35 protein-coding genes are annotated in these 44,770 nt (G+C 72.1%); 13 read left to right on the forward strand and 22 right to left on the reverse strand.

The window, feature by feature from the left end; all coding sequences use genetic code 11:
* The 3 genes from IH45_RS0128480 to IH45_RS0128490 all read right to left on the reverse strand — a co-directional run.
* On the reverse strand, positions 1 to 1,651 hold a 1,651-nt coding region (locus IH45_RS0128480; protein WP_107058737.1), incomplete at its 3' end, for a helix-turn-helix domain-containing protein.
* 252 nt (positions 1,652 to 1,903) lie between these two features.
* On the reverse strand, positions 1,904 to 2,809 hold the full coding sequence (locus IH45_RS0128485) for a helix-turn-helix domain-containing protein (RefSeq protein WP_030674624.1): 906 nt from the start codon (positions 2,807 to 2,809) through the stop codon (positions 1,904 to 1,906).
* Positions 2,806 to 3,627 carry a peptidoglycan-binding protein gene (locus IH45_RS0128490; protein ID WP_030674626.1) on the reverse strand — a complete coding sequence of 274 codons (822 nt, stop codon included), beginning with the start codon at positions 3,625 to 3,627 and terminating at the stop codon, positions 2,806 to 2,808. The genes IH45_RS0128485 and IH45_RS0128490 overlap by 4 nt, the downstream gene beginning before the upstream one ends.
* Positions 3,628 to 3,986: 359 nt before the next feature.
* Between IH45_RS0128490 and IH45_RS0128495 the strand changes: the two genes are divergently transcribed.
* Complete coding sequence (locus IH45_RS0128495) at positions 3,987 to 4,451, forward strand: hypothetical protein (protein ID WP_030674629.1); 465 nt, start codon at positions 3,987 to 3,989, stop codon at positions 4,449 to 4,451.
* 112 nt (positions 4,452 to 4,563) lie between these two features.
* Here IH45_RS0128495 and IH45_RS0128500 read toward each other — a convergent pair whose 3' ends face one another.
* The 3 genes from IH45_RS0128500 to IH45_RS0128510 form a co-directional block, all read right to left on the reverse strand.
* Entirely contained in the window at positions 4,564 to 5,784 is a 1,221-nt protein-coding gene (locus IH45_RS0128500) for an NADP-dependent isocitrate dehydrogenase (RefSeq protein WP_030674633.1), read from the reverse strand.
* A 391-nt stretch (positions 5,785 to 6,175) separates the two neighbouring features.
* Entirely contained in the window at positions 6,176 to 6,604 is a 429-nt protein-coding gene (locus IH45_RS0128505) for a DUF3017 domain-containing protein (RefSeq protein ID WP_030674636.1), read from the reverse strand.
* A gap of 103 nt (positions 6,605 to 6,707) precedes the next feature.
* Positions 6,708 to 7,562: a bifunctional methylenetetrahydrofolate dehydrogenase/methenyltetrahydrofolate cyclohydrolase gene (locus IH45_RS0128510; protein ID WP_030674640.1), complete on the reverse strand. Its 855-nt coding sequence runs from the start codon at positions 7,560 to 7,562 to the stop codon at positions 6,708 to 6,710.
* Positions 7,563 to 7,864: 302 nt separating this feature from the next.
* On the opposite strand from IH45_RS0128510, the gene IH45_RS0128515 reads away from it, so the two are divergent.
* Together IH45_RS0128515 and IH45_RS0128520 are read left to right on the forward strand one after the other, a co-directional pair.
* On the forward strand, positions 7,865 to 8,659 hold the full coding sequence (locus IH45_RS0128515) for an RDD family protein (protein WP_030674643.1): 795 nt from the start codon (positions 7,865 to 7,867) through the stop codon (positions 8,657 to 8,659).
* 160 nt (positions 8,660 to 8,819) lie between these two features.
* Positions 8,820 to 9,377: a DUF5336 domain-containing protein gene (locus IH45_RS0128520; RefSeq protein WP_030674646.1), complete on the forward strand. Its 558-nt coding sequence runs from the start codon at positions 8,820 to 8,822 to the stop codon at positions 9,375 to 9,377.
* Between the two features lie 88 nt (positions 9,378 to 9,465).
* Here IH45_RS0128520 and purH read toward each other — a convergent pair whose 3' ends face one another.
* Positions 9,466 to 11,025 carry a bifunctional phosphoribosylaminoimidazolecarboxamide formyltransferase/IMP cyclohydrolase gene (gene purH / locus IH45_RS0128525; protein WP_030674650.1) on the reverse strand — a complete coding sequence of 520 codons (1,560 nt, stop codon included), beginning with the start codon at positions 11,023 to 11,025 and terminating at the stop codon, positions 9,466 to 9,468.
* Positions 11,022 to 11,675 carry a phosphoribosylglycinamide formyltransferase gene (gene purN / locus IH45_RS0128530; RefSeq protein ID WP_030674653.1) on the reverse strand — a complete coding sequence of 218 codons (654 nt, stop codon included), beginning with the start codon at positions 11,673 to 11,675 and terminating at the stop codon, positions 11,022 to 11,024. The genes purH and purN overlap by 4 nt, the downstream gene beginning before the upstream one ends.
* Before the next feature lie 264 nt (positions 11,676 to 11,939).
* On the opposite strand from purN, the gene IH45_RS0128535 reads away from it, so the two are divergent.
* Positions 11,940 to 12,935: a hypothetical protein gene (locus IH45_RS0128535; RefSeq protein WP_030674668.1), complete on the forward strand. Its 996-nt coding sequence runs from the start codon at positions 11,940 to 11,942 to the stop codon at positions 12,933 to 12,935.
* A 95-nt stretch (positions 12,936 to 13,030) separates the two neighbouring features.
* Here the strand turns inward: IH45_RS0128535 and IH45_RS0128540 are convergent, their stop codons facing one another.
* Positions 13,031 to 14,947 (reverse strand): cell division protein PerM, encoded by a 1,917-nt coding sequence (locus IH45_RS0128540; RefSeq protein ID WP_158813299.1) that lies wholly within the window; start codon positions 14,945 to 14,947, stop codon positions 13,031 to 13,033.
* A gap of 143 nt (positions 14,948 to 15,090) precedes the next feature.
* Here IH45_RS0128540 and IH45_RS1000000151110 point away from each other — a divergent pair, with 143 nt between their 5' ends.
* Positions 15,091 to 16,101 (forward strand): sigma factor-like helix-turn-helix DNA-binding protein, encoded by a 1,011-nt coding sequence (locus IH45_RS1000000151110; RefSeq protein ID WP_050515256.1) that lies wholly within the window; start codon positions 15,091 to 15,093, stop codon positions 16,099 to 16,101.
* Between the two features lie 78 nt (positions 16,102 to 16,179).
* Here the strand turns inward: IH45_RS1000000151110 and sucD are convergent, their stop codons facing one another.
* The 7 genes from sucD to IH45_RS0128580 all read right to left on the reverse strand — a co-directional run bounded on the left by sucD (position 16,180) and on the right by IH45_RS0128580 (position 25,606).
* Positions 16,180 to 17,064, reverse strand: coding sequence for a succinate--CoA ligase subunit alpha (gene sucD, locus IH45_RS0128550; protein WP_030586326.1), 885 nt, complete (start codon positions 17,062 to 17,064; stop codon positions 16,180 to 16,182).
* Between the two features lie 23 nt (positions 17,065 to 17,087).
* A complete protein-coding gene (gene sucC / locus IH45_RS0128555) occupies positions 17,088 to 18,269 on the reverse strand; it encodes an ADP-forming succinate--CoA ligase subunit beta (protein ID WP_030674676.1) in 1,182 nt (393 codons plus the stop codon).
* A 375-nt stretch (positions 18,270 to 18,644) separates the two neighbouring features.
* Positions 18,645 to 19,469, reverse strand: coding sequence for a hypothetical protein (locus IH45_RS0128560; protein ID WP_030674679.1), 825 nt, complete (start codon positions 19,467 to 19,469; stop codon positions 18,645 to 18,647).
* A 129-nt stretch (positions 19,470 to 19,598) separates the two neighbouring features.
* Entirely contained in the window at positions 19,599 to 20,522 is a 924-nt protein-coding gene (locus IH45_RS0128565; protein WP_158813301.1) for a hypothetical protein, read from the reverse strand.
* A 196-nt stretch (positions 20,523 to 20,718) separates the two neighbouring features.
* Positions 20,719 to 21,876: a VWA domain-containing protein gene (locus tag IH45_RS0128570; RefSeq protein ID WP_030674685.1), complete on the reverse strand. Its 1,158-nt coding sequence runs from the start codon at positions 21,874 to 21,876 to the stop codon at positions 20,719 to 20,721.
* On the reverse strand, positions 21,873 to 24,476 hold the full coding sequence (locus IH45_RS0128575; RefSeq protein WP_078897825.1) for a DUF5682 family protein: 2,604 nt from the start codon (positions 24,474 to 24,476) through the stop codon (positions 21,873 to 21,875). Before IH45_RS0128575 ends, IH45_RS0128570 begins: the two co-directional genes overlap by 4 nt.
* Positions 24,473 to 25,606: an ATP-binding protein gene (locus tag IH45_RS0128580; RefSeq protein ID WP_030674691.1), complete on the reverse strand. Its 1,134-nt coding sequence runs from the start codon at positions 25,604 to 25,606 to the stop codon at positions 24,473 to 24,475. Before IH45_RS0128580 ends, IH45_RS0128575 begins: the two co-directional genes overlap by 4 nt.
* 154 nt (positions 25,607 to 25,760) lie before the next feature.
* Here IH45_RS0128580 and IH45_RS0128585 point away from each other — a divergent pair, with 154 nt between their 5' ends.
* Together IH45_RS0128585 and IH45_RS0128590 are read left to right on the forward strand one after the other, a co-directional pair.
* Positions 25,761 to 27,143, forward strand: a complete 1,383-nt coding sequence (locus IH45_RS0128585; RefSeq protein WP_030674693.1) for an SWIM zinc finger family protein — start codon at positions 25,761 to 25,763, stop codon at positions 27,141 to 27,143.
* A 214-nt stretch (positions 27,144 to 27,357) separates the two neighbouring features.
* Positions 27,358 to 29,160, forward strand: a complete 1,803-nt coding sequence (locus tag IH45_RS0128590; RefSeq protein ID WP_032918615.1) for a DUF5691 domain-containing protein — start codon at positions 27,358 to 27,360, stop codon at positions 29,158 to 29,160.
* 164 nt (positions 29,161 to 29,324) lie between these two features.
* Here the strand turns inward: IH45_RS0128590 and IH45_RS0128595 are convergent, their stop codons facing one another.
* A complete protein-coding gene (locus IH45_RS0128595; protein WP_003985249.1) occupies positions 29,325 to 29,735 on the reverse strand; it encodes a cobalamin B12-binding domain-containing protein in 411 nt (136 codons plus the stop codon).
* Between the two features lie 449 nt (positions 29,736 to 30,184).
* On the opposite strand from IH45_RS0128595, the gene IH45_RS0128600 reads away from it, so the two are divergent.
* On the forward strand, positions 30,185 to 31,102 hold the full coding sequence (locus IH45_RS0128600) for an esterase/lipase family protein (protein ID WP_030674699.1): 918 nt from the start codon (positions 30,185 to 30,187) through the stop codon (positions 31,100 to 31,102).
* A 317-nt stretch (positions 31,103 to 31,419) separates the two neighbouring features.
* Complete coding sequence (locus tag IH45_RS0128605; protein ID WP_030674702.1) at positions 31,420 to 33,195, forward strand: M23 family metallopeptidase; 1,776 nt, start codon at positions 31,420 to 31,422, stop codon at positions 33,193 to 33,195.
* Between the two features lie 164 nt (positions 33,196 to 33,359).
* Here the strand turns inward: IH45_RS0128605 and pcrA are convergent, their stop codons facing one another.
* Entirely contained in the window at positions 33,360 to 35,837 is a 2,478-nt protein-coding gene (gene pcrA, locus IH45_RS0128610) for a DNA helicase PcrA (protein ID WP_030674705.1), read from the reverse strand.
* Between the two features lie 496 nt (positions 35,838 to 36,333).
* Here pcrA and IH45_RS0128615 point away from each other — a divergent pair, with 496 nt between their 5' ends.
* The gene (locus IH45_RS0128615; protein ID WP_030674708.1) at positions 36,334 to 37,524 is read left to right on the forward strand and encodes a C40 family peptidase; all 1,191 of its coding nucleotides are present in this window, start codon (positions 36,334 to 36,336) and stop codon (positions 37,522 to 37,524) included.
* A 96-nt stretch (positions 37,525 to 37,620) separates the two neighbouring features.
* On the opposite strand, the gene IH45_RS0128620 is transcribed toward IH45_RS0128615, so the two are convergent.
* Complete coding sequence (locus tag IH45_RS0128620; protein WP_030674712.1) at positions 37,621 to 37,974, reverse strand: hypothetical protein; 354 nt, start codon at positions 37,972 to 37,974, stop codon at positions 37,621 to 37,623.
* 369 nt (positions 37,975 to 38,343) lie between these two features.
* Between IH45_RS0128620 and IH45_RS0128625 the strand changes: the two genes are divergently transcribed.
* Positions 38,344 to 39,099: a GNAT family N-acetyltransferase gene (locus IH45_RS0128625; RefSeq protein WP_158813303.1), complete on the forward strand. Its 756-nt coding sequence runs from the start codon at positions 38,344 to 38,346 to the stop codon at positions 39,097 to 39,099.
* Here the strand turns inward: IH45_RS0128625 and IH45_RS0128630 are convergent.
* Entirely contained in the window at positions 39,096 to 39,956 is an 861-nt protein-coding gene (locus IH45_RS0128630; protein ID WP_030674718.1) for a helix-turn-helix transcriptional regulator, read from the reverse strand. The genes IH45_RS0128625 and IH45_RS0128630 overlap by 4 nt on opposite strands.
* Positions 39,957 to 40,115: 159 nt before the next feature.
* Between IH45_RS0128630 and IH45_RS0128635 the strand changes: the two genes are divergently transcribed.
* Positions 40,116 to 40,874, forward strand: coding sequence for an SDR family NAD(P)-dependent oxidoreductase (locus IH45_RS0128635; protein ID WP_030674721.1), 759 nt, complete (start codon positions 40,116 to 40,118; stop codon positions 40,872 to 40,874).
* A gap of 189 nt (positions 40,875 to 41,063) precedes the next feature.
* Here IH45_RS0128635 and IH45_RS0128640 read toward each other — a convergent pair whose 3' ends face one another.
* Complete coding sequence (locus IH45_RS0128640) at positions 41,064 to 42,293, reverse strand: alpha/beta hydrolase-fold protein (protein WP_030674724.1); 1,230 nt, start codon at positions 42,291 to 42,293, stop codon at positions 41,064 to 41,066.
* Positions 42,294 to 42,766: 473 nt separating this feature from the next.
* Between IH45_RS0128640 and IH45_RS0128645 the strand changes: the two genes are divergently transcribed.
* Complete coding sequence (locus tag IH45_RS0128645) at positions 42,767 to 44,062, forward strand: serine hydrolase domain-containing protein (protein ID WP_267885164.1); 1,296 nt, start codon at positions 42,767 to 42,769, stop codon at positions 44,060 to 44,062.
* Between the two features lie 128 nt (positions 44,063 to 44,190).
* On the opposite strand, the gene IH45_RS1000000148970 is transcribed toward IH45_RS0128645, so the two are convergent.
* Positions 44,191 to 44,595: a hypothetical protein gene (locus IH45_RS1000000148970; RefSeq protein WP_158813305.1), complete on the reverse strand. Its 405-nt coding sequence runs from the start codon at positions 44,593 to 44,595 to the stop codon at positions 44,191 to 44,193.
* Positions 44,596 to 44,770: the final 175 nt, after the last annotated feature.

The raw sequence follows: 44,770 nt of genomic DNA on the forward strand, positions 1-44,770 counted from the left end.
GGGGGGGCGGGGGGGTGGGTGCGGGGCGGGGCGAGTCGTGGTGGAGCGGGGTGGGTGTCGGCCGGTAGGCGTCGGCCGGTGGGCGGACCCACCGGCTGGCGGGGCCGGGGCATCGACCGGTGGACTCACCCGTACCCGTGCCCGTACCCGTACCCGAGCCCGTACCCGAGCCCGTGCCCGAGCCCGTCGTCGGCGTCGGCTTGGCGCAGCCCTTCAGGCCCGCCGCCGTCGTTCCGCACGCGGTGACCTTCTTTGGGTCGCCCGACACCGGCACCATCGCGGTGTACGCGTCACCGTCCTGCCCGGCCTTGGCCTTCTCCGTACGGCCCGCTGAACTGATCGCGGCCTCGTCGCCCGGCGCGGCCCCGGTGATACGCGCCCAGGCGGCGCCGCACACCTTGCTGTACCGCACCTCTATCAGCGAGCCGCCCGCGAACCCCCGCGACGGGCTGTCGGCGTTCTGGCCGCCACACCCCATCGTCTCGGGGTCCTTGCCCGCGCAGTCGGCCCCGGCGCACTTCACCCCGGCGGGCAGTACGGGCTTCTTGCTCGGGCTCGCCGACGGCGCAGGCGCGGCCTGCTTGCCGTCCTTGCCGCCGACGTCCAGCAGCAGCACAGCGGCGGCGATCACGAGCAGCGCGCCGACGACACCGGCCAGGAACATCGTGACGCGACGACGACGGAGCTGCCGGTCGGCGCCGTCCGGGGGCCCGGCGGGAGCGGGTTGCCCGGCGAGATGCCCCGTGGCGGGCCCGGGCGGGGGGCCGCCGGAGTCGGAGCGGTACGAGTCAGGGCGGGACGAGTCAGGGCGGGACGCGTCGGGGCGGGGCGGCGGAGCGGCGGGCTCGGCGTCCACGTAGGCGGTCACCCTGGGCCAGGTCACCTTGCCCGGCCGGTCGGTGTCGTTCGTCGCCTCAACCGTCGCCCCAACCGTCGGGCTATCCGCCGGGCCATCCATCGTCCCGTCCGCCGTGCCCGCGGAGGATGCCGCGGACGGTGACGGCGCGTTCGATGGCGAGGTGGTCGACGGCGGCATGGTCGATGATGACGGCATGGTCGACGGCGGCGCGGCCGCGGAGGACCCGGCCATGCCGGGGAAGTCCGCGCTGGACGGCAGGTCGTTGTCGCGGCGCGGCGGCGCGGCGGTTGCCGCGGCCCCCTGAGGCTGCGCGTTCCCCGACGCCTCCCCCGATGCCTTCCCCGGCTCCTCCGACTTCTCCGGCTTCTCGGGCTCCTCCCCCGGCCCTTTCCCCTTGGCCTTCTCCCTGGCCTTGTCCTTGAGCCGGGACTTCGCCTTGCCCGGCGCCGGGCCGAACTCCCCCAGCGCGGCCCGCGCCTGCGCCACCCGGATCGCCTCCATGGTGACGTCGTGGCGCATCTCCGAACGGCTCCAGGCGCGTTCGGCCAGCTCCCACATCGTGGTGAGGTGACCGGCGTGCGCGCCGGTCGCCTCGGCCAGCGCCAGCACGGCGCGCTGCGGCGGCAGCAGCCGTCCGTTGAGGTAGCGCTCCCACGAGGTCTTGCTGTAGCCGGTACGGTCCGCGACGGCGGCGAGACTCAGCCCGCTGCGCTCCACGAGCCGCCGCAGCTGGCTCGCGAACTCCTTCACCTGCGGATCGAGTTCTTCCGGTAGCGCCCTCCAGCGAGGCATTGCCTCCCCCTAACCCCCCATATGCGCCTGCTTGCGCCTGTCAGTGCTCTTGCTTCCGGTGCTCTTGCGTCGACTCCTCCGCCGGGGCGCGGCCCCCGCAGCCCGCCCCAGTGGTTACCCAAAGGGATGCTCAGAGTCAGGATGCCAGTTCCCATCTCCGGGGCGCACGGGAGCATTCGGGCATGGGACACGTAGCCGTACACCCCCGTACACTTCCGCCCGCCGTAGCCGGACCGGGCCGAAAGCCGGTACTCAGCCCGTACGGAAGCACTCGGACCGGCCGCCCCCTGCCGGGCGCAGGCACACCCGCAGCTTCTCGGGCCCTGACGCGGCGGCCATCGGGGTGAAGACGTAGCCGTCGGCGTCGAACCGGTCGGTGACCCGCGTGCTCTGCGGCCTTCCGCCGGGCGCGTCGAATGCGAGGCGGTCGCCGATCCGTCCGCCGCGGAGGCGGCCCCATGCCGCGCCGCATGCCTTGCTGTACCGGATCTGGAGGTGGCGCCCGCCCGTGGCGGTGTGCCTGAGTACCGTGGTCACCAGGCCCTCCCCGCCGCACAGCATGAACAGCGGGTCCTGACCGTCGCACGCCGCCCCGTGGCAGCCCGTGCGCGCGGAAGGCGCGGAGGAGACGGCGGTGTTCGCCTGCCGGTCGGCCCCGCCGGCGCCGGGGTGCGATTCCAGTACGACGGCCAGTACGACAACAAGTACGGCGGCCACGACCAGCACCACCGCCACACCCGTCACCAGCGTCACACGGCGCACACCGAACGGCGGCGCCGATCGCGGGACATCTTCGGGACGTTGCGCCGCGCCGCCGCCCTCTTCCGGCGGAGACGCCACGCCCTCGCGTACGCCCGCGCCCGGCACATCCGGACACTCGCGCTCCGCCGCACGCCCCCGCCCGCTCCACGCCGCGTCGGCCAGTTCCCACAGCGCCACCACCCGGCCGCCGCGCTCCCCGGCCAGGCGGCACAGTGCCTCGACCGCTTCCCTCGGCGGCAGCGCCTTGCCATTGAGGTAGCGCTCCCACGAGGACTTGCTGTACGCGGTTTTGGTGGCCAGGGCCGCCAGCGACAGCCCCGTACGTCCGCGCAACTCCCGTAACGCCGCGGCCAGCCGCGCCCCCTCGACCGGCCCGGACGCTCCCGTGCCGGTCATCGGCGCAGCGCTTCCCAGGTGTCGGGGCCCACGATGCCGTCGGCCGGCAAGCCGGACTTGGTCTGGAAGCGCTTCACGGCGCGGATGGTGTTCTCGCCGACGATGCCGTCGACAGCCCCCGGGTCGAACCCCCGGTGCCGCAGCAGGCACTGCGCCTCCACGACGCCCCAGCCGGAGGTGCCGTTGGCCAGGATCGCCTGGGTGGTGGCGCTGCGGTCCGCGGTCAGTACGCCGTGCGCGCGGTGCACCCGGCAGTCGAACGCCTTGCCCGGCTCGTGCACGAACGCCCCCGGCGACGCGGACGGTTGCACGGCAGGCGGCGTGTCGTCCTGCCACGGCCGGGAGATGAGCAGTCTCGCGGCAAGTGCGGCGATCAGGAGGGCGGCCGTGGCGAGTACTGCCGTACGGGTCGGTGACCGTCTCCGGCGTACGTTCTCGGGCCGCGCGCCCTCAGCCCGTACGGGACCAGGCTCTGTGTCACCAGCCCGTAAGCCTGCGGCACCAACCCCACCAGCCGCCTCCACCTCCGTCTCGGTCTTCGCCCCCGACTCCCACCCCCACCCCTCCGCCGCCACCTCCTGAAGCGCCAGCAGCCGGGTCGGGTCGGTGCCGCAGACGCGGGCCAGGGACTCGACCGCGGCCCTCGGCGGCAGCTTCTTGCCGTTGAGGTAGCGCTCCCAGGACGACTTGCTGTACGCCGTTCTCGCGGCCAGCGTGGCCAGGCTCAGGCCGCTGTGGTCCTTCAGCCGGCGCAGTTGTGTGACCAGCTGCCGGGTCCGCTGGTCAGTCGACGCGGGCAGCTCTTTCCAACGCGACATGTTCCACCCCACACGCGTTCTCCGGTCCCCCGAGGCGTCGCGCCCCCTTCCGTACCGATGATGGCAAAAGCGCTGGAACCGGCCCCCGCCCTTCTTTCATTCCGTGAGCATTCCGGACACGCGGAAGGGCGACGTCCGGGCCGCTCCGGGCCGCTCCGGCCCGCCACCCGGCGTCGGCGCGTCCCGCCCCGTCGTCAGTCCTGTCGGCATCCCAGCAGGTCAGCCGCGCGCTGTCCCACGATGGACCAACTCCCCCGGTCTCTCTGGCCGGTGTACCTGGCGTGCCCTGAAAGTCGGTGGTGCACACCGGCGGCGCGGTCCACCCCGCGCCGCCTCCACCAGACGGAGAGGAACCCGCAATGATGAATCTGCGCAGGAGCGTCGCGCTGTCCGCGGCCACCGCCCTCCTCGGCGGCGGAGCCGCCCTGGCGGCGCCGGCGGCCACCGCCGCACCGGCCACGGGGACGACCGTGGCGGCGGTGCAGGACACGTCGGCGCGCGGGGGCTGGCAGAAGCAGTGGAGCTCCCGTATCAGCGCCGACTACCTCAAGACGCACGGCAAGAAGTGGGTCTCGGGGGTCTACCGCCAGCCCGACTGGTCGAACATGGCGCGCACCACGTTCCGCTGCTCGGGCGGTGGACAGGCCAAGGTGACGATCAAGAACATCGACTCGGGCAAGAAGGCTTCGAAGAAGCACGACTGCAACGGCCGCAAGCACTACGCGACGGTCGCCTACCGCAAGGGCCAGCACGTCCGGATCACCCTCCAGACGACGAAGGGCAAGCCGAAGACCACCACCGTGGAGGCCTGGGCCGGCAACTGACCGGTTCCGCGCGCGGCCGTGGCCCGTCCTCTCCGGGGGAAGGACGGGCCACGGGCCACGGTGCGGGAGCAGCGGGCCACGCGCCGCGGCACAGCGCGGCGCGTGGCCCGCCTCACGCATCCGCCATCTTCTTCTGCACCCCCACGTCCAGCGCGTCCAGGAACTGCTCCGTCGTCAGGTACGGCTGGTTCCTGGAGATGAGCACGGCAAGGTCCTTGGTCATCTGGCCGCCCTCGACGGTCTCGACGCACACCCGCTCCAGCATCCGGGCGAACCGGGTGACCTCGGGTGTGCCGTCCAGCTCGCCGCGGTGGGCCAGGCCGCGGGTCCAGGCGAACACCGAGGCGATGGGGTTGGTCGAGGTGGGGACGCCCTGCTGGTGGCGGCGGTAGTGGCGGGTCACCGTGCCGTGCGCGGCCTCCGCCTCCACGGTGCGGCCGTCGGCCGTCATCAGGACCGAGGTCATCAGGCCGAGCGAGCCGAAGCCCTGCGCCACCACGTCGGACTGCACGTCCCCGTCGTAGTTCTTGCAGGCCCAGACGTAACCGCCGTCCCACTTGAGCGCCGCGGCAACCATGTCGTCGATCAGCCGGTGCTCGTACGTCAGGCCGCGCGCGTCGAAGGCGGCCTTGAACTCGGCGTCGAAGACCTCCTGGAAGAGCTCCTTGAACCGGCCGTCGTACTTCTTGAGGATCGTGTTCTTCGTGGACAGGTACACCGGGTACGAGCGGTCCAGGCCGTAGCGGAACGCGGCGCGCGCGAAGTCGCGCACGGACTCGTCGTGGTTGTACATGGCGAGCGCGACGCCGGGGCCCGGGAAGTCGTGGACCTCCAGTTCGACCGGCTCGCCGCCGTCCCGGGGCGTGTAGGCCAGGGTGAGGGTGCCGGGCCCGGGGACCTTCAGGTCGGTGGCGCGGTACTGGTCGCCGAAGGCGTGCCGGCCGACCACGATGGGCCTGGTCCAGCCCGGTACGAGGCGGGGCACGTTCGCCATGATGATCGGCTCGCGGAAGATGACGCCGCCGAGGATGTTGCGGATGGTGCCGTTGGGCGAGCGGTACATCGCCTTGAGGCCGAACTCCTCGACCCGCGCTTCGTCCGGGGTGATGGTGGCGCACTTGACGCCGACCCCGTGCTTCTTGATCGCGTGGGCGGCGTCGACGGTGATCTGGTCGCCGGTGGCGTCGCGGTTCTCGATGCCCAGGTCGAAGGAGCGCAGCTCGATGTCGAGGTAGGGCAGGATCAGCTTGTTCTTGATGGAGGACCAGATGATGCGGGCCATCTCGTCGCCGTCGACCTCGACGACGGGCTGGGCAACCTTGATCTTGGCCATGCGGTGGGGCGTCCCTCTCGCGCGACGACTGGGGCGGCGACCGGCGGTGTCCCGGACACGTCGATGTGCCTCGTCGTCAAGTTACTCGGCGCGGGGACGCGGCGGCCGTCCCTGAGGGCACGCGCGGGTGTGCGTCACGCGAATGGCGCGGGGGGCCGTTGTACGGGCCGGTGCGGGTCCGTCGTGCGGGCAGCGGTACGGGTCCGTCGTGCGGGTCCGTCGTACAGACCGACGCATGCCCGTCGTACGGGCAGGTGCGTACCCGTACCCCGTCCTACGGGCGCATGCATGCCCGTACCAGGTGCCGGTGCATGCCCGTACATGTACGCGGACGCACGAAGGGGAAGGCCGGAGCGCGCGGCCTTCCCCCGTGCGGGCGTACGCCCCCGGCTCACCACACCGTGAAGTGCACCAGATCGTCCAGGAACGGAATCTTCAGCCACGGCTTCGGCTGCGCCATCAGCGCCAGCAGGACGATGGCCACGCCCAGCCCGCCGAACGTCGCCATGTCGGTGAACCGGGACCGTACGGCCAGCATGCCCACCTTCGGCAGCACTCGGCGCAGCACGGCCCCGCCCAGCAGGGACAGGCCGATCAGGAGCGTCCCGATGCGGAAGCCGTCCAGCGCGACGATGAACAGCCCCAGGGCCACGCCGCCCATGACGGCCAGCAGCGGCCACTGCCGGGCGGGCGGCGGGGCGCTGCCGGGGGCGGTCCTGGCGCCGCCCTCCGGCCGCGCGGTGTCGGTGGTGATCCGCGGGAAGCGGCGGGAGGGCCGCTGCGGCTCGGAGGCGCCTTCCGCGTGCGCTTCGGCACTCATGGGTGGCGGTCCCTTTCCGTGTCCGTTCCGGTGCTGCTGGGCGTTTCCGTGCTGCGAGGGTTTCCGTACTGCGAGGGCCGCGGCGCTGCGGGACGTACGAGGGTCAGCCCGCGGCGCGCTCGGCGGCCTCGACGACGTTGACCAGCAGCTGGGCGCGGGTCATCGGGCCGACACCGCCCGGGTTCGGGGAGAGCCAGCCGGCCACCTCGGCGACACCGGGGTGCACATCGCCGACGATCTTGCCGTTCTCGTCCCGGCTGACGCCGACGTCCAGGACGGCCGCGCCCGGCTTGACGTCCTCTGGCTTGATGATGTGCGGCACGCCCGCGGCTGCCACGATGATGTCCGCCTGCTTGAGCTGCGCGGACAGGTCACGGGTGCCGGTGTGACACTGCGTGACGGTGGCGTTCTCCGACTTGCGGGTCAGCAGCAGCGGGATCGAGCGCCCGACGGTGATACCGCGGCCCACCACGACCACATGCGCGCCGTTGATCTCCACGCCGTGGTGGCGCAGCAGCTGGATGATGCCGTACGGGGTGCACGGCAGCGGCCCCTCGACGCCCAGCACCAGCCGGCCCAGGCTCATCGGGTGCAGGCCGTCGGCGTCCTTGGCCGGGTCCATCAGTTCCAGGACACGGTTGGTGTCGATGCCCTTGGGGAGCGGGAGTTGGACGATGTAGCCGGTGCAGGCCGGGTCCTCGTTCAGTTCCCGTACGACGGCCTCGATCTCCTCCTGCGTCGCGGTGTCCGGCAGCTCCTTCTGGATGGAGGCGATGCCGACCTGGGCGCAGTCGCGGTGCTTGCCGTTCACGTACCAGCGGCTGCCCGGGTCGTCACCGACCAGGAGAGTGCCGAGGCCGGGGGTGACGCCCCTGGCCTTCAGTGCTTCCACGCGGGAGGTGAGTTCGGACTTGATCGCGGCGGCGGTGGCCTTGCCATCGAGAATCTGGGCGCTCATACCCCCATCCTCCCGGATGAGGCCACTTCCGTTCCAATCAGGGCTCGCCATGGCCGTAGCAAGCAGAGCGCGCTATGGCCACTGACAAGAGCGATGACCGGAGATGACCGAAATGGAATTGCGGAATCGATCATTGCACTTGCACAACACATCAGCCTCTTGACTGGACAACGATATTGCGCAACTAGAAGTATTGCGGCTCAGTGCCGCAGGCATCATCGGGGGGCGGGCCACTGATCCCAAGGTTTCCTCCGAGCACGCCCTGCCGTCCCCCACTGAACAACAACGGAGGAAACCAGCCAATGAGCTTTGGCGACCCGAACAATCCCTACGGACAGCCGCAGGGGCAGCCCGGACCGTACGGCCAGCCCCCGCAGGCCCCGTACGGTCAGCAGCCGCCGGCGCCCCCGCAGGGCCAGCCGGGGTACGGCTACCCGCAGCAGGCACAGCCCCAGCCGGGTTACGGCTATCCGCAGCAGGCCCCGCCTCAGCAGCAGGCCCCCTACGGCCAGCCGCCGCAGGTGCCCCAGCAGCAGGCGTACGGCTACCCGCAGCAGGCGGCCTACGGCCAGCAGGGCGGAATGCCGGGTATGGGCATGCCGCAGGGGTACGCGAGCTGGGGGGCGCGGGTGGGCGCCTACCTGCTCGACGGCCTGATCATCGGCGTGGTGCCGGGCATCCTGTACCTCATCGCCTTCGTCGTGAGCGCCAACTCCACCGTCTCCCGCCCGGACACGTCCTACTGCGGCACCGATTTCCAGTGCATCCGGAACGCCTACGACGCGGCCTCGACGACGCCCGCGCTTGCGATCATCCTCATCTGGCTCGCCATCCTGATCACGATCGCCGGCGGCCTCTTCCTGATCGCCAAGGAAGGCTCCACCGGTCAGACCCCGGGCAAGAAGGCCTGCAAGATCCGCGTCGTCCGTGAGGCGACCGGGCAGCCGCTCGGCTTCGGCATGGCCCTGGTACGCAAGCTCTGCCACGCGGTGGACGGTCCGCTGTGCGGTCTGGGCTACTGGTGGCCGCTGTGGGACGAGAAGTCGCAGACCTTCGCCGACAAGATCGTCGGCTCGGTGGTCGTCCGCAGCCAGTAACCGTCAGGCGGTACGTACGGCCCGGGCCCCCTCACGCAAAATCGCGCGAGGGGGCCTTCGCCGCCCCGTAGGCTCTTATCGATCTCTTACCTCACCCGGGACCGCCGGAACCGCGCAGCACCGGCTGACACCAGGTCACACCGCTCGAAGGACACCGCTCGTGAGCTACCCGAACCAGAACCCCTACGGCCCGCCGCAGGGCCAGCCCCAGGGCCCTCCCCAGCCCCAGTACGGCTACCCGCAGCCGCAGCCGTACGCGCCGTTCCCCGGCGGCCCCGCCGGCATGCCGGGCATACCGGTCCCGACCGTGATGCCGGGCGGCGTGAAGGCCGCCCGTGTGATGCTCTACGTCATGGCGGGCCTGACGGTCATCGGTCTGGGCCTGGTCGTGTTCCTGCTGAGCACGATCAGCAAGGCCAGCAAGTCCGAGTACGTCACCTCCAGCAGCTTCGAGAGCCTCCAGGTCGGCAAGGGCCTGCTGATCGCGATGATCATCGGCATGGTGCTCTGGGGCGCCGGGGCGATCGTGGCCGCCTCGCAGCTCTCCAAGGGCGGCAACGGCGCGCGCGTCACCGCGATCGTCGTGTGCGTGGTCGGCATTCTCTTCAGCTTCGTGTTCATGCCGTTCGGTCTCGTCTACGACGTCATGTGCATCATCAGCATCGTGATGGTCTCCAAGACGGACGGCACGGCCTGGTTCACGCGCCCGCGTTACTGAACCGCTCCCCACACGCGCCGAGAGCCGCACCCGGGTCGGGTGCGGCTCTCGGCGCGTTCAGGGACGTACGCGTTCAAGGACGTACGCCTCAGTGGAAGAAGTGCCGCGTCCCCGTCAGGTACATCGTCACGCCCGCGGCCTTCGCCGCCTCGATGACCTGCTCGTCGCGGACCGAACCGCCGGGCTGCGCGACGGCCTTGACGCCGGCCTCCAGCAGTACCTCCAGGCCGTCCGGGAAGGGGAAGAACGCGTCCGAGGCGGCGTAGGAGCCGCGGGCCCGCTCCTCGCCGGCGCGCTGGACGGCCAGCTTCGCCGAGTCGACGCGGTTGACCTGGCCCATGCCGACGCCGACCGTGGCGCCGTCCTTGGCGAGCAGGATCGCGTTGGACTTCACGGCGCGCGACGCGCGCCAGGCGAAGGCCAGTTCCGCCAGTTCGCCGTCGCTCAGCGGCTCGCCCGCCGCCAGCGTCCAGTTGGCCGGGTCGTCGCCCTCGGCCTGGAGGACGTCCTTGACCTGGGCCAGACCGCCGCCGTCGATCGGCTTGAACTCGGCCGGCGGCTGCGGGCCCTCGGGGCAGCGCAGCACCCGGATGTTCTTCTTGCGGGACAGCACCTCGACCGCGCCGTCCTCGTAGTCCGGCGCGACGATGACCTCGGTGAAGATCTCCGCGACCTGCTCGGCCATCGCCACGGACACCGGGCGGTTGACGGCGATGACGCCGCCGAAGGCGGACAGCGAATCGCAGGCGTGCGCCTTGCGGTGCGCCTCGGCGACATCCTCTCCGATCGCGATGCCGCACGGGTTGGCGTGCTTGATGATGGCCACACAGGGCTCGGTGTGGTCGTACGCGGCCCGGCGCGCGGCGTCGGTGTCCGTGTAGTTGTTGTACGACATCTCCTTGCCGTGCAGCTGCTCGGCCTCGGCCAGGCCGCCACCGCCGCTCGTGTAGAGGGCCGCCGCCTGGTGCGGGTTCTCGCCGTACCGCAGCACGTTCTTGCGCTCGTACGTGACGCCGAGGAAGCCGGGGAACTCGCCGCCGTCGCCCGCGTAGTCACCCGCGAACCAGGAGGCCACCGCCACGTCGTACTCGGCGGTGTGCCGGAACGCTTCGGCGGCCAGCCGCCTGCGCTCCTGGAGGTCGAAGCCGCCGTCCGCGACCGCCTTCAGCACGTCCGTGTAGCGGTCGGGGTTGACGACCACGGCGACCGAGGGGTGGTTCTTGGCGGCGGCGCGCACCATCGAGGGCCCGCCGATGTCGATCTGCTCGACGCACTCGTCCGGCTCCGCACCGGAGGCCACCGTCTGCGTGAACGGGTACAGGTTGACGACGACCAGGTCGAACGGCTCGACGCCCAGCTCGTCCAGCTGCCGCCGGTGGTCCTCCAGCCGCAGGTCGGCGAGGATGCCCGCGTGCACCTTCGGGTGCAGCGTCTTGACCCGGCCGTCCAGGCACTCGGGGAAGCCGGTCAGCTCCTCCACCTTGGTCACCGGAACGCCGGCCGCCGCGATCTTCGCGGCCGTCGAGCCCGTCGAGACGAGCTGGACGCCCGCCGCGTGCAGGCCCTGGGCCAGTTCTTCGAGGCCCGTCTTGTCGTAGACGCTGACCAGCGCCCGGCGGACGGGCCGCTTCCTTGCTTCGGCGGTCACGGGATCAGTACCTTTCGTCCCTCAATGCGGTAGCCGTGCCGGGCCAGACGCCCCACGACCTCGACGAGCAGCTTGCGCTCGACTTCCTTGATGCGCTCGTGCAGCGCGGATTCGTCGTCCTCGTCCCGGATCTCGACCACTCCCTGGGCGATCACCGGGCCGGTGTCGACGCCGTCGTCGACGAAGTGGACGGTGCACCCGGTGACCTTGGCGCCGTACGCGAGCGCGTCGCGCACGCCGTGGGCCCCGGGAAAACTCGGCAGCAGGGCCGGATGCGTATTGACGATCCGGTCGCCGTACCGGGCGAGGAACCCGGCGCCCAGGATCTTCATGAAGCCCGCCGAGACGACGAGGTCGGGCTCGTACGCGGCGGTGGCCTCGGTGAGCGCGCGGTCCCAGGCGGCCCGGTCGGCGTGGTCCTTGACCCGGCACACGAAGGTGGGCAGACCGGCCCGCTCGGCACGCTCCAGGCCGGCGATGCCGTCGCGGTCGGCGCCGACGGCCACCACCTCGGCCCCGTACGCGGGGACGCCCTCGGCGGCGATGGCGTCGAGCAGCGCCTGCAGGTTCGTACCGGAACCGGAGACGAGCACGACGATCCGGGCCGGGGATGCGGCGGGAACGGCGTAGGACGGGGAAGCGGAGGCCACGGCGGGGCTCTTTCTCGCGCGGTGCTGCTGTACGGCGGTGTGCGATGTTGTGCGGTCGTACAAAACCATGGGTCGCCGAAAACCGGGGAACCCTACGAAGGCGCCGACCGTCAGCAACGATACCGGCACACCGCGCGGCCCCCACGGGACGGGGGCGCACGCGAGAGGTAGCGTCGGGCGTGAGAACGCACGCTGTTCGTGGTATCCGCCCGCCCGGCCCACCCGTCGGACGTACGGACGAGACAAGGGGAAGACACACTCCAGATGCCGGACCGACGCCGCCGCGCGGCCCTCCTCCTCCCTCTCCCGGCTACCGCCGGGGGGTGCCCCCGGCCCGCCGCCGCTCCCGCGGCGGTGCTGCTGCGCGAGCGCAAGCCGTCCTCCGATTCCGCCGCTCCGGGGGCATCGGGTACATCGGATACGTCAGGTACGTCGGATACATCCGATTCCGGGTCGGGGGCGTCGGACGCCGGGGGTACGGACGGCCCGGCCAGGGAGCGTGCCCGGACCCGGCCCCCGGGGGACCGCGGCGGCGACCGGGACCGTGACAACCCGTTCGCGCCGCCGCCCGCCGACGCGCCCGACCAGCCGTGGCAGCCCCGCCACCACGGGTCGGACCAGGACCAGGGCGACGATCAGGGCCGCTCCGGAGACCAGCAGCCGCCCGCCTGGGGCAGCCAGTGGAGCAGCCGCCAGCCGGGGCGCCAGGGCGGCAGCTTCGGCACCCGGCCGGGCAACCGCAACGGCCAGCAGGGCCCCGGCGGCCCGGGCGGGTCCGGCGGCCTGCGCTGGGACCCGACCGACCCGGCCCAGCGCCGCGCGCGCTACGCGCTGCTCGCCGGCATGTGGGGCTTCTTCTTCGTCCTGTTCAACCTGCCGGAGATCGCCCTGCTGCTGGCGGCGCTCGCCCTCTACTGGGGCATCAGCTCCCTGCGCGCCAAGCCCGCCCGTACGGCCGGCAGCGCGCGGGCCACTGCCGCCGACGTCTCGGGCCAGGCCCCGCCCCGTACGGACTCGGGCGCCTCCGCCACGGGCTACCCGCCCGCCGCCTCCACCCGCCCCCAGACGACCGCTGCTGTGGCAGGGCTGGTCACCGCCTCGCTGGCGCTGGTCATGGTGGCCGCCACCTTCACGCTCCAGCTCGTCTACCGCGACTACTTCACGTGCGTGGACGACGCCCTGACCCAGTCCGCCGCCCACGCCTGCGAGAAGAAGCTCCCCGAGCAGCTGCGTCCGCTGCTCAGCGCTCGGCAGGAGTAATCCGGCAGCCCTGCCTGGCAGACCTGCTTGGCAGCCCGGCCCGGCAATCCGGTCCGGCCATCCGGTCCGGTAGTCCGGTCCTGAAGTCGTCCGTCTCAGCCGCCGCCCTTGTGGGTGGCGGCTGAGGCGTTTCCGGGAACCGCGTTCTCCGGGGCTTCCTCGTGCGGGAGCGTGGTGGGTTCGAAGTCGGTCATCAGGCCGCCGGAGGAGGCGCGCAGTGCCGACCAGCGGGCGCTGCGGGTGCTGGCGTCGTGCCAGGGGTGCCCGCCGTCCGGATCAGGTGCGTACTCGGGTGCGTATCCGGATGCGTACTCGGCTGCGCACCCGGTCCCGTGGCCGCGGTCGTACGCGTAGTCGTACGGTTCCCGGCTGTCCGGGGTACGGCCGCGAGCGTGCCGGGCATGACGGCGGGGTCGGGGGCGGGGGCGCAGCGAACGGGAAGCCGTACGTGCCAGTGCCGTCCAGGCGAAGCGGCAGGCGGCCCACGACCAGCACCCGACGGCGCGGGTGAGGCGTTTCGCGGCGCGTCCGAACCGTACGCGGAGCTTCACCCGTGGCCGGGGCGCGGGCTTCGGCGGGCGGGGTACGCCGCGCAGCCACCAGAGACGGGCGACGAGCGCGCCCGGCACGCCGATGAGCAGGGCCCAGCTCAGCGCCGCCAGCCCCGTCTGCCACCAGCTGGGTCCGAAGCGGGCCAGTGCCGCGCTGCCCAGCGCGCCGCCCGCGAGCCCGGCGAGCACCGCCGACACCACGCCGACGCCGAGCGCCGCGAGCCCGGCGGCGGCGGCCGTTTCGCGCCAGCCGGTCCACTCATGCCGACAGGCCGGCTCCGCACCGGCCGGGCGTGTGGCCACCGGGCGTGTGGCGGCCGCGTACGACTTCGCGGAGAGGGCCGCGTACCGAGCCAGTGCCAGCCCGGCGGCGAGCGGTACCGCGGCGGTCAGCCAGTAGAGCGGCCCGGTGACGTCCGGTTCCGGGAACATGCCGAACAGCGGGAAGTGCGGCAGGCCCGGATGTCCGCTGGTGCCGAGCGGGCCGACCGTGCTCCCCGCGCCGAGCGTGAAGCCGGGGCCGAGCCCGTACGCCAGCCCCCAGACGACGGTGTTCGGCAGCAGGACGAGGCTGAGCAGCACCACGGTGCACCGCCCCGACCAGTCATGGGTGAGCCCGAGGAACCCGTCCCGGACCGCCGGCGCGTGCCAGCCCAGCGCGAGGAGCGCCAGCAGGGCGCCGCAGAGCAGCAGCACCAGGACGCTCGCGGTGGCGGCGCGCAACGCGGTGACGCCGCGCCGTCCCTCCAGCGCGGCACACAGGCCGGACGGCAGCCGGTCGTAGAGGCGCTGGACCCGGTCCGGCAGCGGCACGAAGGCGGCACGTCCGATGCTGTGCCAGGCCGCCACGGCGACGGTCAGGGTGGCCACCACCGGCACGTACAGCAGGGCGCTGAGCGGTTCGACGTACAGCGGGCCTTCGGAGGCGTACAGCAGGGCGGCCCCCGTGACGGACAGGTAGCCCGCCAGGAACCAGCCGAGGAGGAGGCGGGGCCCGGGGTCCGGATCGATGTCGTCGAGGTGGAGGAGGGTGGGGGAAGAGGGTGCGGGAGGGGCCGGGGAGACCGAGGGGACCGGGGGCCACGCGGTGTCGCCGTATGGCGGTGTGGTTTCGAGGATGTGACGGCCGGTCCGGTACAGCAGCCATACGGGCAGGGCCATCAGGAGCAATGGCGTCACGGCGACGGGCGACTCGGCGCCGGACGCGGTCACGGCCCGTACGAGATCGCTGCCGTGGGCGAGGAACCACAGGTCGGCGGCGAGGTGCAGGGCCCGGGACGGGTTGGTGTCCGGGTACGGGGACGCCACCCACAGCAGCAGCACCGCGACGGCGAACGCCCCCAGCCCGAGCCCGGCGGCCAGCACGCCGCCGACGAAGGCGGTGCCGAGCGCGGAGGACCGCTGGGTGGAGGCACGGCCGCGCGACGACAACGTGGGGCCGCGGTCGGTCAATTGGCTCACACCGCCATGCTGCCAACAACACACGTTTCCGCCACGGAGCAGGCAATTGCCGGACGTGTCGCTCAATATATGTTTATGTACCTTTTCACGCCGCTGAGCCATCTCTGCGCCAACGGCACGCGCGCCCGCACGGAGAGGCCGACATGACGAAGACGGAACGGACGAAGACGGAACGGACGGAGGCGGCGGGTGACGTGCCCGTCGCGACGACTGACGGCGCATCAGCCAGCGTGCCGCGAACGCCTGCTGATGACCCATCAGCTGATTCGGCTGGCCCCCTTCCCCCCACCCCCTCGACCGCCTTCGACGCCCTCTACACGCTGCACGCCCCCGACCTGACCCGCCAGGCCATCGTGCTCACCGGTCACGCCCGGCTCTCCCAGGAGGCCGTCGAACGGTCGTTCCAGATGGCTTGGCAGCGCTGGCCCGAGATGGCCGTGGATCCGGACCCGGCGGGCCGGGTGCGGGCCATGGTGCACGAGTACGCGCTCTCGCCCTGGCACCGGACGCGTCCCGGTCTGTGGACCGCCCAGCGGCCGAGCCCCCAGGCACCCGCCGCGCCGCCCGCCACTCCCGCAGAGCGCGCGCTGCGGGAGGCGGTGCTGGCGCTGCCTGTCGCGTACCGGCGGGTGCTGCTCCTGCACGACGGCCTCGGGCTGGAACTGAGCGAGACGGCCGCCGAGGTGGAGGCCAGTACGCCCGCGACGGCCGGACGGCTGCTGCGCGCGCGTCAGGCCCTCGCCGAACGGGTTCCGTGGCTCGGCCTGGCGGGCGAGCCGCCCGTACGCCAGAGAGAGATCCTGCGGGAGCGGCTGGCCGGGCTGGCCCGCGCGCTTCCGGTGGCCCCGCCCGCCGCCAGGGTTGTACGCAGCGGGAGCGAGCGTACGGTCAGCCGGATGACGCAGGGCGCGTTCGGGCTCACCGCCCTCATCGCGGTGGCGACCACCTTCACGCTCGTCCAAGAGGCGGGCACCCTCCCCACCCGGCCGGAGGCCGGTCCCCCGGCCGCGTCGTCCTCCGCCACGTCCGGGGCGGCGGCCAAGGCCACCCGTAAGCAGCACGGGGAACACGCCCGCGTGCAGCAGGCCAAGGCGGACGGACCGGCGAAGAGGAAGGTCGTACGGGCTGGGCACCTCGCCCCGGAAGCGCGTTAGTGCGCCCTCTTACACACGAATGGGCGCGGGCCCGTACCCCCGAGAGGAGTACGGGCCCGCGCCCTGCGCGTGGTGCGATCAGCCGACGAGGATCTCGCGCGCCAGGCGCGCGGTCTCCGACGGGGTCTTGCCGACCTTGACGCCGGCGGCCTCCAGGGCCTCCTTCTTCGCCTGGGCGGTGCCGGAGGAGCCGGAGACGATGGCGCCGGCGTGGCCCATGGTCTTGCCCTCGGGCGCGGTGAAGCCCGCGACGTAGCCGACGACCGGCTTGGTGACGTTGGCCTTGATGAAGTCGGCCGCACGCTCCTCGGCGTCGCCGCCGATCTCACCGATCATGACGATCAGCTCGGTCTCCGGGTCGGCCTCGAAGGCCTCCAGGGCGTCGATGTGGGTGGTGCCGATGATCGGGTCACCACCGATGCCGACGGCCGAGGTGAAGCCGATGTCGCGCAGCTCGTACATCATCTGGTAGGTCAGCGTGCCGGACTTCGACACCAGACCGATCTTGCCGGGCTTGGTGATGTCGCCCGGGATGATGCCGGCGTTGGACTGGCCGGGGGTGATCAGGCCGGGGCAGTTCGGGCCGATGATGCGGGTCTTGTTGCCCTTGCTCGACGCGTACGCCCAGAAGGCGGCCGAGTCGTGCACCGCGATGCCCTCGGTGATCACGACGGCCAGGCCGATCTCGGCGTCGATCGCCTCGACGACGGCGGCCTTGGCGAACTTCGGCGGCACGAAGATGACGGACACATCGGCGCCGGTCTTCTCCATCGCCTCGGCGACCGAGCCGAAGACGGGGACCTCGGTGCCGTCGAAGTCGACGTTCGTGCCGGCCTTGCGCGGGTTCACGCCGCCGACGATGTTGGTGCCGTCGCCCAGCATGAGCTTGGTGTGCTTCATGCCCGTGGCACCGGTCATGCCCTGGACGATGACCTTGCTGTCCTTGGTGAGGAAGATAGCCATGGTGGTCTGAGTCCCTCTATCCCTTACTTCGCAGCCGCGGCGAGCTCGGCGGCCTTGTCGGCCGCGCCATCCATGGTGTCCACACGCTGGACCAGCGGGTGGTTGGCGTCGCTCAGGATCTTGCGCCCAAGCTCCGCGTTGTTGCCGTCCAGGCGGACGACCAGCGGCTTGGTGACGTCCTCGCCCTTGGACTTCAGCAGCTCCAGGGCCTGCACGATGCCGTTGGCGACCTCGTCGCAGGCGGTGATGCCGCCGAAGACGTTGACGAACACGGACTTGACGTCCGGGTCGCCGAGGATGATCTCCAGGCCGTTCGCCATGACCTCGGCGGAGGCGCCGCCGCCGATGTCGAGGAAGTTGGCGGGCTTGACGTTGTCGTGCTTCTCACCGGCGTACGCGACGACGTCGAGGGTGCTCATGACGAGGCCCGCGCCGTTGCCGATGATGCCGACCTGACCGTCGAGCTTGACGTAGTTCAGGCCCTTGGCCTTGGCAGCGGCCTCCAGCGGGTTCGCCGCGGCCTTGTCCTCCAGGGCCTCGTGCTCCGGCTGGCGGAAGTCGGCGTTCTCGTCGAGCGAGACCTTGCCGTCCAGGGCCAGGATGTCGCCGGAGGCGACCTTGGCCAGCGGGTTGACCTCGACCAGGAGCGCGTCCTCGGCGATGAAGGTCTTCCACAGCGTGACCAGCACGTCCGCGACCTTGTCGGCCACCTCGGCCGGGAACTTCGCGGCCTCGACGATCTCGCGGGCCTTCTCCGGGGTCACACCCTCGTTGGCGTCGATCGGGGTCTTGGCGACGGCCTCGGGGCGGGTGGCCGCGACCTCCTCGATCTCCATGCCGCCCTCGACGGAGGCGATGGAGAGGAAGGTGCGGTTGGTGCGGTCCAGGAGGAAGGAGACGTAGTACTCCTCCACGATCTCCGGAGCCGTCTCGGCGATCATCACCTTGTGGACCGTGTGGCCCTTGATGTCCATGCCGAGGATGTTGGTGGCGTGCTCGACGGCCTCGTCCTCGGAGGCCGCCAGCTTCACGCCGCCGGCCTTGCCGCGGCCGCCGACCTTCACCTGCGCCTTGACGACGGACTTGCCGCCGAGGCGCTCGGTCGCCGCGCGTGCCGCCTCAGGCGTGTCGATGACTTCACCGGCCAGCACCGGTACACCGTGCTTGGCGAAGAGGTCCCTCGCCTGGTACTCGAACAGGTCCACGCGCGTCCGTCCCTTGTCTACTCAGAATCGCCGTAGTGATCGCGGTTCGTTGTCTGCATGGGCGTGCCGCGAAGGGCAACGTGACTGCGCTGTCACTGAGGGATGCGTACACGGTGGCCGGTACGCGGCATGTCCGTCTCGCAGGTTATCCCCGCAGGACCGGCCACCCTAAATCGCAGATCACACTGCGGCGGTGATAACAGTCACAGAGACAACGGTCACAGTTCACGGACAGGTACCGGCGGGTGAACGCGGGCTTGCCGGGGTCCGCGTCCATCCGCCGCACAGCATGGAGCCGGGCGGCCCCTTCCCCACGAGGAGCCGCCCGGCGATCCGCTCACCATCCGCCGATGGTGAGCGGGGGTATGCGCGGTGTCAGAGGCCCCGGGCCGGCAGGGCCGGGAGGGCCGGGATGTTGGCGGGGCTGGTCAGGTCGACGGGCGTGGCGGGCAGGGTCCGGGTCGGGAGCGCGCCCGGCAGGCCCGCGGCGGCGCTGCCCGTGATGCCCGCGACGTCGGTCCGTACGGTGCCGGCCAGGCCCTGCGCGAAGGGGGTGGCGTCCGTGGCCACGCCCTGGACGAAGATCTGCGCACCGCCGGCGACACGCTGCACGAACGGGGTCGCCTGGCCCGTCACGTCACCGCCGAGCTGACCGGCACCGCCGACCGCGCCCTGGGCGACGGGGACGGCCTGGCCGATCAGGCGCTGGGCGGTGCCGGTGGTCCTGCCGAGGTCGGTGATCTTGCCGAGGTTGATCGCCTTGTCCAGGTCGGTGACCTTGCCCAGGTCGGCCGTCTTGCCGAGGTCGGTGACCTTGCTCAGGTCGTGGGTCTTGGGGAGGTCGGCGGTCTTGGGGAGGTCGGCGGTCTTGGGCAGACCGCCGGTGGTGGGGAGCTTCGGGGTGACGGGGAGCTTCGAGGTGGTCGGGAGCTTCGGGGTGCCGGGAAGGTCCTGCGTGTGGACGTCGCCGCCGGTGACCCGGCCGGTCACGCCGTCCACGGTCTTCTTCGCGGCGCCGGCCACGTCACCGGTCGGGAGCTTGCCGTGCACCGTGTCGGTGACCGCGCCGGTGACCGCCCCGGCGGCGGGCAGGTCGGCGGTGCCGGGCAGGCCGGCCGCGTTGGCGGCGACGGAGCCCAGGGCCCACAGGCCGGAAGCGGCGGCGGCTACGACGATGGAACGACGGATGTGCGTACGCATGATGAGCAGACTTCCTTCGAATTCAGGGGGTTCGACGGGCAGACCTGTCCCGCCCCCGCGCGGCAGGTCCTGCGCAGACGCGATGTCTGCGGACGGGGAACTCGGACACCGGAGGTCCGGAGGTCTGCCCTAGCCCGGGAATTCGAGGATGTTCGCGGCACGCTGCCGCGTCGGCGGCTCCGCGGCCGCGCGTACGCCTCCGGGCACCAGCCCGAAGTGCGCGGGATGCGCCGGTACGGCGGCGAAGTGGTCGCCGCCGCGCGGGCCGTGGCCGTCACCGGCGGTGTGCGAGGCTGCCGAAGCGGGCCCCTGCGGAAGCCGGCCGGGGAGGCCGTCGTGGCTCTGGCCCGGCTGTCGGCCGGAGACCGAGTCGGCACGCTGAGCGGTACGCGGCGACGCGTCGCCGGAACCCTGCGCGTTTACCGAAGCACGCGCGCACTCCGCGCTTTTCACGCTCGCGGCGGCCTGCGCGTCATCGGCACCGGCCTGGTGCGGGCCGGCACCGTACTGCGGCCCGGAATCCCGGCCCGGCTGCTCGCCGTGCCCGTCACCGCGGCCGTCGTCGTGGCCGTTGTCACCGTCGTGATCACCGTTGCCGTCGGCACCGGGAAGCAGGCCGGGAAGCAGCGCGGGCAGCCGTACGGGCAGGTGTACGGGGAGCGAGTCCGCGTCCCCGGCGCGGTGCACCGCGCGCACCGCGTCCCGTACCGGTTCGGTGACCGGCCGGGTGGCCGGTTCGGCCTGCTCAGTGCCGCTTTCGACGGCCGTTCCGGTCCGCTCGGCGATGGGCCGCACGGCCTTGCCGACGGGCCGCGCAGTCCCGCCGACGGGCATTCCGCCCGCCCGCTTCACGGCTGCCGCCGGGTCGGCCTGCACCGCCGGAGCGAGCCGCGGGTCCGAGCCCGCCGTACGGTCCGCCGCCTGCGCACCGCCGCCGAACGCGAACCCGAGCGCCACGAACCCCGCCAGGAAGAGCCCCGCCAGCAGCGCACGCCGCACCACCACGCTGCGCGGCAGGCGCGCGGCGGCGGGAAGGGCGGTCACGGCAGACACGAGGAGATCCTTTACGGCGGAACATAGCGACGGGGAAGGCGACTTGGGCGCCGGGCCGCGGACGTGCGAGCGCATGGCGCCGACAGCCCTTCAGCCAGGGAAACCGGCGGTACGCGCATCGTGGTGATCGAGCGGCGCCCTGATCCTTGCACGACGAACCAGGGGCCCCGCAAGCCCCGCGGGGCTCTCATCACCGTTACCCCGCCATGTCCGGTATCGGCAGCGGGCGTTTCTCGATCGCGGCCGCCATCACCTCCGGGAAGAGGTCCGGCGTACAGGCGAACGCCGGTGCGCCGAGGGCCGCGAGGGCCGCCGCGTGCTCCCGGTCGTAGGCGGGCGCCCCCTCGTCCGACAGCGCGAGCAGCGCCACGAACTGCACTCCGGCCGCCTTCATCGCCGCGACCCGTTTGAGCATCTCGTCGCGTATGCCGCCCTCGTAGAGGTCGCTGATCAGTACGACGACGGTGTCGGCGGGCCGGGTGATCTGCGACTGGCAGTACGCGAGCGCGCGGTTGATGTCCGTACCGCCGCCGAGCTGCGTGCCGAAGAGCACGTCGACCGGGTCGTCCAGCTCGTCCGTCAGGTCGACGACCGCGGTGTCGAAGACGACCAGCCGGGTCGCGATGGCGCGCATGGAGGCCAGCACCGCCCCGAACACGGAGGCGTAGACGACGGAGGCCGCCATCGACCCGGACTGGTCGATGCAGAGCACCACGTCCTTCTTCACGGACTGCGCGGCCCGCCCGTAACCGACCAGCCGCTCGGGAACGACGGTGCGGTACTCGGGCAGGTAGTTCTTGAGGTTCGCGCGGATGGTGCGGTCCCAGTCGATGTCCCGGTGCCGGGGGCGGCTGACCCGCGCCGACCGGTCGAGGGCGCCGGTGAGCGTGGCGCGGGTGCGGGCCGAGAGCCGTTTCTCCAGCTGCTCGACGACCTTGCGCACCACGGCCCGAGCGGTCTCCTTCGTCGTCTCGGGCATGACCTTGTTGAGCGACAGCAGCGTCCCCACCAGGTGCACGTCGGCCTCGACGGCCTCCAGCATCTCCGGCTCCAGCAGCAGCGCGGACAGCCCGAGCCGTTCGATCGCGTCGCGCTGCATGACCTGGACGACGGAGGTGGGGAAGTACGTACGGATGTCGCCCAGCCAGCGGGCCACGTTCGGCGCCGAGGCGCCCAGACCCGCCGTGCGCGAGCCCCCGTCGTCCGTCGCGCCCGGCCGGCGGCCTCCGTAGAGCGCGCTGAGCGCCCCGTCCATGGCAGCATCCTGTCCGCGCAGCTCACAGCCGGTACCGTCGGCGCCGTCCCCGCCCAGTACCAGCCGCCACCGCCGCAGCCGCTCCTGCGTCCCGCTCATCCGGCCACCCCCGTACGCTCCCCCGGCCGCCCGCCGTCGGTTCCGTTGCCATTGCCGCTGCCCGCGGCGCCCGCTCCGCCGCCCGCGCGGTTCATGTCCCGCGCGCCGTCCATGCCCTCCGGGAGGCCCAGCAGGAGGCGCAGGGTGGGCAGCACGGCTGCCGCCCGGTCGCGGTCCAGGCCGGGTCCGAAGCCCGGTATTGCGGCCTCCTGATCCCCACGTGCGGTGGCGGTCCCGGTGGCGCCGGCCGGGCCGCGGCGCACCAACTCGCCCAGCGAGCGCCGCACTCCGGCGTCGTACTCCGCGAACGTCCGCCGCAGCAGCGGAAGTACATCCGTGAACGCGTCCGCCGGGACGTCCGCCAGCCAGCCGTCCACCAGGGCGAGCAGCCGCTCGTCGTGCACCAGCAGCAGTCCGCCCGCGTCGCCGCCCGCGAACCCCTCGATCCAGCCCGCCGCTTCGGCCGGCGGCGTCCCTGCCGACAGGGCCAGGCCCATCAGGCGTTCCGCGTCCTCGGGAGTCAGCCGCCCGTCGTCGAGCAGCAGCCGGACCGCCCGCCCCCGCAGGAGACCGGGCACCGTTTCCCGCTCGGCCAGCTTCCGCAGCACCCCTGCCCAGCGCTCCCGCAGCCCGCCGGGCCGCCCTGCCGAGCCCTCGTCCAGGAGACCCACCGCGTGGTGCGTCGCGTCCAGATGGTTGCGCATGTCCGCGGCGCCGTCCGCGTCCAGCCCCGTACAGGCCGGGGGCAGGCCGACGAAGACCCGCTCGGCCAGGCCGGTGGCCACCTCGCCGAGGGCGGCGGCGTCCGTGCCGCGGACGTCGCCGTAGCGCACCGAGCGCACCAGCGCGGGCAGCGCCTGGGCGAGGTGCCCGACGTCCGCGTCCAGCGCGGCGCGGTCCGTCAGCACCCGCATGACCACGGGCAGCGCGTCCGGGAGCGCGGCGAGCAGACAGCGCTCGGCCAGCCCCGTCACGTCCGCGAGGGTCGAGGTCCCCACGGCGTCGGACTCCGCCTTGGCCGTCGCGGCAGCCTCCACCGTCGTGCCCCAGATGCCGGCTTCCGCGGCCCGTACGGAAAGCTCCGGCTCCCAGCGCAGCCGCCAGCTCTCCCGGAAGGTGCCGGTGCTTGCCCGGGTCCGGGCGGGCTCGCCCCACGGCACGCCGAGCAGCCGCAGCCGGTGCAGCAGCCGGCTCCGCCCGGCGTCCGTCTCCTTGCGCAGGTCGAGGTCCAGCTCCCGCTCGGCCGCCTCCGGTTTGAGGCGCAGTGACCGCTGGCTGCGGGTGATGTCGCGCTGGAGCGGCACCGCCGGAGCGCTCTCCGGCACCTCTCCCAGTACGTCGCCCACGACCAGGCGGTCGTGGATCAGGGCGGACGGGGCGTCGGAGCCCTCGCCGAGCACCGCACGCACCGCGTCACCGGCCTCGGCCAGCCCGGCCAGGGGCCGGCCGCGCATCACGGCCAGCGCGTCGGCGAGCCGTACGGCTTCGATCACGTGCGCCGAGGAGACGGCATAGTCCTCCTCACGCAGCAGTCCGGCGACCTTCGTCATCCAGCGTTCGATGGGGCGGTCCGGCGCGCCGAAGAGGTGGCCGTACCAGCCCGGCGAGGAGATGCCCGCGCCGTAGCCGCTGTGGCGCGACAGCCTGCGGTGGGTCCACGGCACCCAGGTCACCTCGGGCTTCACCTTCGGGAGGCCCTTGAGGAGCTGCCGGTCGGCGGTCACCGTCGTGCGCCGGGCCAGCGCCGGGACGTGCCACGCGCCGCACACCACCGCGACGCCGTCCCCGAACTCCCGGCGCGCGTCGCGCAGCCGCAGCCGCATATGGGCCTCGCGCACCAGGTCCCGGTCGTGCCCGCCGACGCCGTACGCCTCCCGCAGCGCCGTCATCGCCTCGGCCAGCGCCTCGAACGGGGCGAGCGGGTCCGCCCCCCTCAGCCCGCTCCCGCTCCCACTCTCGTTCTCGCCCCCACTCCCGCTCCTCTGGCGGTCCCCGTGGGCGCGGTGCTCGATCACGTCCTCCCACCAGCGCTCCGGGTCGTCGTACCCGGCGGCTTCGGCGAGCACCGCGACGGGATCGATCCGCGCTTCGGCCGTGCGGTCGGGGGTGGGGGCGGGGTCAGGGTCGCGGTGAGGGTCGGGGTCGGGGGCTGCCGTACGGTCGGCGGCGGCCTCGGCGGCCTCCTCCCGGGCGCGGCTCGCCGCGTCCCGGCCGTCCGCACCCGCGGCTCCCTCACCGCCGTTCCCCTCGTCCTCCCCTTCGCCCTCCCCCAGCGCCAGGGAATGCGCCGCCGGCAGGTCGATGAAGCGCACCGGTACGTCATGGGCGAGGGCCCACCGCATCGCCACCCACTCCGGGGAGAACTCGGCCAGCGGCCAGAACGCGGCCCGCCCCGGGTCGGCGGGCACATGGGCGAGCAGCGCGACCGGCGGGCGCATCGCCTCGTCGGCGGCCAGCGCCACCAGCGCGTCCGCCTCCGGCGGGCCCTCGATCAGCACGGCGGCGGGCTCGTACCGCTCCAGCACGGCCCGCACCGCACGCGCCGAGCCCGGGCCGTGGTGCCGCACCCCCAGCAGCAGCGGCTGCTCCCGGCCGGTCATGCGCCGGCCTCGCGGCAGGCGCGGTAGAAGTCCTTCCAGCCGTCGCGCTCGCGCACCACGGTCTCCAGATACTCCTGCCAGACGACCCGGTCCGCCGCCGGGTCGCGTATCACGGCACCGAGGATGCCCGCGGCCACGTCCCCGGACCGCAGCACCCCGTCACCGAAGTGGGTGGCCAGCGCCAGCCCGTTGGTGACCACGGAGATGGCCTCGGCCGTGGACAGCGTGCCCGAAGGGGACTTGAGCTTGGTCCGTCCGTCGGTGGTGACGCCGTCGCGCAGCTCACGGAAGACCGTGACGACCCGGCGGATCTCGTCGGTACCGGCGGGCGCGGGCGGCAGGTCCAGGGAGCGGCCGATCTGCTCGACGCGCCGGGAGACGATGTCCACCTCCTCCTCGGGCGTCGCGGGCAGCGGCAGGACGACCGTGTTGAAGCGGCGGCGCAGCGCGCTGGAGAGTTCGTTGACCCCGCGGTCGCGGTCGTTGGCCGTGGCGATCAGGTTGAAGCCACGCACCGCCTGGACCTCCTGGCCCAACTCCGGGATGGGCAGCGTCTTTTCCGACAGGACGGTGATGAGCGTGTCCTGCACGTCGGCGGGGATGCGGGTCAGCTCTTCCACGCGCGCGGTCATGCCCTGCGCCATCGCCCGCATGACCGGGCTGGGCACCAGCGCGTCCCGGCTGGGGCCGTGCGCGAGCAGCTGCGCGTAGTTCCAGCCGTAGCGGATGGCCTCTTCCGGGGTGCCGGCCGTGCCCTGTACGAGCAGGGTCGAGTCGCCGCTGACCGCCGCCGCCAGGTGCTCGGACACCCAGGTCTTGGCCGTGCCGGGCACGCCGAGCAGCAGCAGCGCGCGGTCGGTCGCGAGGGTCGTCACCGCGACCTCGACGATCCGGCGCGGGCCCACGTACTTCGGCGTGATGAGCGTGCCGTCCGGCAGGGTGCCGCCCAGCAGATACGTCGCCACCGCCCACGGCGACAGCCGCCAGCGCTCCGGTCGCGGCCGGTCGTCGGCCGCCGCGAGCGCCTTCAGCTCCTGCGCGAACGCGTCCTCCGCATGCGGACGCAGGACCTGCGCGGAGTCATCGGCTCCGGTGCCGCCGACGCTGTCTCCGGTGTGGTTCTCGGACATGTTTCCCCCTCGTCGCAAGGTCTGCGGCCGGCACCCCGCCACTCGTCGGCCGCTTGCGTGAACAACCCTGCACCACACCACTGACAATCACCCCGCACGGCAGCGTTTCCGCTGGTCAGGGCGATTGTCAGTGGTGGCTCGTAGCGTTTGGGGCATGAATCCGCAGGGGGAACGCTGGACGTCGGATCACGTGCTCGCGCTCGCGCCCGACGCACCGTCACGCAAGGCGGGGAGCAGGCTCGCGACGCCGGGCTCCTGGCCGGAGACCGGCACACGGGGCAGTGCGGTGTGGGGCCTGTGCAAGGGCAGCGGCAGCAAGCCGTACCAAACCGTCGTGGACACCGCCGGACCGGCCTTCAAGTGCAGTTGTCCGAGCCGCAAGTTCCCGTGCAAGCACGCACTGGGACTGCTGCTGATGTGGGCCGGGGAAGAAGGGGCGGTCGGCGAGGGCGAGCCTCCCGCCTGGGTGACGGAATGGCTCGGCGCCCGTCAGCAGCGCGCGGAGAAGAACGCGGCGCGCGCCGACAACGGCCGGGCAGGCGACGGTGGTTCGGGCGGTCCGTCGTCCGCCGCGAACCAGGATGCCGCCCGGCGGCGTGCCGCGCTGCGCGTACTGCGGATCGCCGCCGGGGCCACCGAGCTGGAACAGCGGCTGGAGGATCTGCTCCGCTCAGGCCTGGCTTCCGCCGACCGCACGGGGTACGGCACCTGGGACGAGACGGCGGCCCGCATGGTGGACTCCCAGGCGCCCGGACTCGCCGCGCGTGTACGGGAGTTGGGATCGGCGGCGGCTTCCGGTCCGGACTGGCCGTCCCGGCTCCTCGCGGAGTGCTCTCTGATCCACCTCCTCGACCAGGCGTTCCTGGGCGTGGAGCGCCTGCCGCACGCCCTGGCCGCGACGGTCCGCACCCGGGTCGGCCTCACCACCGACGCGGCGGACGTGCTCGCCGGGGCGGACACCACGTCCGTCCGCGACCGCTGGCTGGTGCTCGCCCAACAGGACGCCGAGGAGGGGATGCTCACCAGCAGGCGCATATGGCTGCGCGGCGAGCGGACCGGGCGCATGGCGCTGCACCTCTCCTTCGGCGGGCGGGACCGGCCGCTGGACCTCTCACTGCCCAGAGGCCTCGCCCTGGACGCCGACCTCGCCTACTACCCGGGCGCCAGCCCGCTGCGCGTCGTCCTGGGCACGCGGCACGCCGATCCGGCCCCGGTCAGTGGGCCGCCGCCGGGCGGCGGCACCGACGCCGCACTCGCCGCGTACGGACACGCGCTGCGCGACGACCCCTGGCTCGACGCCTGGCCGGTGGTCCTGACCGATGTCGTACCGATACCGGGGCGCGACGGGGAGCCCTGGCAACTGGCCGACGCCGACGGGGAGTCGGCCCTGCCCGTGGACCCGCGCTGTACGGAGCGGGCGGGTCTGTGGGGCCTGGCCGCGATATCCGGCGGCGAGCCGGTCACGGTCTTCGGCGAATGCGGCCACCGCGGCTTCGTACCCCTGACCACCTGGGATCCGGAACCGGTCGCGCTGTGACCCCGGCGGCCACAGCGCCGCCACCCGACACATCCCAGCCATCCCATGCCACAGCCATCCCATGCCACAGCCACCCGATGCCCCGGCCGCAACCGGCCCTCAGCCACCGCCACCGGCACCGGCACCGGCACCGGCACCACCAATACCCACCAACACCCACCGCCCACCACCCGCCACACCACCCACCCGTCCGATCACAGCCCGGGGGACAACCATGATCGACGAAACCACCGCCTCCGCCACCTGGGACGACCTGGTGAGCGCGGCTCTGCTCGGGACGGAACGCCGTACGCCGCTGGTCACCGGCCGTGCGGACCGGAGCGCCGCGGGGGCGCTGCTGGACGCGGCCGCCGTGAGCACGGTCCGACGCCGGGCCGCGCTGCGCCCCGCACCCGCCCGGGAGCGCCCCGTACCGGCCCCGTCCGACCCGCGCCCGCCGTTGCCGCCGGCCGCGCGGCGCAGACTCGGCCTGTTGCTGGCCGACCGTAACGGCACCAGCGGCGGGCACCGCCGCGGCACGGCACCCGATCTGACCGAGCTGCTTCCGCAGTGGCTCACCGCCGCCACCGAGTACGGCTACCGCGCCCCCGAGGCACTGCTTCCCGCGCTGCTCGACGCGGCTCGCGCGCGCACGGATCTGCGCGCCGCGGCCCTCGGCTTCGCCGGCCCGCGGGCGCTGTGGCTGGCCCGGCTGAACGACGAGTGGAAGTTCGCGCTGCGCGGCGTCGGGAGCACGGCCGCGCTGCCCGGACCCGACGATCCGGAGGCCGTACGCGCCTTGTGGGAGGAGGGTCTGTTCGCGGAGCGGGTCTCCCTGCTCGCGTCGCTGCGCCGCCGCGATCCGGCGGCCGGTCGGGCCCTGCTGGCCGGCACCTGGAGTACGGAGCGGGCCGAGGACCGGCTGATGTTCCTCGACTCGCTGCGCGAGGGCCTGACGGTGGCCGACGAGCCGTTCCTGGAGCAGGCGCTGTCCGACCGCAGCCGTAACGTCCGGGGCACCGCCGCCGAGTTGCTGTCGGCCCTGCCCGGCACCGCGCTCGCCGGGCGCATGGCGGACCGCGCCCGGGCCTGCGTCGAACTGGTGCGCATCGAGGACGGTGCGAGCACCTTCGCCGATGCTGGGCACACCTCCGGCAAGGCCGGTGAGGACGCCTGGACTCTCGTGGTCGAAGCGCCGCATGAATGTGACGCGGCGATGCAGCGCGACGGAGTGGTCCTCCGGCCGCCGACCGGGCGCGGCCGGCGTGCCTGGTGGCTGAGCCAGCTGCTGGAAGCCGCGCCGCTGGACTGCTGGAGCCGGTGGCTGGGCGGCCGGGAGCCCGCGGCGATCGTGGCTCTGCCGGTGGCCGACGGGTGGCGTACCGAGCTGCACGACGCCTGGTGCCGCGCCGCTGTCCGCCAGCGGGACGTCATCTGGACGCGGGCCCTGCTCGGGGCTCCGGGCGCCGCCCAGCCGGGCACAGGTACGTACGGGACCGGCCCGGCCGCGCCGCAGACCGTCGGCCCGGCGGCCAACCCCGCCACGACCACGGCCACCACCGCGACCGGCTCCACGACCGGCACCGCCTCGGCGAGCGGTGCCTCGGCGAGCGGCGCCGCCCCGGACAACCCGGCCGGTTCGTCCCGCGACCTGGCGCGGCTGCTGACGGTGCTGCCCGAGGACGAACGTGCGCGATGGGTCGCGGATTTCATAGCGGCCCACGGCCTGTCCGACGCGTTCCGGATGCTCGGGGTGTGCGCGGTGCCGTGGTCCGAGCCGCTGGGGCGGGCGGTGGTCGACGCGCTGGACATCGCCCGGGACGCGGGCAGTTATCCGTGGAGCTTCAGCGGCGTGATGGGCCTGGCCGAACGGTGCCTGGACCCGGCGGCGGCGGACCGGCTCGACATGCTCACTGCGACCCCGGACGAGCCCGCCGACGGCTCGCCGGGAGCGGTCGGCTACTGGTCCGAGGCGTTCCAGCGGCTGGTGGGCACGCTACGGCTGCGCGCCACGATGCGGGCGGAGCTGGCCCCATGAGCCGCACCACCGCGAACCGCATCGCCGCGAACCGCACCACCGCGAGCCGCACCGCCATGAACCGCACCGCCGCCGCGCCGGTGGTGTGCCGCATCGCCTTGCCGGTGGTGAGCCGCCCGGCCCGGGGCGGCCCACTCGGGGTGTCTGCGCGGAGCCTCGCGCCCTCAGGCCGCCAGCTGCCGCACGTTGGCCCGGACCCACTCCACGATCGACGTGGTGGTGGCCCCGGGCGTGAAGATCTCCGCGACACCCAGCTCCTTGAGGGGCGGGATGTCCGCTTCCGGGATGATGCCACCGCCGAAGACCTTGATGTCCGCCGCGTCGCGCTCCTTGAGCAGCTCTATGACCTTCGCGAAGAGCGTGTTGTGCGCCCCGGAGAGGATGGACAGCCCGATCGCGTCGGCGTCCTCCTGGATCGCGGTGTCCACGACCTGCTCCGGTGTCTGGTGCAGCCCCGTGTAGATGACCTCCATGCCGGCGTCGCGCAGCGCCCGCGCGATGACCTTGGCCCCCCGGTCGTGCCCGTCGAGCCCCGGCTTGGCCACCACCACGCGGATCGGACCCTGCACACCCATCACTGCCTCCCAGCCCTGCACGGCACGACTCGGCACCTGTACGGAACAGGGCCGCCGACCGACAACCGATGTGCGGCCGCGTCGGCCGCCCCAAGCGTGAACGAACGTTATCGCCAGCATCCCGTACCCGGCCGTTTCGTAACACTGAGGGAGGGGGAAATCACACATTGGGACACGTTCGCTACGCGTTGCGTTCCGCGACATTCCACGCGGCGGGACCGGCGCACGGGGAGCCGCAGTGAGGTCGCCGTACCTCCGCGCCGTCAGCCGCACGGCACGGAGGTCCGGCTCCTGAACGCTTCCGTCTTCGTATCCGTACGGCCAAGCAGCAGCTCGTTCACATACTTGGCAGCAGCTCGTTCACGTACTTGTACGTTGCCGGAAACGGCTGCCCATGAGGGCATACGGGGGTCAGAGTCGTCTCCCGCGTGCCATTCGGGAGGTCGGCCATGAAGGCCCTGCCCTTTCTCTGCTGTCTGGCCCGCCCCTCCGCGCTGCTGCGCGCGACGGTAGTGGAGCTGGCGATCCTCGTCGGACACCTTCTGCTGTACCCGACCGGCATCCACCAGGAACAGCCCAGAGCTCTCCCCGGCACACCCGCCGGCCCGGCCCCCGAGGACGACACCGACGCCACCGGCAGCTCCATCGGCTCCGGCTTCGGTGGCGCCCCCCGCGCCGCCACCGGTACGGTCCCCGCCGCCCGGACGGCGCTGCTGCCCACCGAGGGCCGTGCCCACCCCCCGGTGCTCCTGCTGCACGGCTTCATCGACAACCGCTCCGTCTTCGTGCTGCTGCGCCGCTCGCTGCTCCGGCACGGCTGGCGCCATGTGGAAGCCCTCAACTACTCGCCGCTCACCTGCGACCTGCGCAAGGCCGCGGAACTCCTCGGCCGCCACGTCGAGCAGGTCTGCGAGCGCACCGGCCACAGCCGTGTCGATCTGGTGGGCCACAGCCTCGGCGGCCTGATCGCCCGCTACTACGCGCAGCGCCTGGGCGGCGACCTCCGGGTACGCACTCTGGTCACCCTGGGCACCCCGCACGGCGGCACCCGGGTGGCGCCTTTGATGTCGGCCCATCCGCTGGTCCGGCAGATGCGGCCGCATTCCGACGTGATCGTGGAGTTGGCACGGCCCGCCCCGAATTGCCGTACGCATTTCGTCAGCTTCTGGAGCGACTTGGACCAGCTGATGGTCCCGGTGGAGACCGCGCGAATCGACCACCGGGATTTGGTCACCCGCAGCGTGCGGGTATCCGGCGTGGGACATCTCGCCCTCCCGGTCAACGGTGCGGTGGCGGCCGGAATACGGGAAGCGCTCAGTACCGAGGAGGACGCGGAAGGCAGCATGAGCACCACGTCCGTGGCCTGACCCACCTGCTCCGAGGCGCACCCGAGCTGCACCCGTGCAGCACCCGGGCGGCTTCCGGGCGGCTTCGGAGCAGCTTCCGCGCGGGCACTTTCCAAGGTCGCGCGCGCCCTTTCGTTCTCCGCGCGCGCACCGGCGCACCCCGCGCCGCCTCGAACGCCCTTCGAACGCGGCGCCAAGAACGCGCATACTGTCCGCCGAAAGGCGGCCAAATGCCCGTTGTCGAGAAGCCCGAAACCTGCCGAAGATTGTCGCCGTCACGTACTGCCGGGTACAGTCGCCGCTAATTCTCCTGCTGCCGAGGCGAAAGAGAAGTGGTGGTGAACGACCGTCACTCGCCGGAGTCCCCCGCTCCGGCTGTCCCCTCTCCCGATGCCTCGTATGCGCATTACCCGGCCTACGAGTCCTACGGGCATCAGGACACCCAGGCCGGCCAGGCGGCATACGGTGTCGGCGCCCCGCACTTCGGCGCCTTCCCCGGCCACCAGGCCACCGGTGCGCACGACGTTTCGCCGTACGACACCACCACGTACGGCACCGACACGTACGCCACCGCCGCGTACGCGACCGGTGCCTACGGCGGCGGCTACGACGCGGGTACCCACCCCGCGGGCGTCTACGGCCCCGGAACGGCCAACTCCGGCCCGCACGCCACCGGCACGCAGCCGGAGGCCGCCTACGACCCGTACTCCCACACGGCGTACGACGGCGGCTACGGATCCGGCCCCGCGACCGCCCCCGACGCCTATGAGGCCACCGCCGTCTGGGGCGCCGTCGAGTCGGACCTGATCGCCGGCATTCCGGCCCAGGCGGGCCCGCCGCAGCCCGGGCACCCGTACGGCGACGCCGCCAGCTCCCAGTGGGAGACCATGACTTGGGCCGGCCCGGGCCTGGGCTCCTACGGCAACGAACCGCATGAAAACGGGCAGGCGTACGGTTCCGGACCGTACGCGAGCACAAACGATCAGTACGGGTCCGCTTACGGCACGTACGAGGCACCTCCGGGCATGGAGGCCGCGGAGGACCGATTCGCCGACGAGCACGGCCACGGCATAGGGGCCCCGGACACCGACCCGCACGCGGGCCCCCACGGCGCCCCGCACGCGGATCCGTTCAGTTCCACCGCCATCGCCGAAGCGCTCACCCAGACCACTCCGGCGATCACCTCCGGTCTCGACGGCCCGGACGGCTTCGACAGCCTCGCCCCTGGCGCCCCAGGAGCCTCCGGGACCACCGGGACCACCGATGACCCCTACGCCGCCGACATCACTCCCGACGGCGGTCCCGCCCCCGTGGGCGTGCCTGTCGGGCGCGGCTCCCGTTCGCGTCGCGCGGCGCAGGGCAGCGGCTCGTCCGGCCGCGGCCGCCGCCGTACCGCCAAGCGCTCAGCGCTGCTGACCGTCGCGGTGCCCTCGGTCGCCGCCATGGGTGTGTGCGCCGTAGCCGCCGCCTCCGTCACCAGTGGCGCCGAGAACGGCGCCAAGGACGGCATGACGACCCAGGCCGCCGGGGACCCCGCGGCCGTGCAGCCGGCCGTGGCCAACAACAAGCTCGACACCCAGCTCGCCAGCCTGAGCGCGGGCGCCGACGACTTCGCCGATCGCGCCAGCCGTACACAGGAGCGCATCGACCTCAAGGCCAGGCAGGCCGCCGAGAAGAAGCGCAAGGCCGAGGAGGCGGCGCGCAAGGAGGCGATGCGCCCCAAGTTCGTGCTGCCGGTCACGCAGCGCGGCCTCAGCGCGACGTACGGGCAGGCGGGCGTGAACTGGATGTCCTTGCACACCGGTATCGACTTCCCCGTCGATTACGGCACGCCCGTCATGGCCGCCACCGACGGCACCGTACGCACCCAGTTCAACTCCGCCTACGGCAACATGGCGATCGTGACCGCCCCGGACGGCACCGAGACCTGGTACTGCCACCTGAGCACCGCCACGGTCCGGTCGGGCAAGGTCAAGGCCGGGGACCAGATCGCCTACTCGGGCAAGTCCGGCAACTCCACGGGGCCCCATCTGCACTTCGAGGTGCGTCCCGGCGGTGGCTCGGCCGTCGACCCGCTGCCGTGGCTGCGCAGCCACGGCCTCAACCCGACCTGACCGACCGTCCCGCCCATCCGTCCGGCGCTCCCCACCGCAGGGGGCGCCGGACGGCGGCATCAAAGCCTTCCGGCCGGCGTCAAAGCCTCTCGCCCTGCCGACGGCGGGGCGTCTCTGCCGAGGGCCAGGGCGTCTCTGCCGACGTCAGGGCGTCTCTGCCGACGTCAGAGCTTCTCCACCGGCGCGTACCGCAGCAGCAGCCGCTTCGGCTTCTCGCCGCCGAAGTCGATCGTCGCCTCCGCGTTGTCGCCGCTGCCCTTGACCGCGACGACCGTGCCCAGCCCGAAACTGTCGTGTGTGACGCGGTCGCCGACCGCCAGTGAGACCACCTCGCGGTCCTTGGCGCGCCGGGTCGCGAAGCCGCTCGGCCCCGCCTTCGTACGCGACGAGGACAGCCCGGAGCCGAAGCCCCCGCCGCCCGTGCCGGAGATGCCGCCCATCGAGGCGGAGGGCGTCGCGGGGCCCGTGCGGCGCCAGTCCAGGTACTTGTCCGGGACCTCCTCCAGGAAGCGGGAGGGCGGGTTGTACGACGGCTGGCCCCAGGCGCTGCGCATCGTGGAGCGGGTCACGTAGAGGCGTTCGCGGGCGCGGGTGATGCCGACGTACGCCAGGCGGCGCTCCTCCTCCAGCTCCTTGGTCTGGCCGAGGGCGCGCATGTGCGGGAAGACGCCGTCCTCCATGCCGGTCAGGAAGACGGTGGGGAATTCCAGGCCCTTGGCGGTGTGCAGCGTCATGAGGGTGATGACGCCGGCGCCCTCCTCGTCCTCGTCCGGGATCTGGTCGGAGTCGGCGACCAGCGCGACCTGTTCCAGGAAGTCGGAGAGGGTGCCGGGGTTCTCTTCGCCGCGGTCCTGCTCGAATTCGAGGGCGACGGCGGCCAGTTCCTGGAGGTTCTCGATGCGGGTCTCGTCCTGCGGGTCGGTCGAGGCCTGGAGCTCGGCGAGATAGCCCGTACGCTCCAGGACCGCTTCCAGGACGGTGGCGGGGCCGGCGCCGGACTCGACGATCGTCCGCAGCTCTTCCATGAGCGTGTTGAAGCGCTTGACGGCGTTGGCGGAGCGCGCGGCCATGCCGTACGCCTCGTCGACACGGCGCAGCGCCTGCGGGAAGGTGATCTTCTCGCGGGCGGACAGCGCGTCGATCATGGCTTCGGCGCGCTCGCCGATGCCGCGCTTGGGCACGTTCAGGATGCGGCGCAGCGGGACGGTGTCCTCCGGGTTGGCGAGGACGCGCAGGTACGCGAGGACGTCGCGGACCTCCTTGCGCTCGTAGAAGCGCACGCCGCCGACGACCTTGTAGGGCAGGCCGACCCGGATGAAGATCTCTTCGAAGACGCGGGACTGGGCGTTGGTGCGGTAGAAGACCGCCACGTCGCCCGCCTTGGCGTCGCCCGCGTCGGTCAGCCGGTCGATCTCGTCGGCGACGAACTGGGCCTCGTCGTGCTCGGTGTCGGCGACGTAGCCGATGATGCGGGGGCCTTCGCCGGCGTCCGTCCACAGGTTCTTGGGGCGGCGGTTCTCGTTGCGCTCGATGACGGCGTTGGCGGCGCTGAGGATCGTCTGGGAGGAGCGGTAGTTCTGCTCCAGCATGATCGTCGTGGCGTCCGGATAGTCCTCCTCGAACTGGAGGATGTTACGGATCGTGGCGCCACGGAACGCGTAGATCGACTGGTCGGCGTCACCGACCACGCACAGCTCGCCGGCGCTCTCGGCCGGTCCCACCAGCTCCCGTACGAGGGTGTACTGGGCGTGGTTGGTGTCCTGGTACTCGTCCACGAGGACGTGCCGGAAGCGGCGGCGGTAGTGGTCGGCGACATCGGGGAACGCCTGGAGGAGGTTGACCGTGGTCATGATGATGTCGTCGAAGTCCAGGGCGTTGGCCTCGCGCAGCCGGGCCTGGTACATCGCATAAGCCTCAGCGACGGACTTCTCGAAACCGTCGGCAGCCTGCTGGGCGAAGGTCTCCTCGTCGATGAGCTCGTTCTTGAGGTTGGAGACCTTGGCACTGAAGGACTTGGGCGGGAACCGCTTGGGGTCGAGGTCCAGGTCCCGGCAGACCAGGGCCATCAGGCGCTTGGAGTCGGCCGCGTCGTAGATCGAGAAGGAGGACGTGAAGCCCAGCTTCTTGGACTCGCGACGCAGGATGCGCACGCACGCGCTGTGGAAGGTGGAGACCCACATGGCGTTCGCCCGGGGGCCCACCAGGTCCTCGACGCGCTCCTTCATCTCGCCCGCGGCCTTGTTGGTGAAGGTGATCGCGAGGATCTGGCCCGGGTGCACACCGCGGGCGCCGAGCAGGTGCGCGATGCGGTGGGTCAGGACGCGGGTCTTGCCGGAGCCGGCGCCCGCGACGATGAGCAGCGGGCCGCCGCTGTGCACCACGGCGGCCTTCTGCTGGTCGTTCAGCCCCTCCAGGAGGGCGGACGGGTCCACCGCGGGGCGGGGGGCGCCGTCGCGGTAGTACGGGTCGCGGCCCGGGCCCACGGCGTGCGGGATGCCGCCGGGCACGTCGAAGCGCCCGCCGAACAGGTCGGCCGGGATCTCCTCCTGTGCCGGACCGCTCTCGTCCTCGGGAGGTGGCGGGGGCCCCTCATCCGTGGGTTCGAGGTCCGCCAGGAAACTGTCGTCAAAGAGGCTGCTCATCGCCCATCGAGTGTAGGCCGCCGCACTGACAGCCCGGCCCGAACCGCGAAAACCGACCGTGTGACCTGGCCCGCCTCGCCGGCGGGTGGCCGGCGTCACAGGACACGCCCCCGTCGCGGAAAGATCACGAAAAGGTTTCGGGCCTATCGGACATCAGCCTTCCCAGGGGCACCACGGGTTGGCTACCGTGCTCGCTCGGGCAGCCCGCCGTCCCCGCGGTCGAACAGCGTCCGCACGGGCCGCCCCCGCCGAGTCCGGCCCTGCCGCCAGGCAGCCGGAGCCGGGGACCCACACGTACCACCGGGGTGAATCGGCCGGTACGGCATACGGCGAGAGACGCCTCGGGCACCGCCCGAAGGGCCCCACCCCAGGGGCGCCGCCTCCAGGCCCTCTCCCGCAGCCGTACGGACCGTAGGGCAGCCTTCCGTAGCACCGCAGTGAACGCCCGAACCCGACAGCTAACCCGGTAGGCGGTCCACGGAAGGAGTCGCCGGCCTTGGCGTCGCACCGCAAGCCGCGCACCCGCATACTCACCGCCCCCGGAAGCCGCCGTACGGCTGCCGGGCTCACCACCGCAGCCCTCGCCTCCGTCACCCTGCTCTCGCAGACCGCCGAGGCCGCGCCGCGCCAGCCCCAGCAGAACATCGAAGAGGTCAAGCAGAAGGTCGACGACCTCTACCGGCAGGCCGAGGTGGCGACCCAGAAGTACAACGCCGCCAAGGAGCAGGCCGACGAGCAGCGCAGCACCGTCGACCGGCTCCTGGACGACACCGCCCGGCGCACCCAGAAGATGAACGACGCCCGGCGCCAGCTGGGCACCTACGCCGCGGCCCAGTACCGCAGCGGCGGCATCAGCCCGACCGCGCAGCTGCTCCTGGCCAAGAACCCGCAGCAGTTCGCGGACCGCAGCCACCTGATGGACCAGCTGACCGGCGCGCAGAAGAAGGCCGTCAGCGACTATCAGGAGCAGCAGGCCAAGGCCGTACGGCAGCGGGCCGAGGCGTCCCGGAGCCTGGACCGGCTCACCGAGACGCAGGCATCCCTGAAGGAGTCCAAGAAGGACGTCCAGGACAAGCTGGCCGAGGCCCGGCAGCTGCTGTCCCGGCTGACCGCCCAGGAGAAGGCGCGGCTGGCCGAGCTGGAGCGCAAGAAGGAGGCCGAGGCCAAGCGCAAGGCCGAGGAGCTGGCCCGTAAGCAGGCCGAGAAGGAGCGCAAGGAGCGGGAGGACCGCAAGCAGCACGACACTCCGGGGCAGGGCACCGGCTCCGGATCACCGGACGGCAGCACGGGCGGTTCCGGCGGCTCCGGTGGCGGTACGTCCGACGACGGTTCGTACGCGACCAAGGCCGCCAAGGCGCTCGCGTTCGCCCGCGCGCAGATGGGCAAGCCGTACGTCTGGGGCGCGACGGGCCCGAACTCCTACGACTGCTCCGGCCTGACCCAGGCGGCCTGGAAGGCGGCGGGCGTCTCGCTGCCCCGTACGACCTGGGACCAGGTGAAGGTCGGCGACCGGGTGGCGACCAAGGACCTCAAGCCCGGTGACCTGGTGTTCTTCTACAACGACATCAGCCATGTCGGCATGTACATCGGCGACGGCAAGATGATCCACGCCCCGAAGCCGGGGGCCAGTGTGCGAGTCGAGTCGATCTACTACATGCCGATCTACGGGAGCGTACGGCCGGCATGAGGCTCGTACGGTCGGCATGAGGCTCGCGCGGCCGGCATGAGAAGAGGGCCGTGGGGCGCGCCCCACGGCCCTCTGCAGGCCCTCAACGGCTGCTGCTCACGTCCACAGCAGGGCGATGAAGATGTTGACGACCGTCAGCAGCCCCACCGCCAGGAAGAAGGGCTTCTCCACCTTCTCCTCGTCGCGCTTCACGTAGACCAGGCCCAGGATCACGACCAGTACGGCGAGCTTGACGCCCAGCTTGACGTTGTTGAGCGAGTGGTCCTGGGCCTGGTTGAGGCCGACCAGGATGACGCCGGTCACCAGCATCGTCAGCGCGCCGTGCAGCATGGCCGGCACGAAGCGGGCGGTGCCCGCGCTCATCGGCTTCATCTGGGTCAGGAAACCGCCGAGCAGCGACGCGATGCCGATGATGTGCAGACCTACGAAGACCTTGGTTACTACGTCCATAGTGGTGGATCGTAGCCCTCGCCTACCACGGCTTCGCACTCAGGTACGCCTCTCTTCCACTCCCGGTCGGAGTTGGTGCGGGGTGCGCCTTCGAGGCGTACGGCAACGGGCAGGCATACACACCGACGGGACGAGAGCGAGCAATACCCGTCAACCGGCGCTTTTCCGCGGTGGCGAGGTTTAGCGTCGTCAATCAGGCGGTCGACTCCCCACCGCCGCCGGATTCCGCCCCGGCGGTCGTCGGCCGTCCCCGCCGAGAGGAACGGCGGCGGCCCGCTCCCCCTGTTACGGGCCGCCGCCGGACCCAGGGAGGCGGGCCCTGACGGCGAAACCTCCGCCCTTACAAAGGCCCGCCGTAAGATCGGCCGTATGAACCTCCCTATAGATACGGCCGGTTCGCTCTTTCCCTCCCCCTCCTCCCCCTCCTCCCCTCCCCCCGCCGTGCACCCGGACCTCGTCCGGACCTGGGTGCACGGCTTGGCGCGGTGCCGTGGCGCCGCGCCCCCCGTCGCGGTGCACGGCGGCTTCTACGTCGAGGTCCGCGTCCCCGTCTGGTCGCACCGCTACGTCTTCCCCGCCGCCGACCCGGGCGTCCTCCGCGACCTCACCGCCTCGATCACCACCCCCCACCTGTGGATCAACGTCTGCGCCCCGCGCTCGGAAGTCGCCCCCATCCTGCCTCCCACCTGGGAGATCACCGAGCCGCAGTTCCTGATGTCGGCCGCTCTGGCCCCGGCACCCTCGCCTGCGGCGGCACCGGCCGGCTACACCGTCGAGACGGCGGACGAGGACGGCACCGGCGTCTTCCGGTGCCGCGTCCTGGACGCCGCCACCGGCCATCTCGCCGCCCGGGGACGGGCCGGTCTCACCGACGCCTCCACGCCCCCGTCGGCGGTCTTCGACATGATCAGCACCTGTGCGGCGCACCGCCGTCGTGGCCTGGGCCGCCTCGTCATGAACGCGCTGACGGCCCACATGGTCCGGCTGGGCGCCGCCCGCGGCATCCTCGTGGCCAGCCTCGCCGGGCGTGCCCTCTACCGGACTCTGGGGTGGCGGCTGCACGGGCCGGTGACGGCTGTACGGCTGCCGCCGCCGGAGGACTCGGAGACCGGGGCCACCGGCTAGCGCCGACGCCCGGGGCCGGCCTGGGTGTCGTCCTGGCGGCGGGTCGCGTGGAGCGAGCCGAGCAGGTCGAGGGCCTGGGCGCTGGGGCTGCCCGGTTCGGCGTGGTAGATGACGAGCTGCTGGCCAGGAGCGTCGCGTACGTCGAACGCCTGGTACGTGAGCGAGAGCGGGCCGACGTCCGGGTGCAGGAGTCGCTTGGCGTCCCGGGTCTTGCCGCGCACGCTGTGGGCGTTCCAGAGGCGGGCGAAGTCCGGGCTCTGTTCGGTGAGGGTACGGACGACTTCGCGCAGCCCCGGGTGGTCCGGGTCGTAGCCCGCCGCCTGGCGCAGGTTGGCGACGGTGGCCTGGGCCGCCCGGTCCCAGTCCGTGTAGAAGTCCCGGCCCGCGGGGTCGGCGAAGGTCATACGGGCCAGGTTGTCCGCGGGCTTGAACGGGGCGTAGAGGGCGTCGGCCAGGGCGTTGGTGGCCAGGATGCCCAGTGCAGGGCTTAGGACGAGTGCCGGCGTGTTCGGGTAGCCGTCCATCAGCTGACGCAGCGCTGGGCTGACCTGCTCGGTGGTGTGCGTGGCCGCCTGGTCGTCCAGCGCGGTCCCCGCCAGCCGGTAGAGGTGTGCGCGAGCGTCCTCGTCGAGGTGCAGCGCGCGGCTGAGGGCGTCGAGTACCTGCGCTGAGGGATTGCGCTCGCGGCCCTGTTCCAGGCGCGTGTAGTAGTCGGCGCTCACTCCGGTCAGGACGGCGACCTCCTCGCGGCGCAGTCCGGCGACCCGGCGGGCCCCGTAACTCGCCATGCCCACGTCCTCCGGTCGCAGTCCGGCGCGGCGTGCGCGCAGGAAGTCCCCCAGGTGGTTGTCGTCCATGCGGCCAGGTTAGGCGGCGGTCCGGTGGGGTGCCTGGGTGTGTTGCACCCAGGCAGTACGGGGCCTGGTTGGCCATTGCTGACCTGCGCAGAGTCGGTGGAGCGGGTCGGGCCGGAACCGGCCCGGCAGTCGGCACTACGAGTAGCGAGGAACGTTCCCATGGCAAGGCTTCGACTCGACGGCAAGGTCGCACTGATCACCGGCGCGACCGGTGGCATCGGCACGGCGACCGCCGAACTTTTCGCTCGCGAAGGAGCCCGGCTGGTGCTCACCGATGTCGCCGAGAGGCCCCTGCGGGACCTGGCGGGCCGGATCGAGGCGTACGGCGCGGAAGTCACCGCCGCCCGCCTCGATGTCTCCTCGGCGCGGCAGTGGGACGAGGTGATCACCGCCGTACGCGACCGGTTCGGCGCCCTGGACGTCCTCGTGAACCTCGCCGGCATCGTGGACTGGCCGGGCATCGAGGACACCCGGGAGGAGGCCTGGGACCGGGTCATCGACGTGAACCAGAAGGGCACATGGCTCGGCATGAAGGCGGCGATGCCGCTCCTCAGGGCGAGCGGCAACGCGTCGGTGATCAACACCTCGTCGGTGCTCGGGCTCGTGGGAAGCGGCTCGGCGGCGGCCTACCAGGCGTCCAAGGGCGCGGTACGGCTGCTGAGCAAGACCGCCGCGGTCGAGTACGCGCGGCAGGGTGTCCGGGTCAACTCCGTGCACCCCGGCGTGATCGCCACGCCGATGATCCAGGAGGTCCTGGACGAGCAGGGCGACCAGCAGCCGGACATCCGGCGCACCCCGATGCGCCGGGCCGGGCGCGCCGACGAGATCGCGCCCGCGATTCTCTTCCTGGCCTGCGACGACTCCTCGTTCATCACCGGGTCGGAGCTGGTGGTGGACGGCGGACTGACGGCGCACTGAGTGCCGTATCCGTATGACGCCCGTGGCGCCCGTGGCGCCCGTGACGCCCGTGAGGCCCAGGACACCCGTGACACTCAGGTCTCCCGCCGTACCGTTCGGGCGGCGGTCTCTTCCTGTGCGATGCCGCCGGTCAGGGTCAGGCTGCGGGGGCCGACGGCGGCTTCCCCTGCTGACGGCGGCTCCGGTGCTCTAGGCGTGCCGGGGACCGCGGGGATGCTCGGGGCCGCGGCCGTGGCCGGGCTCGGTGCCGTGGCCCGGCCCGGTGCCGCGGCCGTGCTCGGTACCGCCGGTGGGCTCGGTGCCGATGACGCCGCTCAGCCAGCGGAAGACCTCCGGGATCTGGTTCTTCCATACGGCCGTGCCGTGGCCGCCCGCGCCCGGCGGGATCAGCTGGACCTTGACCGTCGTCGGGTTCTTGGCGAGCTGCTTGAGGGCGAGCCCGGCCTCGTAACCGTCGTTGGACGCCCCGGAGATGTAGAGGGCGGTGCGCGGCGGCTTGCCCGCCTTGTTGGCGGACTTGAGGATGGTGAGCGGGTTGCTCTCGACGCGCAGCTTGGGGTCCTGGCCGGCGAGCGAGGCGGGCTCCATCTTCGGGTCGTTGAAGCCGGAGAGGCTGATGGCGGCGCGGTAGCGGTCGGGGTGGGCGAGCGCCAGCTTGGCGGCGCAGTGCGCGCCCGCCGAGTAGCCCGCCACCGCCCAGGAGGCGGGCTTGTCCTCGGCCCGGAAGTTGTCGACCACCATCTGGCGCACGTCGACGCTCAGCCAGCTGTCCGCGTTGACCTTGCCCGGGATGTTGACGCAGCCGGTGTCCACCTTGCCCAGCAGGGTGGTGCGCGGCGCGACCAGGATGAACGGCTTGACCTTGCCCTGCTCCATCAGCGGCTTCAGCTGCTCGGCGGCCTTGAGCGTGCCCAGCCAGGACTTGGCCGAGCCGGGGAACCCGGGGAGCAGCTCCACGACGGGGAACTTCTTGTCCTGGTAGGCGGCGTCGTCGTACTGCGGCGGCAGCCATACGTAGACCTCGCCGCTCACGCCCGATATCCGCCCCTTGAACTCGCCCTCCTGGACGCCCGCCCCGACGACCGGGTCCTTGGGCGGGCCGAACTGCACCAGTTGCTTGGGCTCGTTCTGCGTCTTGAGCCCGCCCATGCCGTCCGGGCCGAGGTCCTTGGCGGCTTCGACGTGGTCGGACGTGCCGAGCAAGTCGTCCCAGTTGTCGTAGAGGCTGTTGGCGTTGTTGACCATCACGAACACCAGCGTGATCGCGGTGACCTGCGCGAACACCAGCATGCCCAGGCGTGCCACCGCCCGCACCGCCTTCGGTCCGCGGACGCGGCCCCACAGCGCGAACGGCAGCACGACCGCGACGACCAGCAGCGCAATCGCGGTCAGGAAGAAGGGCGTGCCCGTCAGACTCATCGGGGATCTACTCGCTTCCAGGGCATGGTGCAGCGGTGGGCATGGTTCTGGCCCTGCCGACGGCAGCGAGCCTCTCCGCAAGATTAGATGGTCATCCGACACGCCCTGGTTGCGCCCTCTGAAGCCTTCTTTGCGAAGGTCCTTCGAAAAGAAGGGGGCTTGTGGTACGGGTCACAGGAGAACGGGTGGGCCTTCCGACGCACCCCGAGCGGCCTCCGAGCGCGCCGTAGGGGCCGTGGTCGGCGCCCTCAGAACGCGCCCCTCAGTGGCACCTCAACTCGCCCCGCAAACCTGACATCCGTCACGCAAACATGTGAGCGGTCCGGTACCAAAGGCTGATGGCCGGGGGCGGCGTGGCCAGCACAATCTCCAGTGAGCGAGAGAGATCGCCGGCCACCACCCGACCGCCGCAGGCTCCGCGGGAGCCCTCGGCCATGCACCGACGGAGACGTGCCATGCCCCTGTCCCCTCCGATGTCCCCTCCGAGCCGCCGCCGCGTACGGCTCGCCGCCACCGCCACGGCCGTCTTATTGGCCCTGCTCGCCCCGGCCCTCCCGGCCTCGGCTGCCGGGACACCCGCCCCGCCCGCTCCCCCGGCTGCGACCGCCACAGCCCGACCGGCCCACCCCGGCCTCGACCGCAAAGCACTCGACCGGACTCTTCAGGATCTGCACAAGGCAGGCATGTACGGGGCCTACTCGGCCGTGCGGGACGGCGACGCGTCCTGGCAGGGCGCCTCCGGCGTCGCCGACATCAAGACCGGCCGCCCGATGAGACCGCAGTTCGAGCACCGTATAGGCAGCATCACCAAGACCTTCACCGCCACCGCCGTGCTCCAGCAGGTCGGTGAGGGCACCATCGACCTCGACGCCCCGATCGGCCGCTACCTGCCCGACGTGGTCCCGGGCGAACGCGGCCGCGCGATCACGGTACGGATGCTGCTGAACCACACCAGCGGCCTGGGCGACTACGACACGGAGATCTGGAAGACGCCGGACGACGTGGTGCGCATGCGCTACCGCCAGTGGGACCCGCGCGAGCTGGTCCGGCTGGGCCTGGAGGCACCCCCGCAGGGCAAGCCCGGCGAGGCCCACCACTACGCCAACACCAACTATGTGATAGCCGGGTTGCTGCTCCGGAAGGTCACCGGCCAGGCGCCGGAGAAGTACATCACCGACCACGTCATACGTAAGGCCGGGCTGAAGCACACGTACTTCCCGCGCTCGGCCCATGTGACCGGCCCGCACGCCAAGATCTACGAGGGGTTGTACGGCCTGTTCGACCCGCCGCGCGACTTCACCGTGCACAACATGTCCTGGGCCCGTACGGCCGGTGCGCTGATATCGACGATGGACGACCTGAACCAGTTCTTCCGGGCCCTGCTGACCGGCAAACTGCTCGACCCGGCCGAACTGCGCCAGATGAAGACCACGGTGCCGACGGAGGTAGGGGCGCGTTACGGTCTGGGCCTGTTCTCAGTGGACTCGACGTGCGGGCGCTTCTGGGGCCACGACGGTCTCGTCTGGGGCGCCTCGACCATATCCCTGTCCAGCGAGGACGGCCGCCGACAGCTGTCGCTCGGTGTGAACCTCACGCGCTACTACGGGCTCGGAGAGGACGGGCTCCCGAAGACCGGCCCGATCGACACTGCCCAGCAGGCCCACATGGGCCAGGCATTGTGCGGGATCTCCCCCACGCGGGACGCGGCCCCGCGTGTGAGTCCGTTCCGCGACCCGGAGTCCATACGGGTGCCCGCTGCGGCCCGGTGAGCGGCTCGGGAGGGGCACGGTAGTCAGGCAGGCGGCGTTCTCCCGGCTCGCGGCCGGACCGGACGCCATGACAGTCCGTGCGGACAAGCACGCCGCCCGGCGCCGTGGGCGCTGGGCGGCGAGGATGATCAGCAACCGGTGTTGTGGACACCCGGCGTCTCGAAGTTGCCCTGGTCCAGGACTGCGATGAGACCGTAGATGGTGCTGCAGCCCAGGTTCTGGTTCTTGAACTTGTACGTCTTGGTGTCGCCCTTCTTGACCGTGTACGCGTTGCTGAGGTGCTTCGTGTTGCCCTTGCGGTAACCGAACTTGACGGTCACCGGGGATCCACCGGTCTTCCCGTAGACGACGTTCACGGTGTGGCCGCCGTCGATGATGCCCACGCAGAGCGTTCCGTTGGAGAGCGAGGTGCAGGAGGGGCCCGCGTTGCGGACCGCAGCGGCCGACCCGGCGGCCGAAGCCGGGGCCGCCAGGCCCGCGGCGGTGAGGAGGGAAGTGGCGACTATGACGCCGGCCCGAGTGTGGTTGCGCATGAGGAGAGTCCTCTTCCTGCAGGTAGCTGTGCTGATCATCGGAAAGGTTACCCAGGCGAAATCAAGCCACCAAGGCTGATGAGCGCTTGAAAATCGGACTCTCACCCTCCGGATGACCCGCGAGATTCAGCCCCGCCCCGAGGGCTGCCACAGGGGGACGGGAGGGGGCGGGAGG

Source organism: Streptomyces rimosus subsp. rimosus (assembly GCF_000720725.1).
Classification (GTDB): domain Bacteria; phylum Actinomycetota; class Actinomycetes; order Streptomycetales; family Streptomycetaceae; genus Streptomyces; species Streptomyces rimosus_A.

Coding starts and splice junctions, on each gene's coding strand:
- IH45_RS0128515 (WP_030674643.1), top strand. CDS start 7,865: ATGAGCTTTGGCGACCCGAACAATCCCTACGGACAGCCGCAGGGGCAG.
- IH45_RS0128500 (WP_030674633.1), bottom strand. CDS start 5,784: ATGGCCAAGATCAAGGTTGCCCAGCCCGTCGTCGAGGTCGACGGCGAC.
- IH45_RS0128585 (WP_030674693.1), top strand. CDS start 25,761: ATGAATCCGCAGGGGGAACGCTGGACGTCGGATCACGTGCTCGCGCTC.
- IH45_RS0128570 (WP_030674685.1), bottom strand. CDS start 21,876: ATGAGCGGGACGCAGGAGCGGCTGCGGCGGTGGCGGCTGGTACTGGGC.
- IH45_RS0128590 (WP_032918615.1), top strand. CDS start 27,358: ATGATCGACGAAACCACCGCCTCCGCCACCTGGGACGACCTGGTGAGC.
- IH45_RS0128600 (WP_030674699.1), top strand. CDS start 30,185: ATGAAGGCCCTGCCCTTTCTCTGCTGTCTGGCCCGCCCCTCCGCGCTG.
- IH45_RS0128495 (WP_030674629.1), top strand. CDS start 3,987: ATGATGAATCTGCGCAGGAGCGTCGCGCTGTCCGCGGCCACCGCCCTC.
- IH45_RS0128625 (WP_158813303.1), top strand. CDS start 38,344: ATGAACCTCCCTATAGATACGGCCGGTTCGCTCTTTCCCTCCCCCTCC.
- IH45_RS0128485 (WP_030674624.1), bottom strand. CDS start 2,809: ATGACCGGCACGGGAGCGTCCGGGCCGGTCGAGGGGGCGCGGCTGGCC.
- pcrA (WP_030674705.1), bottom strand. CDS start 35,837: ATGAGCAGCCTCTTTGACGACAGTTTCCTGGCGGACCTCGAACCCACG.
- IH45_RS0128635 (WP_030674721.1), top strand. CDS start 40,116: ATGGCAAGGCTTCGACTCGACGGCAAGGTCGCACTGATCACCGGCGCG.
- IH45_RS0128595 (WP_003985249.1), bottom strand. CDS start 29,735: ATGGGTGTGCAGGGTCCGATCCGCGTGGTGGTGGCCAAGCCGGGGCTC.
- IH45_RS0128620 (WP_030674712.1), bottom strand. CDS start 37,974: ATGGACGTAGTAACCAAGGTCTTCGTAGGTCTGCACATCATCGGCATC.
- IH45_RS0128510 (WP_030674640.1), bottom strand. CDS start 7,562: ATGAGCGCCCAGATTCTCGATGGCAAGGCCACCGCCGCCGCGATCAAG.
- IH45_RS0128535 (WP_030674668.1), top strand. CDS start 11,940: ATGCCGGACCGACGCCGCCGCGCGGCCCTCCTCCTCCCTCTCCCGGCT.
- IH45_RS0128580 (WP_030674691.1), bottom strand. CDS start 25,606: ATGTCCGAGAACCACACCGGAGACAGCGTCGGCGGCACCGGAGCCGAT.
- IH45_RS0128640 (WP_030674724.1), bottom strand. CDS start 42,293: ATGAGTCTGACGGGCACGCCCTTCTTCCTGACCGCGATTGCGCTGCTG.
- IH45_RS1000000151110 (WP_050515256.1), top strand. CDS start 15,091: ATGACGAAGACGGAACGGACGAAGACGGAACGGACGGAGGCGGCGGGT.
- IH45_RS0128560 (WP_030674679.1), bottom strand. CDS start 19,469: ATGCGTACGCACATCCGTCGTTCCATCGTCGTAGCCGCCGCCGCTTCC.
- IH45_RS0128575 (WP_078897825.1), bottom strand. CDS start 24,476: ATGACCGGCCGGGAGCAGCCGCTGCTGCTGGGGGTGCGGCACCACGGC.
- IH45_RS0128505 (WP_030674636.1), bottom strand. CDS start 6,604: ATGAGTGCCGAAGCGCACGCGGAAGGCGCCTCCGAGCCGCAGCGGCCC.
- IH45_RS0128645 (WP_267885164.1), top strand. CDS start 42,767: ATGTCCCCTCCGAGCCGCCGCCGCGTACGGCTCGCCGCCACCGCCACG.
- IH45_RS1000000148970 (WP_158813305.1), bottom strand. CDS start 44,595: ATGCGCAACCACACTCGGGCCGGCGTCATAGTCGCCACTTCCCTCCTC.
- sucD (WP_030586326.1), bottom strand. CDS start 17,064: ATGGCTATCTTCCTCACCAAGGACAGCAAGGTCATCGTCCAGGGCATG.
- IH45_RS0128630 (WP_030674718.1), bottom strand. CDS start 39,956: ATGGACGACAACCACCTGGGGGACTTCCTGCGCGCACGCCGCGCCGGA.
- IH45_RS0128490 (WP_030674626.1), bottom strand. CDS start 3,627: ATGTCGCGTTGGAAAGAGCTGCCCGCGTCGACTGACCAGCGGACCCGG.